Annotated in this window: 39 protein-coding genes, 1 other RNA gene and 1 pseudogene (1 of these 41 running past the window's edge); 15 read left to right on the top strand and 26 right to left on the bottom strand. The window is 72.2% G+C overall.

The features are described from left to right. Positions 1-3 carry the final stretch of a UDP-N-acetylglucosamine 1-carboxyvinyltransferase gene (gene murA / locus AB0D49_RS30165; RefSeq protein ID WP_362763245.1) on the top strand. Its footprint begins 1338 nt before the window's first position, so only the last 3 of its 1341 coding nucleotides appear in the window; its start codon lies beyond the left edge, outside the window; its stop codon occupies positions 1-3. A 186-nt stretch (positions 4-189) separates the two neighbouring features. Here murA and AB0D49_RS30160 read toward each other — a convergent pair whose 3' ends face one another. The 6 genes from AB0D49_RS30160 to AB0D49_RS30135 form a co-directional block, all read right to left on the bottom strand. After that, positions 190-471 (bottom strand): HU family DNA-binding protein, encoded by a 282-nt coding sequence (locus AB0D49_RS30160; RefSeq protein ID WP_004000874.1) that lies wholly within the window; start codon positions 469-471, stop codon positions 190-192. A gap of 370 nt (positions 472-841) precedes the next feature. Then, on the bottom strand, positions 842-2260 hold the full coding sequence (locus tag AB0D49_RS30155) for an NAD-dependent malic enzyme (protein ID WP_362763243.1): 1419 nt from the start codon (positions 2258-2260) through the stop codon (positions 842-844). Between the two features lie 446 nt (positions 2261-2706). Continuing rightward, positions 2707-5091 (bottom strand): UvrD-helicase domain-containing protein, encoded by a 2385-nt coding sequence (locus tag AB0D49_RS30150; RefSeq protein WP_362763241.1) that lies wholly within the window; start codon positions 5089-5091, stop codon positions 2707-2709. Between the two features lie 150 nt (positions 5092-5241). Then, a complete protein-coding gene (locus AB0D49_RS30145; protein WP_362763240.1) occupies positions 5242-6018 on the bottom strand; it encodes a zf-HC2 domain-containing protein in 777 nt (258 codons plus the stop codon). 50 nt (positions 6019-6068) lie between these two features. Beyond that, on the bottom strand, positions 6069-6590 hold the full coding sequence (locus AB0D49_RS30140; RefSeq protein ID WP_010039908.1) for a sigma-70 family RNA polymerase sigma factor: 522 nt from the start codon (positions 6588-6590) through the stop codon (positions 6069-6071). 306 nt (positions 6591-6896) lie between these two features. After that, positions 6897-7517 carry a CGNR zinc finger domain-containing protein gene (locus tag AB0D49_RS30135; protein ID WP_362763239.1) on the bottom strand — a complete coding sequence of 207 codons (621 nt, stop codon included), beginning with the start codon at positions 7515-7517 and terminating at the stop codon, positions 6897-6899. Positions 7518-7827: 310 nt separating this feature from the next. On the opposite strand from AB0D49_RS30135, the gene AB0D49_RS30130 reads away from it, so the two are divergent. Continuing rightward, positions 7828-8220, top strand: coding sequence for an anthrone oxygenase family protein (locus tag AB0D49_RS30130; protein ID WP_362763537.1), 393 nt, complete (start codon positions 7828-7830; stop codon positions 8218-8220). 83 nt (positions 8221-8303) lie between these two features. Here the strand turns inward: AB0D49_RS30130 and AB0D49_RS30125 are convergent, their stop codons facing one another. The 7 genes from AB0D49_RS30125 to AB0D49_RS30095 form a co-directional block, all read right to left on the bottom strand. Continuing rightward, positions 8304-9470, bottom strand: a complete 1167-nt coding sequence (locus AB0D49_RS30125) for a uroporphyrinogen-III synthase (RefSeq protein WP_362763238.1) — start codon at positions 9468-9470, stop codon at positions 8304-8306. Between the two features lie 130 nt (positions 9471-9600). Next, positions 9601-10980 (bottom strand): nitrate/nitrite transporter, encoded by a 1380-nt coding sequence (locus AB0D49_RS30120; protein ID WP_362763237.1) that lies wholly within the window; start codon positions 10978-10980, stop codon positions 9601-9603. A gap of 156 nt (positions 10981-11136) precedes the next feature. Continuing rightward, a complete protein-coding gene (locus AB0D49_RS30115) occupies positions 11137-11763 on the bottom strand; it encodes a hypothetical protein (RefSeq protein ID WP_362763234.1) in 627 nt (208 codons plus the stop codon). A 174-nt stretch (positions 11764-11937) separates the two neighbouring features. Then, complete coding sequence (locus AB0D49_RS30110; RefSeq protein ID WP_362763231.1) at positions 11938-13293, bottom strand: acyltransferase; 1356 nt, start codon at positions 13291-13293, stop codon at positions 11938-11940. Continuing rightward, complete coding sequence (locus AB0D49_RS30105; RefSeq protein WP_362763228.1) at positions 13290-15479, bottom strand: glycosyltransferase; 2190 nt, start codon at positions 15477-15479, stop codon at positions 13290-13292. The genes AB0D49_RS30110 and AB0D49_RS30105 overlap by 4 nt, the downstream gene beginning before the upstream one ends. After that, complete coding sequence (locus AB0D49_RS30100; RefSeq protein WP_362763225.1) at positions 15479-16576, bottom strand: hypothetical protein; 1098 nt, start codon at positions 16574-16576, stop codon at positions 15479-15481. Before AB0D49_RS30100 ends, AB0D49_RS30105 begins: the two co-directional genes overlap by 1 nt. Before the next feature lie 672 nt (positions 16577-17248). After that, positions 17249-18214 carry a LysR family transcriptional regulator gene (locus tag AB0D49_RS30095; protein ID WP_362763223.1) on the bottom strand — a complete coding sequence of 322 codons (966 nt, stop codon included), beginning with the start codon at positions 18212-18214 and terminating at the stop codon, positions 17249-17251. A 510-nt stretch (positions 18215-18724) separates the two neighbouring features. Here AB0D49_RS30095 and AB0D49_RS30090 point away from each other — a divergent pair. After that, positions 18725-19879 (top strand): MFS transporter, encoded by a 1155-nt coding sequence (locus tag AB0D49_RS30090; protein ID WP_362763534.1) that lies wholly within the window; start codon positions 18725-18727, stop codon positions 19877-19879. Positions 19880-19989: 110 nt separating this feature from the next. Here the strand turns inward: AB0D49_RS30090 and ssrA are convergent. From ssrA to ftsE, 5 genes are all read right to left on the bottom strand, one after another. Further along, positions 19990-20387, bottom strand: a transfer-messenger RNA (tmRNA) gene (gene ssrA / locus AB0D49_RS30085). A 296-nt stretch (positions 20388-20683) separates the two neighbouring features. Next, complete coding sequence (smpB, locus tag AB0D49_RS30080) at positions 20684-21163, bottom strand: SsrA-binding protein SmpB (protein ID WP_362763220.1); 480 nt, start codon at positions 21161-21163, stop codon at positions 20684-20686. A gap of 157 nt (positions 21164-21320) precedes the next feature. Continuing rightward, complete coding sequence (locus AB0D49_RS30075; RefSeq protein WP_362763217.1) at positions 21321-22487, bottom strand: S41 family peptidase; 1167 nt, start codon at positions 22485-22487, stop codon at positions 21321-21323. A gap of 67 nt (positions 22488-22554) precedes the next feature. Then, on the bottom strand, positions 22555-23472 hold the full coding sequence (gene ftsX, locus AB0D49_RS30070) for a permease-like cell division protein FtsX (protein WP_362763214.1): 918 nt from the start codon (positions 23470-23472) through the stop codon (positions 22555-22557). Between the two features lie 95 nt (positions 23473-23567). Next, positions 23568-24257 (bottom strand): cell division ATP-binding protein FtsE, encoded by a 690-nt coding sequence (gene ftsE, locus AB0D49_RS30065; protein ID WP_362763211.1) that lies wholly within the window; start codon positions 24255-24257, stop codon positions 23568-23570. Between the two features lie 382 nt (positions 24258-24639). Between ftsE and AB0D49_RS30060 the strand changes: the two genes are divergently transcribed. After that, positions 24640-24831, top strand: coding sequence for a hypothetical protein (locus AB0D49_RS30060; protein WP_362763209.1), 192 nt, complete (start codon positions 24640-24642; stop codon positions 24829-24831). A gap of 182 nt (positions 24832-25013) precedes the next feature. Here the strand turns inward: AB0D49_RS30060 and AB0D49_RS30055 are convergent, their stop codons facing one another. The 4 genes from AB0D49_RS30055 to AB0D49_RS30040 all read right to left on the bottom strand — a co-directional run bounded on the left by AB0D49_RS30055 (position 25014) and on the right by AB0D49_RS30040 (position 31366). Further along, on the bottom strand, positions 25014-25601 hold the full coding sequence (locus AB0D49_RS30055) for a hypothetical protein (RefSeq protein WP_362763206.1): 588 nt from the start codon (positions 25599-25601) through the stop codon (positions 25014-25016). 322 nt (positions 25602-25923) lie between these two features. Beyond that, positions 25924-27030, bottom strand: a complete 1107-nt coding sequence (gene prfB / locus AB0D49_RS30050) for a peptide chain release factor 2 (protein ID WP_362763204.1) — start codon at positions 27028-27030, stop codon at positions 25924-25926. Between the two features lie 1061 nt (positions 27031-28091). Continuing rightward, positions 28092-29342 (bottom strand): serine/threonine-protein kinase, encoded by a 1251-nt coding sequence (locus AB0D49_RS30045; protein WP_362763201.1) that lies wholly within the window; start codon positions 29340-29342, stop codon positions 28092-28094. Between the two features lie 302 nt (positions 29343-29644). Then, positions 29645-31366: a serine/threonine-protein kinase gene (locus tag AB0D49_RS30040; RefSeq protein WP_362763198.1), complete on the bottom strand. Its 1722-nt coding sequence runs from the start codon at positions 31364-31366 to the stop codon at positions 29645-29647. 609 nt (positions 31367-31975) lie between these two features. Here AB0D49_RS30040 and AB0D49_RS30035 point away from each other — a divergent pair. From AB0D49_RS30035 to AB0D49_RS30010, 6 genes are all read left to right on the top strand, one after another. Then, positions 31976-35497: an FHA domain-containing protein gene (locus AB0D49_RS30035; RefSeq protein ID WP_362763531.1), complete on the top strand. Its 3522-nt coding sequence runs from the start codon at positions 31976-31978 to the stop codon at positions 35495-35497. A gap of 454 nt (positions 35498-35951) precedes the next feature. Continuing rightward, positions 35952-37352: an ABC transporter substrate-binding protein gene (locus AB0D49_RS30030; protein WP_362763194.1), complete on the top strand. Its 1401-nt coding sequence runs from the start codon at positions 35952-35954 to the stop codon at positions 37350-37352. Positions 37353-37420: 68 nt separating this feature from the next. Next, positions 37421-38710 (top strand): sugar ABC transporter permease, encoded by a 1290-nt coding sequence (locus AB0D49_RS30025; protein WP_362763529.1) that lies wholly within the window; start codon positions 37421-37423, stop codon positions 38708-38710. Between the two features lie 17 nt (positions 38711-38727). After that, complete coding sequence (locus AB0D49_RS30020; protein ID WP_362763191.1) at positions 38728-39624, top strand: carbohydrate ABC transporter permease; 897 nt, start codon at positions 38728-38730, stop codon at positions 39622-39624. Positions 39625-40002: 378 nt separating this feature from the next. After that, entirely contained in the window at positions 40003-42231 is a 2229-nt protein-coding gene (locus AB0D49_RS30015) for a bifunctional glycosyltransferase family 2 protein/CDP-glycerol:glycerophosphate glycerophosphotransferase (RefSeq protein WP_362763188.1), read from the top strand. A gap of 545 nt (positions 42232-42776) precedes the next feature. After that, entirely contained in the window at positions 42777-44330 is a 1554-nt protein-coding gene (locus AB0D49_RS30010) for a hypothetical protein (protein WP_362763186.1), read from the top strand. A 67-nt stretch (positions 44331-44397) separates the two neighbouring features. Here the strand turns inward: AB0D49_RS30010 and AB0D49_RS30005 are convergent, their stop codons facing one another. Further along, the gene (locus AB0D49_RS30005; protein ID WP_362763183.1) at positions 44398-44811 is read right to left on the bottom strand and encodes an organic hydroperoxide resistance protein; all 414 of its coding nucleotides are present in this window, start codon (positions 44809-44811) and stop codon (positions 44398-44400) included. Between the two features lie 190 nt (positions 44812-45001). Here AB0D49_RS30005 and AB0D49_RS30000 point away from each other — a divergent pair, with 190 nt between their 5' ends. Beyond that, positions 45002-45544 (top strand): MarR family transcriptional regulator, encoded by a 543-nt coding sequence (locus AB0D49_RS30000; RefSeq protein ID WP_362763180.1) that lies wholly within the window; start codon positions 45002-45004, stop codon positions 45542-45544. Between the two features lie 234 nt (positions 45545-45778). After that, positions 45779-46759: a UDP-glucose 4-epimerase GalE gene (gene galE / locus AB0D49_RS29995; RefSeq protein WP_362763177.1), complete on the top strand. Its 981-nt coding sequence runs from the start codon at positions 45779-45781 to the stop codon at positions 46757-46759. Here galE and AB0D49_RS29990 read toward each other — a convergent pair whose 3' ends face one another. Then, complete coding sequence (locus AB0D49_RS29990; protein ID WP_362763174.1) at positions 46760-47041, bottom strand: hypothetical protein; 282 nt, start codon at positions 47039-47041, stop codon at positions 46760-46762. 85 nt (positions 47042-47126) lie between these two features. Beyond that, positions 47127-47852 (bottom strand): TetR/AcrR family transcriptional regulator, encoded by a 726-nt coding sequence (locus AB0D49_RS29985; RefSeq protein WP_362763171.1) that lies wholly within the window; start codon positions 47850-47852, stop codon positions 47127-47129. Between the two features lie 413 nt (positions 47853-48265). On the opposite strand from AB0D49_RS29985, the gene AB0D49_RS29980 reads away from it, so the two are divergent. Both AB0D49_RS29980 and AB0D49_RS29975 read left to right on the top strand, forming a co-directional pair. Further along, positions 48266-49228 (top strand): ABC transporter permease, encoded by a 963-nt coding sequence (locus AB0D49_RS29980; RefSeq protein WP_362763168.1) that lies wholly within the window; start codon positions 48266-48268, stop codon positions 49226-49228. A 181-nt stretch (positions 49229-49409) separates the two neighbouring features. Further along, positions 49410-50141, top strand: a pseudogene (locus AB0D49_RS29975) (ABC transporter ATP-binding protein); the annotation flags it as partial. Positions 50142-50617: 476 nt separating this feature from the next. On the opposite strand, the gene AB0D49_RS29970 reads toward AB0D49_RS29975, so the two are convergent. Beyond that, a complete protein-coding gene (locus AB0D49_RS29970; RefSeq protein WP_362763165.1) occupies positions 50618-55549 on the bottom strand; it encodes an NAD-glutamate dehydrogenase in 4932 nt (1643 codons plus the stop codon). A gap of 1378 nt (positions 55550-56927) precedes the next feature. On the opposite strand from AB0D49_RS29970, the gene AB0D49_RS29965 reads away from it, so the two are divergent. Then, positions 56928-57506, top strand: coding sequence for a DJ-1/PfpI family protein (locus AB0D49_RS29965; RefSeq protein WP_362763162.1), 579 nt, complete (start codon positions 56928-56930; stop codon positions 57504-57506). Positions 57507-57671 lie beyond the last annotated feature (165 nt).

The raw sequence follows: 57671 nt of genomic DNA, 5'->3' as shown, positions 1-57671 counted from the left end.
TGACCCCGTTACGCCGATGGGCGGTCACCCCCGACCGGGGATGACCGCCCATCAACGTCTACTGCGACGCCCCTCTCAAGGGGCTGCGTCCCTCGTGCGGCTCCGCCGCGCGGGCGCGACAAGCCACGACAGGCCCGCGGTCGCCCACGGTCGCCCACGGCGCTGCACGCACCACGGCGACCAGGCGCCCTACTTACCCTTGGCCGCTTCCTTGAGCTTGGACCCCGCCGAAACCTTCACGCTGTACCCGGCCGGGATCTGGATCGGGTCACCGGTCTGCGGGTTGCGGGCGGTACGAGCCGCACGGTGGGTGCGCTCGAAGGTCAGGAAGCCGGGAATGGTGACCTTCTCGTCGCCCTTGGAGACGATGTCGCCCACCACCTCGGCGAACGCGGCCAGCACGGCGTCAGCGTCCTTGCGGGTCACCTCGGCGCGGTCGGCCAGCGCGGCCACCAGCTCACTGCGGTTCATGTTGTTACTCCCGTGTTCATCTTGCCGTTGAGGCGTGCCATACGGCGGAGCCGTATATGGGGCACAGCGAAGCCGATGCTGCCAGGTCCCTCGGACATTCCCCTGACCCGGGGTCCGTCCTCAGACGCTCGCGCCTAGAGACGCATCCTGCCCCTACCTGCGGCGGGAATGCCAATCCGGCACCCGCTCGCGTCGTGAGAACACCCTTGGGGGTCACACGAAAAGAGGGCCTGAGCCTGGCGACACCCTAGATGCCCCTCGACGTCGGTCGGTTCCGCGACGCGCCGGGGCCAGGGCCCGCACGGCGATGCGCACAGGCCCTTCACAGCCCGCACGGCACCACCCGCGGCCCCCGCTCCGCACCGCCAGCCTACGACGCCGCTCCGGCCGCCGCCTTCGCGGCCTCCCGTACGGCCCCGGCGACCGCGCCCGCGACCTTGTCGTTGAAGACGCTCGGCACGATGTAGTTCGGGTTCAGCTCGTCCTCGGTGACCACATCGGCGAGGGCCTTCGCCGCCGCGAGCATCATGTCGGTGTTCACCGTCCGGGACTGGGCGTCCAGCAGACCGCGGAAGACACCCGGGAAGACCAGCACATTGTTGATCTGGTTGGGGAAGTCCGAGCGTCCGGTGGCCACCACCGCGGCCGTCTCCCGGGCCACCGAGGGCTCCACCTCGGGGTCCGGATTCGCGAGCGCGAACACGATGGAGTCCGCCGCCATGGCGGCCACGTCGTCCCCGTCCAGCACGTTCGGGGCGGAGACACCGATGAAGACATCCGCCCCGCGAACGGCTTCCTTGAGGGTGCCGGTGAGGTGCTCGGGGTTGGTGTTCTCGGCGATCCAGCGCAACGGGGAGTCGGGGGCGGCGCCGACCAGGTCCTCGCGGCCCGCGTGCACCACGCCGTGGATGTCGGCGACCACCGCGTTCTTCACCCCGGCGGCCAGCAGCAGCTTCAGGATGGCGGTACCGGCCGCGCCCGCGCCGGACATGACGACCCGTACGCTGTCGACGTCCTTGCCGACCACGCGCAGGGCGTTGGTGAGCGCGGCGAGCACCACGATGGCGGTGCCGTGCTGGTCGTCGTGGAAGACGGGGATGTCGAGGGCCTCGCGCAGCCGGGCCTCGATCTCGAAGCAGCGCGGCGCGGAGATGTCCTCCAGGTTGATGCCCGCGAAGCCGGGGGCGATGGCCTTGACGATCTCCACGATGGCGTCGGTGTCCTGGGTGTCCAGGCACAGCGGCCAGGCGTCGATCCCGGCGAACCGCTTGAACAGGGCCGCCTTGCCCTCCATCACCGGCAGCGCGGCCTTGGGGCCGATGTTGCCGAGGCCGAGGACGGCCGAGCCGTCCGTCACGACCGCAACGGAGTTGCGCTTGATGGTGAGGCGGCGGGCGTCCTCGGGGTTCTCGGCGATGGCCATGCACACCCGGGCGACCCCCGGGGTGTAGATCATCGAGAGGTCGTCACGGTTGCGGATCGGGTGCTTGGACTGCATCTCGATCTTGCCGCCGAGGTGCATCAGGAACGTACGGTCGGAGACCTTGCCGAGCGTGACGCCCTCGATACCGCGCAGCTGCTGGACGATCTGGTCGGCGTGTGCGGTGGAGGTGGCCGCGATCGTGACGTCGATCCGGAGCTTCTCGTGCCCGGAGGCGGTGACGTCGAGGCCGGTGACCGAGCCTCCGGAGGACTCCACGGCGGTGGTGAGCTGCGAGACGGCGGTTCCGCTCGCGGGCACCTCCAGCCGGATGGTCATCGAGTAGGAGACGCTGGGCGCCGTTGCCATGGCCAACTTCCTCTGCTTTTCACGCGCTCGCTGATTGGTGCCGTCCGATCGTCGCACCTACCGTCGAGTACGTGCCAGCCGCCCTCGATTGCGCTCATTGAGTTCACGGCGGGCGGGCACGGCCGGGTACGGGAGCGGGTGCGAGATCGAACGGAAGTGGAAACTCACTTCCACCATACGAGATTACCGGAGACATCGTAAGAGACCCCCCGGCTGCCGTGACGACGAAGGAGGCCCACGTCACACAGGACGTGGGCCTCCCCGGTGGTTCAGTGACACCGACCCGCCATGCTCGCCTCGCGGCAAGTGGTCGCTCGTAGCGACGAAGGTTGGGCCCGGGGGCTTGGATCGGGCCGGTGTCACGTCCAGGCTAACAAACCGATCCCGTACGGCCATTCCCGTACCGCGGGTTCCTCGTCCGGCGGCCGGACATCCACCTGGCCGGGTCAGTCCCGCAGCAGGTCGGGGACGCCCGAGGGGTCCGGGGCGTCACGGTCCTGGGAGACCACCGTGAGCTGCTGGGTGGCCCGGGTCAGGGCCACGTAGAGCACCCGGAGACCGGCCGGGGACTCGTCGGCGATCTCCGCCGGGGAGACCACCACCGTGGCGTCGTACTCCAGGCCCTTGGCCTCCAGGCTGCCGAGGGCGACCACCCGGTCGCCGAGCCCGGCCAGCCAGCGGCGGGCCTCCTCGCGCCGGTGCATCGCGACGACCACCCCGACCGTGCCGTCGACCCGTTCCAGCAGCGCCTCGGCCGCCGTCCGGACGGTACGGCCCAGACCGTCCCGTACGACGGTGAAGTGCGGGACGACGCCGGTGGAGCGGACCGCGGTCGGGGACTCGGCGCCGGGCATGGCCAGCGCGAGGACCTTGGCGGCCAGGTCGGCGATCTCGGCCGGGTTGCGGTAGTTCACGGTGAGCTGGAAGCGGCGGGCCCGGGAGAAGCGGCCGGTGCCACCGGTCGAGGGCAGCGCCTCGTCCCGGGCCTGCGCCGCCTCGTCCGGGTCGGACCAGGACGACTGGGCCGGGTCGCCCACCACCGTCCAGGTGGCGGTACGGCCCCGGCGGCCCAGCATCCGCCACTGCATCGGCGTGACGTCCTGGGCCTCGTCCACGATGACGTGGGCGTACTCGGTGCGCTCCTGGGCCAGCCGCTCGGCGCGCTCGCGCCGGGACTCCTCGCGTACCGGCATCAGCTCCTCCAGGCCGCTGAGCTGGTCCAGCGGGTCCAGCTCGCGCTTCTTGCGGGGGCGGGCCGGGGCGCCGAGGACCGCCTGGAGTTCGTCGAGGAGGGCGATGTCGTGCACCGAGAGGCCGTCGCGCTGGAGGGAGCGGGCGATCCGGCGCACCTCGCCCGGGGTGAGCACCCGGCGGGCCCAGCGGCCCAGGCGCCGCTCGTCGGCCATCGCCGCCAGCACCCCGCGCGGGGTCAGCTCGGGCCACCAGGCGTCCAGGAAGGCGAGGAAGTCGTCCTCGGTGGTGATGTCCTCGTCGAAGGAGGAGCGCAGTTCGGCGGCCAGCTCCGGATCGGAGTGCCGGGTTCCGGCGCCGGACCGCTCCCACAGCGCGTCCAGCAGCAGCTTGCGGGCGCGCGGGCGCAGCAGGTTCACGGGCGCGGTGCCGCTCAGGGCGGACTGGCGGATACGTTCCAGCTGGGGGGCCTCCAGCTCCAGCCGGCGGCCGAAGGCGACGACCCGGAGGCGGGTGGGGAGGGGGGCCGCGGGGGCGGGCGGGTCGTCGTCGAAGGTGAGCTGGCCGTCGTCGGGCGCGGGCCGCGCGGTTCCGGCGGGGGCGCCCATCTCCAGCGCGCCGCGGGCCGCCTTGCGCAGCACCTTCAGCATCCGGGACGAGCCCTTGGCGCGGGCCACCGCCGGGGAGTCGTAGAGGGTGGCCTCGACACCGTCCACCAGGTTGCCGATCGCGCGGATGGCGACCTGGCCCTCCTCGCCGAGGGAGGGCAGCACGCCCTCGGTGTACGCGACCAGCAGCGGGGTCGGGGAGACGATCAGGATGCCGCCCGCGTAGCGCCGCCGGTCCTGGTAGAGGAGGTAGGCCGCGCGGTGCAGGGCGACGGCGGTCTTGCCGGTGCCGGGGCCGCCCTCGACATAGGTCACCGAGGCGGCGGGGGCGCGGATGACCAGGTCCTGCTCGGCCTGGATGGAGGCGACGATGTCCCGCATGGTGTGGCCGCGGGCCTGGCCGAGCGCGGCCATCAGGGCGCCGTCGCCGATCACGGCGAGTTCCCGGCCGTCGAGGGAGGCGGTCAGCTCGGGGCGCATCAGATCGTCCTCGACGCTGATCACCCGGCGGCCCTTGGAGCGGATCACCCGGCGCCGGACCACCCGGCCCGGGTCGACCGGCGTGGAGCGGTAGAACGGGGCCGCGGCGGGCGCCCGCCAGTCGATGACCAGCGGCGCGTAGTCCTCGTCCAGGACACCGATCCGGCCGATGTGCAGGGTCTCGGCGATATCGGCGGTGCGGTCCTCGCGGACGGCGCCCTCGGCGGGCTCGACGGCGGTGTACGCGCCGTCCGGGCCCTTCGTGCCGTCCTTGCCGGGCAGCAGGTCGATCCGGCCGAAGAGGAAGTCCTCGAACTCGTTGTTCAGCCTGCTCAGGTGTACTCCGGCGCGGTAGACCTGGGCGTCCCGCTCGGCGAGCGCGCCGGGCGTGCCGACCTGGCCGCCGCGACCGGCGTCGCGCATCAGCAGCTCGGCCTCGTGGATCTTCTCCTCAAGGCGTCGGTACACCCGGTCGAGGTGTGTCTGTTCGACACCGATCTCCCGGTCCCTGAGGGAGTCGAGCGCGGATTCCTGTTGCGCCTGAGCGGCCACCGGGCCCCCTTCTGACGTGCTGGGCAGCCGTTAACCGTACGCGACCGGAGCGGGGAAAGGCTACGGGCCCGCCCGGCTGATCACACCGGACGGGCCCGTCGTGGCCGCGTCACCTGTTCGGACGCCGTCGCGCGGCGCCCCGGCGCCGGGTCAGAGGTCGATCTCGACGAGCTTGTCGCCGTCGAGGGTGACGACCTCGAAGCGGTCGATCTCGCTCGGCTTGAAGGCGGCGCCGCTCTGGATGTAGAGCGGGTTCCTCGCCTGCTGGGTCTGGGCGCCCTCGATGCCGTAGCCCCAGTCCGGCACGGACCAGGTGCTCATGGACTCGCGCTCGCCGTTCTTGCCTACGGCGATCAGGGAGCACTTGAGCGGGCCCTTGACGTTCTTCAGTTCCAGCACGCCGTCGGTGCCCCACGCCTTCTCCTGTAGGGCGACGCTGGCGCTGACCTCGGTGGTGGGGTCGGTCGCGGTGGCCCGGTCGGGCATGTTCTCGAAGGCGGTCTTGGCGGGGCTCGCCGCCTCCACGCTCGTCCCCGGGGAGCCGCCGCCCTCGTCTCCGCCGCCGCTGGTGGCCACGGCCACGAAGGGACCGCCGACGATCAGCGCGGCAGCCGCGGCGACCATGTAGAAGGAGCGCCGCCGCTTCTGGGCCCGGCGCTCGGCGACCTCGTCGACCAGTTTCTCGGCGAGTCTCGGGGAGGGCGTCACGGACAGCGACTCGGCGATGGCGGGGGTGCCGGTGCCGGGGAGGTCGGCGAGGGCGGCCAGCATCGGTTCCATCCCGGCCAGCTCGTCCAGCTGCTGGGCGCACCACTCGCAGCCGGCGAGATGCGCCTCGAACGCGGTCGCCTCCGCGTCGTCGAGAATGCCCAGGGCGTAGGCGCCGACGGTCTCGTGCTCGTTCGGGCCCGCTGTTCCCTGCTGCATGGAGCCAGACATACCCGGGCCACCTGTTCCGTATCCCCCGTACGTGTCCGTCACGCCGTCACCCCCCGCTCCTCCAGTGCCAGCTTCATCGAGCGCAGGGCGTAGAACACCCTGGACCTGACGGTGCCACTGGGTATGCCCAGGGTCTCGGCCGCCTCATTGACGGTACGCCCCTTGAAGTACGTCTCGACAAGCACCTCCCGGTGGGCCGGGGTCAGGTCGTCGAGCGCGTCGGACAGGGTCATCAGCCACAGCGCCTTGTCGATCTCGTCCTCCGCGGGGATGACCTCCAGCGGCGACGGATCGACCTCCTGCGGCCGGGCCTGCCGGCTGCGGTGGCCGTCGATGACGATGCGGCGCGCGACCGTCACCAGCCAGGGGCGTACCGATCCGGTCGCTCGGTTGAGCTGACCGGCGTTCTTCCAGGCACGGATGAGCGTCTCCTGCACGACGTCCTCGGCGCGCTGCCGGTCGCCCGCGACCAGCCTCAGCACATACGCGAGCAACGGTCCGGCGTGCTCTCGGTACAGCGCACGCATCAACTCCTCGTCCGGTTCCGAGGGCTGGGACATGCGATGTCGGGCCCCTCGACCATGTTCATTGGCCACGGCCGCATCCTTGCGCACGCCCACCTCCGGTGTCCGGGGGTTCCCCCGAGTCGGTCGCTCGACACCGGGTACGGACGGCGGCTGCCGGGTGTTCAAAGGGGGGCGACAGTTTTCGCGCGGTGCGGTGACGACCGGGACATGACCGCACATTCCCACCGCTCGGCCTTTACATTTCTGCCACAGTGACAAGAGCCTCTCGGGTACCCGTGAACTCCCTTACGGAAACGGGGTGTTACGCAGATCACAGGGCGTCCGGAGGTGAACGAGGCGTCAGGCGCGTGCCGGTGCCGCCGCCGCGCGGCGCCGGTGCCGGGCCACCCGCTCCCGGTTCCCGCACACCTCGCTGGAGCACCAGCGCCGCCGTCGCCCCCGGGATGTGTCCAGATAGACCACCGGGCAGTTGTCCCCCGCGCACTGCCGCAGCCCGGCCCGCGCCACCGGGTCGGTGAGCAGTTCCACCGCGTCCCGCGCCAGCGCCGCGAGCAGCGCCGCGCACTCGGGCGGTCCCGCCAGCTCCCGGACGAGGGTCCCGTCGGGGGCGCGCACCGCGCGCGGAGCCGGCGGCGCGGCGGCACGGGCGAGGGCGTTGACCCGGGCCAGCGAGGCGGCGGCGGTCCGGGCGCCGGGGGCGAGAGCGCAGCGGACCAGCGCGTCGAGATGGACCCGGAGTTCACGGAAGGCGGGCGGCCAGCCGCTGTCGGCGTGGGCGAGGGCGGTGCCGGGCGGGACCAGTCCGGAGCGGATGATCCAGGCGCGCAGTTCGGCGGGACCGGTCAGGCGTTCCGCCGGGTGTGTGGTGGCGAGCAGGTCGAGGGAGATACGGCCGGTGTCGAAACGCGGCTCGGGGGCGGGGGCGCGCGCCGTGCTGGAGGATGCCGTGCCGAATGCCATGTGCCAGTCACCGCCTAGGGGTCGCCCGGGGGAACGGACCGCACGGGCTCCGCGTGGGGACGGGGGAACCGTTCCTCTTACAGTGCCTGTCCGCTCCGGAGACCGGAAGTCCCCGTACCGCCGGGAGCGGCGGCGGTGACTGGACGACGGCGTATGCGCCCGAGCCGGTGGGCCATGTCCGGCGCGTGTCCGCCGTCCTTGACTGGAACCCATGGACACGACGGACACGACGGACACGACCCTCAGCGACCGGAACCGGGACCGGGCGATCCGCCCGCTGCTGGTGGCGGCCACCCTCACCACCGGTCTGATGGCCGGTACCTTCTTCGTCTTCGCGTGCGCGGTGATGCCGGCGCTGGCCCGCGGCGACGACCGGACCTACGTCGAGGTCATGCGGAACATCAACGACGTCATCCAGAATCCGCTGTTCCTGGTGCCCTTCCTGGCCGCGCTGCCACTGACCGCGCTGGCGGCGTGGCGGCGCCGGGACCGGCTGCTGTGGGCGGCGACGGCGGCGTACGCGCTGACCTTCCTGATCACGGTCGTCGGCAACATCCCGCTCAACGACGGGCTCGCGGCGAGCACGGACCCGGCGGCGGCGCGGGAGCGGTTCGAGGAGGCGTGGGTGCTGTGGAACGCGGCGCGGGCGGTGACGTCGACGGCGGCACTGGGGCTGCTGGGGTGGCGGCGCCGGGGATGCTAGGGCGTGAGGTCGGCATACCTGGTGGCGGCAACGGAAGGTCCAGGGCGTGACGTCGGCGTACCCGGGCGGCGGCAGCGGAAGGTCTACGGCGTGGCGTCCGCGTACTTGGTGTCGGTGGCCGGGTCGAGGGCGAGGCGGTAGCCGCGTTTGACGACCGTCTGGATCAGCCGGGGGGACCCGAGGGCGGTGCGCAGCCGGGCCATCGCGGTCTCCACGGCGTGCTCGTCGCGGCCGGAACCGGGCAGCGCGCGCAGCAGTTCGGCCCGCGCGACCACCCAGCCGGGCCGCCGGGACAGCGCCCGCAGCAGGGACATCCCGGCGGGCGGTACGGGGCGCAGGTCGCCGTCGACCAGCACGGCGTGGCCCCGGATCTCCACCCGGTGCCCGGCCAGCGGCAGGACGCGGGCCCGGCCGGGCAGCTCCTGGCAGAGCACCTGGACGAGCGGCCCGAGCCGGAACCGGTCCGGCTGGACCGTGTCGACGCCGTGGGCCTGGAGCGGCAGCGCGGTGACCGGTCCGACGCAGACCGGCAGCACGTCGTGGCGCAGGGCGGCGAGCAGTTCGGGCGACTGGCCGCGTTCCCCGGCGCGGGAGAGCAGTGAGGCGGCGGCGGGCGCGCTGGTGAAGGTGAGCGCGTCGACGCCCCGGGTGAGGGTGGCGTCCAGCAGCCGGTCGAGCGGGGCGAGGTCCTCCGGCGGCATCCACCGGTAGACGGGCACGCCGATCACCTCCGCGCCGGCCGCCCGCAGCGACTCCACGAACCCGGGCAGCGGCTCCCCGTGCAACTGCACGGCGACCAGCCGCCCCCGTACGCCCTCGGTCAGCAGCCGGTCGAGCACCTCGGCCAGGGACTCGCTGGACGGCGACCACTTCTCGGTGAGCCCGGCCGCCCGGATCGCGCCCTTCACCTTGGGTCCGCGGGCGAGCAGTTCGACCCCGCGCAGCCGGTCCAGCAGCGCCTGGCCCAGGCCCCAGCCGTCGGCGGCCTCGACCCAGCCGCGGAAGCCGATGGCGGTGGTGGCGACCACGACGTCGGGCGCCCGGCGGATCAGTTCACCGGTGGCGACGAGGAGTTCACCGTCGTCGGCCAGCGGCACGATCCGCAGGGCGGGGGCGTGCAGGACGGCGGCACCGCGGCGGCGCAGCAGCGCCCCCAGTTCGTCGGCGCGCCGGGCGGCGGTCACGCCGACGGTGAACCCCGTGAGGGGGCCGGGGGCCGTGGCGGGGGGTCGCTGTGCGTCGTCGTCCATGAAGCGTGTGGGCTCCCGCTCGTCGTGGTGCGGCCGATGGTGCGGCCGATGGTCCGTCCGGGGAACGAGCGTGACAACGGCGCGTGACAGGCCGGGTTCGCGTCGATGTCACCGGTGTTACGGGTGCGCGTCACACCTCGGCGTGCCGGAGCGCGGCCACCGGCTCGGCGGGGGCCCGGCCGCCGGTCGCCGGGACGGGGCGGCGGCGAAGGTATACGGCCCAGGTCACCACGGTGCAGAGCCCGTAGAAGGCGAGGAAGGCGAGGAACGCGCCGGTGCCGGTGCCGGTGGTCTGGAAGGACTGCCGGAAGGCGAGGTTGATGCCGAGTCCGCCGAGCGCGCCGACCGCCCCGATGAGCCCCATGGACGCCCCCGACAGCCGCCGCCCGTACGCCACCGCGGCCTCCCCGGCGAGCCCGGCGGCGACCGCCTTGCGCTGGAAGATCCCCGGGATCATCTTGTACGTCGACCCGTTGCCGAGCCCGCTGAGCACGAACAGGGCGATGAAGGCGGCGGTGAACAGCGCCAGCGACTCCCGGACGCTCGCCAGGACCACCAGCCCGGTGGCGGCGGCCATGCCGGCGTAGTTCCACAGGGTGATCCGGGCGCCGCCGTACCGGTCGGCGAGGGCCCCGCCCAGCGGCCGGACGAGCGAGCCGAGCAGCGGTCCGACGAAGGTGACGTACGCGGCCTGGAGCGGCGTACGCCCGAACTGCGTCTGGAGCACCAGACCGAAGGCGAAGCTGTAGCCGATGAACGACCCGAACGTGCCGATGTAGAGGAAGGACATGATCCAGGTGTGCGGGTCGCGGACGGCGTCCTGGGCGGCGCCGGTGTCGTTGCGCAGCGCGGCGAGATTGTCCATGCGCAGCGCGGCGAGGACGGCGGCGAGCACGATGAGGGGGAGGTAGAGCCCGAGCAGCACCCGGGGTCCGCCCCCGGCGCCGATCACCGCGAGCCCGACGAGCTGCATCACCGGTACGCCGATGTTCCCGCCCCCGGCGTTCAGCCCCAGCGCCCACCCTTTCCTGCGCAGCGGGAAGAAGGCGTTGATGTTGGTCATGGAGGAGGCGAAGTTCCCGCCGCCGACACCCGCGAGCATCGCGCAGAGGAGAAAGGTGGTGTAGGACGTCCCCGGTTCCATCACGGCGAAGGCGACGGCCGTCGGCACGAGCAGCACGCCCGCGGAGACGACGGTCCAGTTCCGGCCGCCGAACACCGCGACGGCGAAGGTGTACGGCACCCGGGCCACCGCCCCGACCAGCGTGGCCATGGAGACCAGGAAGAACTTGTCGGCGGGGGTGAGCCCGTACTCGGGACCCATGAACAGCACGAGCACGGACCACACGGTCCAGACGGAGAACCCGATGTGCTCGGAGAGGATCGAGAAGACCAGATTCCGCCGGGCGACCCGCTCCCCGCCCGCCCGCCAGAACGCCTCGTCCTCCGGCTCCCAGCGCTCGATCCAGCGGCGTCCGGGGCCGGTGCCCGGGGTACTCGGTGCGGTCATGGCGCCTCCACGGGGCTCCGGGCTCGGCATCTGCGAGCGGCTTGACCCGACGGTAGGGAGACGTCGTTTCGGCCCTGTGGCAGCCGGTGACCGGGGAGGAACGTTGCTCTCACTCGGGGGTGGGGGCGGGTGAGAGATGGGGACGGGGCGGGGCGCTCAGGGGGTCGGGAAGGGGGTGCCCGGCTGGTCGAGCCGCGGATCGGCGGGGACGTAGCGGAGGCGTCCCTCGGCGTCGGTGACGGGTTCCAGTCCGGCGGCGCGCATCCTCGCCTTGTGACGGGCCTGGAGCCGGGGTTCGACCTGGAGCACGAGCAGCAGCACCAGGCCGAGGAGCGTCGCACCGCAGAGCGCGGCGACGGTGACGACGGTCGAGTCGTCACGGAAGCGGTACATGATCGCGGCGGTGACCGGGACGAGGAAGACGCTCGACAGCACGATCCGCACCCGGCCGCTCATCGCCGTCCGGAGGTCCCAGCTGATCCGCATCCGGAGCAGTTCCACGTCCTCGGGCGCCAGCGGCGGCAGCGGCCCGCCCGACGCGGCGGCGGGGTACCGGGCGTGGTGCGCGGCGGCCAGCGCCCGGCCCTGTGGGCTGTGGTCGGGCAGCAGCCTCAGGTACAGGACCTCGTGCCCCTGCGAGGCGTCCGCGTACCGGTAGCCGAACTGTTCGGCGAGACAGGCGAGCCGGGCCATGGTCCTGAACCCGGCGAAGCGGATGGGCAGGTGGACGGGGCGGCCCTCGGCCATCTCCCGGAACATCCTCTTGACCAGGCGTTTGCGCATCGGCGGTCCTCCCCCGTCCGTCAGGCCGCACCACACGTCGACGCCCAAACCGTACACAAGTACGCCGGTCACCCGGACACTCGGACACCAGGTCACCCGGTCACCCGGACACCAGGTCACCAGGTCACCCGGACACCTCGACGCCTGGAGACCCGGTGGAACCGCCCCGTCCGGTCAGCCCCGGCGGCGGCGGTCGGTGGCCGTCCGGCGTCCCGTGTCGCGGCCGTCCGGCCACAGCCGTGGGCGGCGTTTCGCGGCGATGTCCTCGACCCAGCCCACCGTCACGACGGCCAGGCCGATCAGGGGCCAGACCAGGAGGAACATCAGGAGGGTGTAGGTGGAGTCGAGCGCCGAGACCGCGCCCTCGCTCTGGAGGAACGGCAGGTCGTAGGCGAGGTCGATGAGCGGGACCGTGGCCATGATCAGCATGTTGTGCCACAGATAGATGGTGACCGCGCGGTTGTTGGAGAGGGTGACGAGCTTGTCCCACCTGGCCAGGCGGCCGGGCAGTTCCCGCCAGGAGGGCGAGTAGAGGAGCAGGATCACCACGAAGCCGAAGGACCAGGTGGCCTGGGCCAGCGGGATGTCGTTCAGGTCCCAGCCGTCCGGGCCGAGATGACCGGACGCCCACCACAGTCCGAACGCCATCACCAGCGTGGCGCAGGAGACGGCCGCGTAGCGCGGGACGCGGGTGAGCAGGCCCTCGTGGTGGGCGAAGCCCAGCACCCAGCAGCCGCCGTAGACCGCGAAGTCCGTCACCGCGTTGCCGGTCTCTCCGGGGATCGTCACCAGTCCGGTCCCGACGACCGCCGTCAGGCCGAGCGGAGCGAGCAGCGTCACCCACGGCGCCCGGCGGAAGGCCCACAGCAGCAGCGGCGAGGCGATCACGAACCAGAGATACGCCCGCAGGTACCACAGCGGTCCGGCCGCCTGCACCGCCCAGGTGTCCTCCAGCAGACCGGACTTGGAGCCGATCTGCCAGGGGAAGGGCGGTGCGCCGACCGGGAAGATGTAGTTCAGGACCTTGACCCAGCCCCAGGTGGAGCCGTCGCCGCCGCTCCCCGGGTCCCATCCGCCCGCGAACAGCAGCACCAGCAGCACCGCCGCGAACGCCCACATCGGCGGCAGCAGCCGGCGGACCCGGCCCCGGATCACGCCCCACGCCGGACGCTTCAGCGACCGCGCCATCAGCGAGCCCGCCAGCGCGAACATCACGCCCATCGACGGGAACAGCACGGTCAGCCAGGCCCAGCCGAACAGGTGGTACACGACCACGCGGACCAGCGCGATCGAGCGCAGCAGATCCAGATAGCGGTCCCGGCCGCCGCCGCCCGCCTTGGCCGGTGCCGCGTCGACGGTCGGCGCGGCGGTGTCCGCCGACAGCCCAGTGACGGTATCCGCCGACAGCCCGGTGGCGGTGTCCGCCGACAGCCCGGTGGCAGCGTCCCGCTGCTCCGGAACGCCGTACCCGGGCGCCGCCGCGCCCGGACCGGTCGCGTACGGGGAGCCGGGAGGGTAGGGGTTCGTCATGCCACCGGCCTCCGGTCGTCACTGGCCGCGTGGCGCTGTCCGGGCACCGCTCCGCCGGGCGCGCCCACCGCGCCCGTACGCCGCAGCTTCTGCCAGCGCAGCCGGCCGCCGGTGAGGGCGGTGATCCAGGACTGGAGCAGTACGACGTACATGAGCTGGCGGTACAGGATCTGCTGGAGGGGCAGCGAGATGAGATGGGTCATGCGCTCCCGGTCCAGCCGGAAGGCGTACGCCGCGCAGACCGCCTGGATGGCGAGCACACCGAGCCACGCGCCGACCGTCTTCTCCGTCGGCCCGAAGATCAGCCCGTACAGCAGGAAGACGTCGATGAGGGGCGCCAGGAGCGGGGCCAGCACCATGAAGAGGGAGACGAGCGGGAGCCCGACCCGGCCGAAGCGACCGGAGGGACCCCGGTCCACCAGCGCCCGCCGGTGCTTCCAGATCGCCTGCATGGTGCCGTACGACCACCGGTAGCGCTGCGACCACAGCTGCTGCACGGACTCGGGGGCCTCGGTCCAGGCGCGGGCGTTCTCCGCGTACACCACCCGCCAGCCGTCGCGGTGCAGGGCCATGGTGATGTCGGTGTCCTCGGCGAGCGTGTCGTCGCTCATACCGCCGACCCGTTCCAGCGCCGAGCGGCGGAACGCGCCGACCGCGCCGGGGATGGTCGGCATACAGCGCAGGATGTCGTACATCCGGCGGTCCAGGTTGAAGCCCATCACGTACTCGATGTGCTGCCAGGCGCCGATCAGCGAGTCACGGTTGCCGACCTTGGCGTTCCCGGCCACCGCGCCGACCCGCGGGTCGCCGAACGGCTGGACCAGTTCGCGGACGGTCGCCGGTTCGAAGACGGTGTCGCCGTCCATCATCACGACGATGTCGTGGCGGGCGTTGGCGAGCCCCCGGTTGAGGGCGGCGGGCTTGCCCGCGTTGAGCTGGCGCACCACCCGTACGTTGGGCAGTCCCAGCGACTCCACGATCCGGGCCGTGCCGTCGCTCGACCCGTCGTCGATGACGATCACCTCGATCGGGTGCTCACTGGCCATCAGCGAACGGACGGTGTTCTCGATGCACTTGGCCTCGTTGTACGCGGGCACCAGCACCGACACCGGCTCGGTGACCGGCGGCCCCCAGCTGAAGCCGCGCCGCCGCACCCGGCGGGCGTGCACCGCGGAGAGCAGCAGCATCAGCAGGAACCGCCCGATGACCAGCGAACCGACCACCGCGAGACCGGCCACCAGGGCGTCGGTGATCTTCTCGGACGCCTGGACCAGGAAGATCCACGCCTTGCCCTTCCACAGGTCGACGCCGGTGACCTCGCTGTGGGCGCTCGGCGCGTCCAGGGCCTCGGTGAGGTTCTGGAACCGGTAGCCGCGCTCTTCGAGGTCGGGCAGCATCCGGTCCAGCGCGGCCACCGTCTGCGAACGGTCGCCACCGGAGTCGTGCATCAGCACGATCGCGCCCCGCCCGTGCTTCGGCGTGGCCCGCTCGATGATCTCCGAGACCCCGGGCCGCTTCCAGTCCTCGCTGTCCGTGTTGTTGACGACGGTGATGTAACCGCGCGAGCCGATGTACTCGGTGACCGGCCAGGACTTGTCGTCCATGGCGTCGGCGTACGAGGAGTAGGGCGGCCGGAACAGGGAGGTGCGGATGCCGGCCGCGCCGGTGATGGCGAGCTGGTTCTGCGACAGCTCCCAGTCGATCCGGCTCTTCGACTGGTAGGAGAGGTCCGGGTGGTTGAAGGTGTGCAGCCCGATCTCGTGGCCCTCGTCCACCATCCGGCGCACCAGATCCGGGTAGCGCGAGGCCATGGTGCCGGTGACGAAGAAGACGGCGTGCGCGTCGTGCTTCTTCAGGACGTCGAGGACGCGCGGTGTCCAGACCGGGTCCGGGCCGTCGTCGAAGGTGAGGACCAGCCGGTGGTCGGGCACCCGCAGGCTGGTCGGTTCGGCGCCACGGGTGTCGATGACCGGGCCGCCTTCGAGGACCCGCTCGGGCACATGGTCGGCGGCGACCGGGTCCTGGACCCGGTGGTCGGCCAGGATCTCGCTGTGCACATACCCCCGCAGCATCAGCATCGCCATCAGGGCGACCAGGACGAGCGTGGGCAGCAGCAGCCTCATGGGCAGGCGGCGGCGCCGGGGGCCGGAGCGGGCGGACGCCCTGCGGCGGGAGCGGGTTGCCATCAGAGCACGTACTCCGGGGACGGGGAGGAGAGGGAGAGCGGGGTGGTGGACAGCCGCGGGGCGGCGATGAGGAGCGGGGCGCGCCCGGTGGACGGGACGGCCGCGCGGAGCGCCGCGGTGGCCTCGCCGTCGCCGTCGCCCTCGGCGTTGGTGGACAGGGCGTCCGCCGCGCCGCCCTGTACGGCCGTGTCGCTGCCCGTGCCGCCGCCCGCCTCGCCGCCCTCGGCGGGGGTCTCGCTGGGGCCGGGGCTCTGGGAGCCGGTGGGCGGGTCGGTCGGGGTGCCCGGGTCGGGCGAGGTGGTGGCCGGGGACGAGGTCTGGGTGCCGGGGCCGGTGGGGAGGCTGGGCCGGGAGGTGGGGCCGCCGGTCGCCGCCGGGGGCTCGGGCTCGCCCGAGGTGCCGGGGTCGGCGGAGGCGGTGGCCTCGTCGGTGGCGGTGGGGTCGGCGCCGGGCGAGGCGGTGGTGTCCTCGCTCGCCGACGCGGACGCCTCGGACGCGTCGGCGCTCGGGTCGGCGGACCCGGCCGACGTCTCCGGCAGCGGAGTGGTGTCCACCTGCCCGGCCGGTTGTCCGTCCTGCTGCCCCGGAACCGGCAGCCAGGGCGCGTTGGAGTTCCCGGAGAGCAGCGTGGCGACGATGACGACCGCGTAGACGGCACAGGCCACCGCCACCGCCATGCCGATCCGCCGGTAGCGACGGCTGCGCCGCCCGGTCTCGTCGACGAACACCGGTCCGTCGCCCGCGTCGGGCGCGTCCCCGGGCGCGGCGCGCACGACGCCGCCCTCCCCGACCTGCACGGCGTCCATTTGGACGGTGACTTCGTGCGGGTCGTGGGCGTGGGCGGCGGCTTCGCCCGCGGGGGCGGCGGGGGTGTGGGCGTGCGGGGCGTTCTCGCTCGCGGAGGTCGCCGGGTCGTAGGCGTGCGGGGTGCCGGCGCTCACGGGGGCCGCCGGGTCGTAGCGGTGCGGGGCGCTGGCGCTCGCAGGGGCCGCCGAGTCGTAGCGGTGCGGAGCGCCCTCGCTCACCGGGGCCGCCGGGTCGCCGGGCTCCGCCCACGGGTCACGCGGGGGCGTGCCGACCGGTGTACGCGGCAGCACCTCGGTCGCTCCGGCCAGGGGTACGCCCCAGGAGCCGACGGTGGGCGTGTCGGTCGTGGCGGAGGGGGGAGGGGGCGCGGGGCGCTCGGCGTCCGGAGTGGACGGGGCGGGTTCACCGGTGCCGGTGCCTGTGGTGGTGCCAGTGGCGGGCTCTGTGAACGCCCGTCCTTCCGGCCCCGTCCCCGGGGACCGCCGCGGCTCGAACGCGCGGAACGGCTCCTGGCGGAAGGGGTCCTGGTGTATCGGGTCCCCATGTACGGCGTCGTGGAACGGCTCCGTATGTTCCGTACGTATCGGGTCCCGCCGCACCGGCTCCTGTCCCGCCCCGGACGGCCGCGGCTCCCAGATCCCCCGAGCGCCGCCCCGTCCGCCGTCTGAGTCCCCCTCCGTATCGGCGTCCCCGTCCCCGGTGTCGTCCCCGGAAGCGCGGGTCGGACCTCCCGTGGCCGATATCTCCCCCGTCCTGGCACCGGGCGCGGGCCATTCCGGTTGGGCGTCTTCTCGCCAATTGTTCACGTGCGCACTTCCCCCCACGGGACAGTTCCGGAAGCGCGGACGACCCCGAGCACCCGTCGACCGAACCAGGCCCCCACCCGGCTCCAGCGCCCCCATTACCACACCGTGCTCGCGCCATGAATGTAGCGCACGTGCGGGATCGGTGTTCGCCGCGTGTCAGCCATGGACGTTCATCACCGCGGAATCCATGGCCGGAATCCATCCCCCGACCGGTCGTCTGAGCCACCCCTCGTCCGCCGCGAGCAGGGACGCCGCCCGGCGCAGCGCGGTGAGCCCCGGATGCACCAGCCCCTTTCGCCAGACGAGCGAGACCGGCGACAGCGGCACCGGGTCGGTCAAGGGCCGGTGCACGGTTCCGGGCATGGCCGGAAACTCCTGCACGACGAGGATCGGATTGCCGGTCTTCGCCATCATCCGCTGGAACTCCTCCTCGCCGATCGCCAGCGGATGGGGTGACGCGACCTCGACGCCATGTCCCTCGAACAGGCGACGCGCGAGGTCCGTCCACTCCGGTGTCCGTGGATTGCCCGCCCCGGCGTACACCTGCTCCCCGGCCAGTTCGGCGAGCGGCACCCGGTCCCGTCCGGCCAGCCGGTGCGCCACCGGCAGCAGCACCGCCATTGGCTCGAACCGCACCGGCTGCTGCTCAAGCCCGGCCCGCAACACCGGATCGAGCCCGGCGAACCGTCCGAAAGAAACGTCGAGACGCCCGGCGAGCACCTCCCCCGCCGCCCCGGTGAGACCGCTCTCGTAGCGGGCCATCAGCTCCACGTCCGGCGCCAGTTCCCGGGCCCGCAGCAGCACCCGCCGGGCCGTGCCCACGCCCGGCGAGTTCACATCCACCAGCAGCGGCCGGGCCTGGCCGAACGCGGCGGTCAGCTCGTCCTGCGCCCGCAGCACCCGCCGCGCGTACGGCAGCAGCCGCTCCCCGTCCCCGGTGAGCGTCACCTGACGGGTCGTCCGTACGAACAGCTCCGCGCCCACCTCCCGCTCCAGCCGCCGTACGTCCCTGCTGAGCGCCTGCTGTGCCACATGGCGCCGGGCGGCGGCCCGGGTGAAGTGCAGTTCCTCCGCCACGGCGACGAAGGAGCGGAGCAGGCGGGGGTCGATGTCGGCGGGCATCCCGGCAAGGTACCGCGGGATTCACAACCACAGCGCGTGAATTACCGGTCAGAAGGTGTTGGACCCGGCCACCGGACGCGGTCGACCGTAGAGGCCATGCCGCAACCGCCCTACGCCCGCCGCCGCCCACCCGCCAGCCCAGGTGTCACCCCCCTCGTCACCGCCGACAGCCTGGTCGCGGCCGACTTCCGGCCTCGGGGACGCTCCCTCGGACGGTCCGGCGGACGTCCCCGTGACTGCCCCTGTGGGGGTTCCCAGGGGACGTGCCCTGGATGTTCCTGTGGGGGTTCCCAGGGGACGTCCCCCGGATGTTCCTGTGGGCGCTCCCAGGGGACGTCCCCCGGATGTTCCCGTGGAGGTTCCCAGGAGACGTCCCCCGGATGTTCCCGTGCGAACTCCCATGGGACCTCCCCCGGCCGTTCCCGTGGACGCTCCCGTGGACGGTCCCGTCGGGCCCACCGGTCCGTCCGGCCGCCGTCCGCCCCCGGCCCCTACCGCCGCCTCTTCGCCCTGCCCGGCACCAGGGCCTTCACCGCCGGCAATCTGCTGGCCCGGCTGCCGGCGGGCATGTTCAGCGTGAGCGCGGTCGTGATGATCGCCAGTGCGTACGACTCGTACGCCCTCGCCGGTGCGGTGACCGCGACCGGGCTCGCCGCGACCGCGTTCGTCGCCCCCTGGATCGCCCGGCTGGTCGACCGGTACGGCCAGGCGCGGATCGCCGTACCGGCCGCCCTGTGCGCGGTCCTCGGCAGCCTCGCCCTGGTGCTCTGCGTCCGGTACGACGCCCCCGCCTGGACCCTGTTCGCCGCCTACGCCGCCACCGCGACCACCCCGAACATCGGCGGCATGTCCCGCGCCCGCTGGGCGCATCTGCTGGCGGACGACCCGAAGGCCCTGCACACCGCGAACTCCTTCGAGCAGTCCGCCGACGAGTTGAGCTTCATGCTGGGGCCGGTGCTGGCCGCGTTCCTGTGCGGCACGTTCTTCCCGGAGGCGGGCACGCTGACCGGGGTGGTGCTGCTGGTGAGCGGGGTGCTGCTGTTCACGGCACAGCGCTCGACCGAGCCGCCGCCCCGCCCGGCGACCACGTCCGGCTCACCGCTGCGGGCGCCCGGGATGGCGCCGCTGCTGGTGATCTGCCTGGCCATGGGCGCGGTGTTCGGTTCCATGGAGGTGGTCACGCTGGCCTTCGCCGACGCAACCGGGCACGCGGCGTGGGCGGGGGCGGTCCTGGGGCTCCAGGCGGCGGGGTCGTTCGCGGCGGGGCTGGCCTTCGGGGCGCTGCGGCTGACCGGGCCGCCGGAGAGGCGCTACCCGTGGTGCATCGCCGCGATGACCGCGCTGCTCACGCTGCCGCTGCTCGCCGCGTCGCTGACCGGCTCGCTGGCACTGGTGGCGGTGGCGCTGCTGATCGCCGGGATGGCGACCGCGCCGACGATGATCACAGGCATGACCCTGGTCCAGCGGCGGGCCCCGGCGGACCGGCTCAACGAGGCCATGACCCTCGCCGTCACCGGGCTGCTCGCGGGCATCGCGTGCGGCGCGGCGACCGGCGGCTGGGTCGCCGAGCACCTCTCCCCCACGGCCGGGTACGGCCTCCCGGCCACGGCGGCGGCCGTAGCCCTGCTGCTGGCCCTGCGGCCGGGCAGCCGGGCAGGCGCATAGAGAGGTCGGGGGGGGAGCCGGGCGGGCGGCGGGCCGGTGGCTCCGGGTGACCGGCGACGGACACACCGAGGGCCCGGCAGTCGGTGACTGCCGGGCCCTCGCCATGGAGATCGTGGAGATGGCGGGAATCGAACCCGCGTCCAACGGTGCGGAACCAGGGCTTCTCCGTGTGCAGTCCGCTTCGATTTTCTCAGCCCCGGCGATCACGCGGACAAGTCTCCGACGGGCTCAGTCACTGTTTGGTTTCCCTCTTCACCCCGTGACCAGGATCAAGGTTTAGTCCCCTAGATGATGTCAGGACCCGGGTCGGGAACAGCCCCGGACTGACACTCCCTTAGTAGGAGGCTCGCTCGCGCTGCCTATCAGGCAGCGAGGGCGAAGACCTGCTGGGAGGAATCGCGCTTGGAAGTGGCGATTATTTTTTTCGGCCTGTGGTTTACGAGATCATGGCCGCTTTCTCGACACGCTTCCCCTGCTTCGACAACCGCTGTCGAAACCGATCATCCCCATGTGGTGTTTTCAATCATCGCACCGTCCGAAGCGGCGCTTGTTCCATCGTACGGGATCAACGGGACGGCTTGCCAGCGTATTCCCGGCGACGCCCGGGTGACGACGGTCGTTCGACCACCGCGACACCTTCGATCACCGCCTCGCGCACGCTCGATCACCTGAGCCACATGCCCTTGATCGCCCGATCTGGGCGTTCTTGATCGTTCAATCAGGTACGGACACCGGAACCGCGCATACGACCACCAGAGCCCCCCGAACGGTCGCTCCCGGCCCGCGCCGCGGATCCGGCCCGGCTCAGGCCCGCTGTCGACGCCGTACCGCCGAGATCGCCCGTTCCGTCTCACGCCGGTCCTGCTTCTCGCGCAGGGTCTGCCGCTTGTCGTACTCCTTCTTGCCGCGGGCCAGCGCGATCTCGACCTTGGCACGGCCGTCCTTGAAGTACAGGGCGAGCGGCACGATGGTGAAGCCGGTCTCGCCGGACTTGGCCTCCAGCTTGTCGATCTCCATCCGGTGCAGCAGCAGCTTGCGCTTGCGGCGGGCCGTGTGGTTGGTCCAGGTGCCCTGGCTGTACTCGGGCACATGCACGTTGTAGAGCCACGCCTCGTGCCCGTCGAGCTGGACGAAGCCGTCGGCCAGCGAGGCCCGGCCCTGGCGCAGCGACTTCACCTCGGTACCGGTGAGGACCAGCCCGGCCTCGTAGGTGTCGATGATGTGGTAGTCGTGCCGCGCCTTCTTGTTCTGCGCGATCAGCTTGCGCCCTTTTTCCTTAGCCATAGTGCGGACCATTTTCGCACTAGGCGGGGGGTGACGGGGAAGCGATTATGCGGTCCCGCGCGGGACCGGCCCCGGGCCGCCGCGCCACTGCGCCCCGCACGCGCCGCGCCACTGCCCCGCTCGCTCGCCGCGCCGAAGCCACCCCGCCGCCGTGCCGCTACCGTCCCAGCCCCGCGAGGACCGTCTCAGCGCGGTCCAGCGCCCCGGTGTCCGCCTCCAGGTCGGGGGTGATGCCCTTGCCGTCGACGGCGCGGCCGGCCGGGGTGCGGTAGTGGCCGACGGTCAGCTCGGCGACCGAGCCGTCCGGCAGCGGCGTCGGCATCTGCACCGAGCCCTTGCCGAAGGTGCGGGAGCCGACGACCACCGAGCGGCCCCGGTCCTGGAGGGCGCCGGTGACCAGCTCGGCCGCGCTCATGGTGCCGCCGTCGACCAGGGTGACCAGCGGCCGGGCGGTGTCGCCGCGGCCCTCGGCGTGCAGCGCCTGCTCGGCGCCCTCGACGTCGTACGTGGCGACCAGACCGCCGTCCAGGAAGGCGGAGGCGGCGGTGACGGCCTCGGTGACCAGCCCGCCGGAGTTGCCGCGCAGATCGAGGACGACCCCGGCGCCGCCGGGCGCCTCCCGTACGGCGTCGCGCACGGCGTCGCCGGAGCCCTTGGTGAAGGCGGCCACCTTGATCACGGTCACGCCGCCGGGCAGCTCGTCCACCGTGACCGAGTCGGTGGACAGCCGGGCGCGTCGCAGCAACTGCTGCCATGTGCGCGTGCCCCGCTCCAGTCCGAGCCGGACGCCGGTGCCGACCGCCGCGTCCTGGGCGTCCCCGCGCAGCAGCGAGACCACCTCGGTGACCGGGAGACCGGCGACGCTGCGGCCGTCGATGCTCACCAGGCGGTCCCCCGCGCGGATGCCCGCCGTGGCGGCGGGTGAGCCGGTGGAGACCTCGGTCACCTCGATCCGGCCGTCCCGCTCGCGCCGCGCGGACACGCCGACGCCCGTGTACCCGCCGTCGAGGGCCTCCTCGAACTCGGCGTACTCGCCCTCGGTGTAGACGGCGTCCCAGCGCTCGCCGCTGCGGCTGACGGCCCGCTCGGCGGCCTCCATGGGGGACTTGCCCTCGGCCATGGCCTCGGCGGCGGCCTCGGCGACACCGTCGCGCCCGGCGGGGGCGGCGGCGCGGGTGGTGCCGGGGTCGGGGTCGCCGCGGCGTTCTCCGACCGGCAGCGAGCCGGTCGCGGCGCCCGCCACCAGGACCCCGGCGAACACCAATGTCAGGGTGGCCCCGCGGCGGCGAGGGCGGGGCTGACAGAACAGGTCACGGCCTGACATGGCGGTGAGTCTAGGACAACGCGAAGGGCCGTACGGCCGGTTGCCCGTACGGCCCTCAGGGCGTGCGTCACACCTTCAGGTACTTGCGCAACGCGAAGAACGCGGCAAGGGCGGGCATCAGCAGGCTGGTCGCGAGGATCAGCGGCAGCTTGGCGAGGACCGCGTCCCAGCCGATGAAGTTGATCAGGTTGAGCTTCTCGGACAGGGCCAGCCCGTGATCGATGATGAAGTACCGGGCGAGCACCAGGAAGCCGCACGCCACCAGACCGCCGATGAGTCCGGCGACGGCCGCCTCCATGATGAACGGCGCCTGGATGTAGAACCCGGACGCGCCGACCAGCCGCATGATGCCGGTCTCCCGCCGCCTGCTGAACGCGGACACACGTACGGTGTTCACAATCAGCATCAGCGCCACCACCAGCATCAGCGCCATGATCGCCAGTGCGGCGGCGTTCATGCCGTTGAGCAGTTCGAACAGGTTGTCCAGGATGCCCTTCTGGTCCTGCACCGACTGCACACCGTCCCGCCCGTTGAAGGCGGTCGCGATCACCTGGTACTTCTCCGGGTCCTCCAGCTTGATCCGGTAGGACTCCTGCATCTGGTCCGGGGTGAGGGAGCTGGCCAGCGGGGAGTCGCCGAACTGCTCCTTGTAGTGCTTGTACGCCTGGTCCTGCGTCTCGTGCGTCACCGTGTCGACGACGGACATCTTCTCCAGGTCGGTGAGGATCTGCGTCTTCTGGTCCTCGGTGACCGCGCCCTTGGCGCAGTTCGGATCGGACTCGGCGTCCGACTTGTTGCAGAGGAAGACGGAGACGTTGACCTTGTCGTACCAGTAGCCCTTCATGGTGTTGATCTGGTCGCTCATCAGCAGCGAGCCGCCGAACAGGGCCAGGGACAGGGCGACCGAGACGATGACGGCGAAGGTCATCGTCAGATTGCGGCGGAGACCGACTCCGATCTCCGACAGGACGAACTGGGCGCGCATGGCGTCTGGTTAAGCCTTTCCGTGGACGTCTGCGGGGCTGCGGGCGGCCCGGGGGCCTGCGCCGCGTCCCGCGGGCCGGTGGGGCCCGGGGCGGGTCAGTGCTGGTAGCCGTAGACGCCGCGGGCCTGGTCGCGGACGAGGCGGCCCTTCTCCAGCTCGATGACGCGCTTGCGCATCTGGTCCACGATGTTCTGGTCGTGCGTCGCCATCACCACGGTGGTGCCGGTCCGGTTGATCCGGTCGAGCAGCTTCATGATGCCGACGGAGGTCTGCGGGTCGAGGTTGCCGGTCGGCTCGTCGGCGATCAGCAGCTTGGGCCGGTTGACGAAGGCCCGCGCGATGGCCACGCGCTGCTGCTCACCGCCGGACAGTTCGCCCGGCATCCGCTCCTCCTTGCCGCCGAGCCCGACCAGCTCCAGGACCTGGGGCACGGACTTGCGGATCTCGCCGCGCGACTTGCCGATGACCTCCTGGGCGAAGGCCACGTTCTCGGCGACCGTCTTGTTCGGCAGCAGCCGGAAGTCCTGGAAGACCGTCCCGAGCTGGCGGCGCATCTGCGGCACCTTCCAGTTGGACAGCCGGGCGAGGTCCTTGCCCAGGATGTGCACCTGGCCATGGCTGCACCGCTCCTCGCGGAGGATCAGCCGCAGAAAGGTGGACTTTCCGGAGCCGGAGGACCCCACGAGGAACACGAACTCGCCCTTCTCCACTTCCAGGGACACATCCCTGAGTGCGGGGCGGGTCTGCTTGGGGTAGACCTTGGAGACATTGTCGAATCGGATCACGGATGCACCACGGGTCGCCGGGGGTAGATGTGCGTGACCATACGCGACCGGGGCTCACCCCCGCAGTCACCGGTCCCGGTTGCGCGATGCTTGTGCCTTTTTGTACGGCTGTCTTTTTGCAGTGCGGCTATGCACGGCCGTCCTTGTGTACGGCGCTCCGGGGCGGCCCCACATGTACGGCGCTCCGGGAGCGGGTCCTCGGGTACGGCGCTCCGGGGGCGGCCCCGCGCGGTGGCCCGTACCGCCGTGCCGTACGACGAGGTGACCCACTCCCGGCGTCGGGACGCGGCGTCCGGCGGAACCTGGCACAGTGGAGTAGGGAACGTTCACGGACTCACAACCGTTGGAACGGGTGGACCGAACCCGTGAGGAGGGCGAGCGCATGACGTACGACCGGCTGGTGTGCGCGAACTGTGCCGCGCCCGTGAGTGAGGGCCGCTGCCCCGTGTGCCGGGCCAACCGCCAGCGGCTGCGGCAGGACAACCTCTTCGCGGGCCTCAACCCGGCGACGCTGATCACCCTGCTGGCGGTGCTGATCGCCGCCGTGGCGCTGCTGGCGCACCAGACCGCGTAAGCCGCGCAAAAAGGGCCCCCGCCGGGCCCGGAGAACGCCGAAAGGGCCCGGAGCCGCCGCTCCGGGCCCTTTCGTGTTCCGGGTGCGTCTGAGCCGCACCCGGAGGCGGTTCCTGTGTCCACCGTCCGCGCACAGCCCCCTACGGGGTGCGCACGGACGGTCACTGTCACCGTCGGTGGCGGTCAGGCCGCCGTACCGCCACGGCCGGTCATCAGGCGCGGAAGCACCCGGAAGCCGACACCGCCGGCGATCATCGTCGCGGCGCCGATCACCAGGAAGGTGGTCTCCATGGCGCCCGTGTCGGCCAGCTCGTCGCCGCCGCCCTGCGGGGTGCTGCCGACCGGCGTCCGGGTACCGGTGTCGGTCAGCGAGGAGGAGCCCTGGTTCTGCGCGGACTGGCCGGAGCCGCCCTCGGGGCTCACCCCGCCGGTACCGCTGTCGTCCGAGGTCTGGCTCGGCGCCGGCTCGTTCGGCTCCTCTGGCTCCTCCGGCTCCTCCGGCTCCTCCGTCGGCTCGGTGGGCTCCTCCGTCGGGTCCGTGGGGACATCGGTCGGGACGCTGGGGCTCGGCGGCGGGGTCTCGGTGGGCGGGGTCTCGGAGGGCGGTCCCGTCGGCGGGGGCGTCGTCTCGTCGGCGGCGCACAGCACCCCGAGCAGGCAGTCGTCGGTGTCGGCCGCGGAAGCCGCGCCCGCGGCGGTCAGCGACGCACCGGCGGCGATCACGGCACCCGCCGCGAACCGCGCGACACGGACCCGTGTCTTCTTGGTCATCTGGTTGCTACCCCCAGTAGCTCATCGTCAGAGAGGGGCGGCGTTTCGGGGCCGTGATCGACGGAGGTCACTGTGGTGGAACCCCCCGGTTCACATGCGCCCCAGGTAAAACGCATGCCAAGGGGCACCCTTCCGAGTTTTCACAGCAACGTCAAGGCCGTTGCGTACGCGATGTCCTGATAGGGGGCGAATGCCGGGGTGGACGGCGTGTGAGTGTGATGTAAAACCCAGACAACAGGGGCGAACGAAAGGCAACTGCCGCCGGGAGGGCGGCAGTTGCCTTGTCGACAAAGCGGCGTTCCGGGACGTCCCGGACGCCGTGCTACTTCTCCTGCTGCTTGCGCCAGCGAATCCCGGCCTCCAGGAAGCCCTCGATCTCCCCGTTGAACACGGCCTCGGGGTTGCCCACTTCGAACTCCGTCCGCAGATCCTTGACCATCTGGTACGGGTGCAGCACGTACGAACGCATCTGGTTGCCCCAGGAGTTGCCGCCGTCGCCCTTGAGGGCGTCCATCTTGGCCTGCTCCTCCTGGCGGCGCCGCTCCAGCAGCTTGGCCTGGAGGACGTTCATCGCCGTGGCCTTGTTCTGGATCTGGGAGCGCTCGTTCTGACAGGAGACGACGATGCCGGTGGGGATGTGGGTGAGGCGCACCGCGGAGTCGGTGGTGTTCACGCCCTGGCCGCCGGGTCCGGAGGAGCGGTAGACGTCCACGCGCAGCTCGGACTCGTCGATCTCGATGTGGTCGGTCTGCTCGACCACGGGCAGCACCTCGACCCCGGCGAAGGAGGTCTGGCGGCGCCCCTGGTTGTCGAACGGCGAGATCCGCACCAGCCGGTGGGTGCCCTGCTCGACGGAGAGCGTGCCGTAGGCGTACGGGGCCTGCACGGCGAAGGTGGTCGACTTGATGCCGGCCTCCTCCGCGTACGAGGTCTCGTAGATCTCCGTCTTGTAGCCCTTCTGCTCCGCCCAGCGCAGATACATCCGCTGGAGCTTCTCGGCGAAGTCGGCCGCGTCGACACCGCCCGCCTCCGCGCGGATGTTCACCAGCGCCTCACGGGCGTCGTACTCGCCGGACAGGAGGGTGCGGACCTCCATCTCGTCCAGCGCCTTCTTGACCGCGGCCAGCTCGGACTCGGCCTCGGCGCGGGTGTCCGGGTCGTCCTCCTCGTCCGCCATCTCGAACAGCACGGCGAGATCGTCGATCCGTCCGCGCAGCGCCTCCGCCTTCCTGACCTCGGCCTGGAGGTGGGAGAGCTTGCTGGTGATCTTCTGCGCCTCGTCGGGGTTGTCCCACAGAGACGGCGCTGCCGCCTGCTCCTCAAGCAGGGCGATGTCCGCCCTCAGCTTGTCGAGGTCCAGGACGGCCTCGATCGACTCCATGGTCGAGGAGAGGGACTTGAGCTCTTCGGATACGTCGACGACTGCCACGTCCCCCAGCGTAACGGCTCCGCCGATGGACCAGCGCCGGGCGTGAGGCCTTGGGGGGTGGTTACGGGGAGTGACGGGGGGAGGTGGGGTCCGCGCGGGGCGGGGTGCCGGGAGGCGGTGCTGGGGGGTGCTGGGGGAGGTGGTGCTGGGAGGTGGTGCTGAGGGGTGCTGGGAGAGGTGGTGCTGAGGGGTGGTGCTGGGTGGTTGCTGGTTGGGTGCCGACGGTGGTGGTGCTGGGGGACGCCCGGGGGGTGGTGGCGCTGGGGGGTGCTAGTTGGGTGTGGGGCGGTGGCGCTGGGGGAGGTGGCTGGCGAGGGGCGGTCTGGGGACGGAGTCCAGCGCGTGGGAGGACCGGAGCGCCTGGCCCAGGACAGAGTCCCCGGAGAGGGAACCAAGGCGGTGCTCTTGGGGACGGGCGTCCCTGTGCGGGACGAGGGCGGCGCGGCCTCCGGAGCGAAGCCCCGGGTCGAACGTCCGAAGCACAGGATCCGGAGGCGGAAGCCCCGAGACAGGGGTCCCCAGGGCACGTGGCCCCCGGTCCGGGACTCCACTCCGGGACCCCACTCCGGGACGGAGCCCCAAGGGCCGAGCGTCCGAGCGCAGGACCCGAGGGGGAATCCAGGGCAGGAGTCCAAGGGGCGCCCCTTGCGGGGGAGGGTCCTGGCTCAACCGCCACGGTTTTTGGCCGGACGCCTCGGGGGCGCCTTGGGGCGAGGGTCCCGGGGCAGGGAGCGGGGTCTCCTCCAGGGCCAGGCCCGCGAGCCTGGCCTCTGAAGCGCCGGGCCGGGGGCGGACCCTAGGGGCGGGATCCAGAGTGCCTCCCCCTCGGGGGGCGGGAATGGAGTCTCCCCCGAGGCGGAGCCCCAGGACGGGAGTCCGAGGCAAGGGCCCAGGGCGCCCCAGCGCGGGGTCCGGGGCAGCGCCCCTGAAGCGGGCGTCTGGAGGCGGAGCCGCCAGACGGGGCCAAGGGCAGGGCTTCGGCGCGCCGGGTTGTGAGGGGCGGGGGTACCAGGGGCCCTCCCCTGGGGATGGGACGGGCAGGGGCGGCGGGGGCGAGGAATCTAGGGACCCGCCGGGGCCGAGTGTTCCGTCTCGCCAGGCGTGCCCTCACCGTCCGCCGAGGCCAGCCACGCACCGACCCCCACCGCCGCCACCAGCGCCACCGCCCCCGCGCCCAGCGCGACACGCCGACGCCGCGTCGCGGCGCGGTTCCGCGCGGAGCCCGGCCGCGGCGCCCCCGGCGCCCTCGGCACCCGCGCCGTCCCGTGCGCGCCCCCGGCCAGCTCGTCCGGCGCGGGGACCCTCATCGACGTATGCGTGTCCCGGTTGGAGTCGGGCTGGGCGCCGCGCACCAGCGGCACCGCCCCGCGCCGCTCCCGCGCGGTCGGCTCCACGCCCCCGGCGTCCCGGTCCCGCTCCCCCGCCGCGGGCGCCACCGGCTCCGCCTCGACGTCCGTGTCGGGCTCGTCCACGTCCAGCGGCGGCAGCCCGGCCAGCGAGGGGAGCTGCTCCCGCAGCCGGACGGCCAGCTCCGAGGCGCGCAGCCGGGACGCGGGGGCCTTGGCCAGGCACTGGATGATCAGCTGCCACAGTTCCTCGGGGATACCGGGCAGCGGAACGACCGTTTCCGTCACATGCCGCCGCAGCACCGCCCCGGGGTGCCCGCCGCCGAACGGAGTGAAGCCGGCCAGCAGTTCGTACAGGACCGTCGCGAGGGCGTAGATGTCGACGGCCGCGCGGGGCGGCAGTCCCTCGACGATCTCGGGGGCGAGATAGTCCGGTGTCCCGATGATCTTCGTGGCACGGGTGCGCCGCGCCGTGTCGATCAGTTTGGCGACGCCGAAGTCGGTCAGCAGCGCGCGGTGCGAGCCGCCGGGGCCGAGCGGTCCCTGCATGTCCAGCAGCACGTTCTCGGGCTTCACGTCGCGGTGGACGACCCCGGCCCGGTGCGCCGCCGCGAGGCCGTCCGCCACGTCGGCGACGATCGCCACGGCCGCCTCGGGGGCGAGCCGCCGCTCCCGCTCCAGCCGGGTGCGCAGATCGGTGCCGCGGACCAGGTCCATGACGAGGGCGAGGTCGTTGCCGTCGACCACCAGGTCCCGTACGGAGACCACGTTCGGATGCTCCAGGCCGAGCAGGGCGGTGCGCTCCTGGACGAAGCGGGAGACCAGCTCCTGGTCGGAGGCGAGATCCTCGCGCAGCATCTTGATGGCGACGGGCCCCTCGGGTCCCTCGCCCAGCCACACCGTGCCGGCGCTGCCCCGCCCCAGGATCTGGTTCGCGGTGTACCGGCTGCCGATCTTCCGTGCCAAGACTGCTCCTACAGACGCGTGTTGCCGCCAAAACTACGCGTCCGACGGGCCAACCTTCACCGCGGAGGCGGAAATCACCCACCGGATGTCGACAAAGCGACCGAGTGGCGTGGTTGCGGGGCCGTCCGGTGGCCCGGTCGTCCAGCGGGTCCGGTCGTCCGATCAACAGGGGCCGGGCACCTGGAGCCCGGCCCGTTCGTCGGCCGGTCCGTCAGACCGGCCTTCCGGACGGGGTCCCCATGTCCGGCCCTCAGGCCGGGCCCTCATGTCCTGTCCTCAGGCCCGGCTCCGTGGCCCGGCTCTCAGGCCGAGCTTCCGCCCCCGAGGTCGCCGATCCAGCCGGTGATCGTGGTGAACCAGTCGGTGAGCTGGTCCCAGTACCCCTTGCCCGTGCCGATCCAGTCCTGGAGCGGGCTCAGCTCCCAGATCAGCCAGCCGGCCACGAACAGGATGACGACCGTGAACAGACAGCCCTTGAGGCAGCCCAGGCCCGGGATGCGCATCGGATTGGCGCTGCGCTGGCGCGGCTCTCGGGGCTCACGCTGCGGACGGGTCTGCTGCGGCGTGGGCGGCGGCGCGTACCGCTGAGGCTGGTGCGGCTGCTGAGGCTGCGGCGGCGCGGGCGCGTACTGCTGAGGCTGGTACTGGGGCTGCTGATGCGGATGGCCGTACCCGGGCGGTGGCGGCGCCTGCTGCGGCCGGGGCTGCGGCTGCCGGTGAGGCGGCTGCTGGGGCGGCTGCTGCGGGGCGGCCTGCCGCTGAGGGCGGCGGCGCAGCGGGTCCTGGCTGGGGTCGAGGTACTGGACCTGGGTCTGCTCGTTGCGGTCACGGGCGGCCCGCAGCTGGTTCTGCCAAGGGTGCGGCTCGTCGCCCTGGGGCGCGCCGCCGGGCTGTCCGGGCGGCACCGGAGGCAGGACGGCCGTGGGATCGGCTCCGCCCCGCCCCGGTGCGCCGGTGCTGGGCAGTACGGCGGTGGGGTCGGCGGCGCCCGAGGGCCCGCCGGTGTGGGGCAGGACACTGGTCGCCGCGTTGGGGTCGTACGCGCCCGGCGCGCCGTGCGGAAGCACCTGGGTCGGGTCGGCGGCCCCGGGCGTGTCGGGCACGGTCGTCGGCGACGGGTCCGGGGCGAGCAGCGCGGAGACGCCCTCGGCGGCGGCGATCTGCGCGGAGTTGGCGTGCACCCCGATGCCGTCGGCGACGACGCGCAGACCGCGTGCGAGGTTCTCGGCGCTGGGCCGTTCGTCGGGGTTCTTGCGAAGGCAGCGCTCTATGACCGTCCACAGTGGTTCGGGGACGGTGGACGGGCGGCGCGGCTCGGCGCTCAGATGCTGGTGCAGTACTTCGAGCGCGCTGCCGCCGGAGAACGGCGGGCGGCCGGTGACCAGCTCGTACAGCAGGATTCCGGCGCCGTAGACGTCGACGGCGGAGGTCTGCGGGCGGCCCTCGGCGGATTCGGGCGCCACATACGCGGGCGTTCCGACGAATTCATGGGTGCGGGTCAGGCCGGGCGAGTCGGCCAGCCGGGCGATGCCGAAGTCGGTGAGCATCGGGTGCATCTGGCCCTGGTACTGCTTGAGCAGCACGTTCGCGGGCTTCAGGTCGCGGTGGACGACACCGTCGGTGTGGCTGGCGGCGAGCGCGTCGGCGACCTGGGCGGTCAGCAGGGAGGCGGCGACCGGTGTGAGGGGGCCGTTCTCGCGGAGATAGCGGTGCAGGTCGGGGCCGTCGATCAGGTCCATGACGAGGGCCAGCAGTTCGCCCTCCACGACCAGGTCGCGCACCCGCACGATGTTGGGGTGGGTCAGCCTGAGCAGGACGGAACGCTCCCTGAGGAAGCGCATCACCACGTCCGGGTCGCCCGCCAGCTCCTCCTTGAGGACCTTGATGGCGACGGTCTCGCCGGGCTGACCGGGCACGGCCGCCTCGGCGCCCGCGGTCTCACGCTGGCGGGCGCGCCAGACGGTGCCTGTGGCGCCGCGTCCGAGCGGCTCCTCCAGGAGGTACTTGCTGCCTACCGGCCGCACGTCATGCGCTCCCTGTTGCTTGCCGGCCACCTGCTCGCCGCTTGCCTGGCTGGTCCGTACACCGCGCGAAGTGTGCTACGGGTGTCCGACCCACTGTAGTGCCGCCCGCCTGTGGCCGGGCTGTCGTCGATACCGCGCCCGGCGCCGGCCGCGGGCGCCGTTCCGCTCCGCCGCTCCTTCCCGCCTCTTCCCGAGGGCGTGCCCAGGGGGCGCGCCCGGAGCTGTGCCCACCGGCGGTCCGGCGGGCGTCCGGACGGGGCCCCGACAGGTCCTCGACGGGTCCACGCCCGTGTTCGACGGGAAGACGCCCGGTCGGCCTGGTTGGTTGCCGAACACGGACGTGACCGATCTCAAATCGAGCGCGATTCGATCGCCGGTCGGTCCCAAGCGGACCGGCGCCGCGCAATGGACAGGCACTTTTGCGGGCAGAGCCGACCAATCAAGATCACTTGACGCCGGGCGGCGGGCGCGTTGTCGGCGGCAGGTGCGAGGATGCCTGTCAGTACTGGCCGACGCGCTCGTGCGGTGGGGGGAAGTCCGCGGTGGGGGACCGCGGTTCGGCCCGTCCCTTCTGCCCGGGTGCCCGCGCAGAAGGGACCGCTGGCGGCGATGCAGATCCGGCTGACCGTCGTAGACCCGCTCGGCCCGCCCTCCGAGACCCGTGGCCGCGCGGCGCGCTGCGACGTGCTGGTCACGGCCCCCGCCGGGACGGCCCTCGCGGCGGTGGCCTCGGCCCTGGCAGGGGCGGTCGCGGGCGAGGCGGGCGCCGATCGCGGTCCGGTGGTGCTCTTCACGGGCGCGCAGCGCCTGGACGCCCAGCGCTGCACGCTCGGCGAGCCGCCGCTGGTCGACGGCGCGGTGCTGTCCGTCGGCGCCCCCGCCGACCCGGAGCCGCATCCGGAGCTGGACGACGCGCCCGCCCGGCTGGACGTGATCGCGGGCCCGGACGCGGGCGGCGTCCATCTGCTGCACGGCGGGCAGGTCACCGTCGGCCGCTCCGCCGACGCCGATGTCCCCCTCGACGACCCGGACGTCTCACGGCTGCACTGCGCGGTCACCCTGGCCGACGACGGCCGCGCGGCGGTGGCCGACCTCGGCTCCACGAACGGCACGGCCCTGGACGGCCGCCGGGTCGGCCCCCGCGCGGTGCGCTTCGCGCCGGGGGCGCTGCTCAGGATCGGCGAGTCGGCGCTGCGGATCGCGCCACCGGGCGGTCTGGGCGCGCGGATGCGGACGGAGCCGGACGGCGAGGGGTATGTGCGGGTGTCGCCCGCGGAGGCGTCCACGGAGGGACCCGCCCCGATACCGGGGTCGGCTCCGGCGACCGGCCCCGCTCCGGGGACCGGCTCCGTCCCGACGGCCCGTTCCGCCCCGGGGACAGCGGCCGGTCCGGTGCCGGGGCCGTACGGCGCCGCCTCGGGGCCCGGCGCCGGGGACGCGCATGTCACGCACACCACGGCGGGCTGGGACGTGCAGGGTGCCCAGGAGCACGCGCCCGCCGAGCCGCCGATCGTGCCGGGACAGGGCAGGGCCCCACGGATCGAGAGCCGTCCGGGCGGGTTCGCCGGGGACTCCGGCGCGGCTCCCGGGGACGGCCGCGACGCCCCGCGCGGTGGCGCCCCCGGCCGCTCCCGGCACACGCCCCGCACCGGCGCCCCGGGAAGCGACGGCGACACACACGGGACCGGCGACTTGGGAACCGGCCCCGGCGCCCGCCCCACCGCCCGCGACGACACGCCGCCCCACACCCCCGGTACCCGCAAACGCGGCATCTCCGCGTGGGCCCGGCGGCTGGCCGGAGGCCGCGGCGAAGCGGCACCGGGCGGGACCGTGCCGTACGACGGCGAGACCGCCTACGCGCGGGAGACGCCCCCCGAGACGGCCGCCCCGCGCGACCCGGCCGCCGCCCCGCTGCCGGACACCTGGCCGGACCCGGCCGCGCTGCTGCTGACCGCACTGGGACCGGGCCCCCGGCTGTGGGAGCGCTCACCGGGCCACCCGGAGGCGCTCACCGTGCGGCTGGGCACCGCCGACCGTCCCGCGCCGGACGGCTCCGGGCTGCTGCCCGCCGTACCGGTGACCACCGATCTGCGTGAGGCGGGGGCGCTGGGCCTGGCAGGGCCGCGCCCCCGGCTCGCCGGGCTGGCCCGCGCGGTGCTGGCGCAGCTCGCCGCGCTGCACTCGCCGGACGGCCTGGAGATCGTCCTGATCAGCGCGGACCGCACCCGTCCGGTGCACGAGCGGACCGCCGAGTGGTCCTGGCTCGGCTGGCTCCCCCAGGTGCGCCCACGGCACGGCCAGGACTGCCGGCTGCTCCTCGCCTACGACCGCGAGCAGGCGGCGGCGCGCCTGGACGAGCTGCTGCGGGGCATGGAGGAGCGCCTCGCGGACGGCACGGTCCACTACGCCGTCCCCACGCGCGCGGGCGGGGCGCACCGGCCCGCGTGGGCCGTGGACGGCGTCGACGGCGAGGACGGCGACCCGGCCGCCGCCGCGGGCGTTCCGGGGCCGTACACGGTGGTCGTGGTGGACGGCGATCCGGGTGGTTCCGGGCTGCGGGACGCCCTCGCGCGGCTGTGCGCGCAGGGTCCCCGGGCCGGGATACATGTGCTGTGCCTGGCGGAGACGGCGGCGGGCGGGTCGGCGCCGGTGACGGAGATGTTCGAGGCGGCGTGCGCGGCGGCCCCGGTGTTCCGGGAGTGCGGTGCGGTCGCACTGCTCGGCGGGGACGTGGCGACCGCGCTGCGGCTGCTGCGGGTCGCGTCCGGCGAGCAGGGGCGCGGGCCGCTCGGGCAGGGCACGTCCGCCGCGGTGGACGCGGTGTCCCCGGCGTGGGCGGAGCGGTTCGCGCGGGCCCTGGCGCCGCTGCGGCCGGAGGGCACGGGCGGGGAGCGGCCCGCGCGGGTGTCGGCCCCGCTGCCGCAGACGGCCCGGCTGCTGGACGAGCTGGGGCTCGCGCGGGCCACCCCGGCGTCCCTGATGGCCCGCTGGGCGGACGCGGCCGACGACCGGCAGGCGGTCGGCGGGCGGGCCTGGGCGGTGCTGGGCGCGGGCCCGCGCGGGCCGGTCGGCGTGGATCTGGTGGCCGAGGGCCCGCATCTGCTGGTCGAGGGCCCGGCGGGCAGCGGCCGTACGGAGCTGCTGCGGGCGGTGGTGGCCTCGCTGGCGGCGGCCGAGCGCCCCGACCGGCTCGGCATGATCCTGATAGACGGACGGGACGGCGTGGGGACGGGCGGGGGCCCGGCGGACGGGCTGCGGGTCTGTACCGAGCTGCCCCATGTGACGACCCATCTCACGGTCAACGATCCGGTACGGATGAGGGAGTTCGCCCAGTCCCTGTCCGCGGAGCTGAAGCGGCGGGCGGAACTGGTGGGCCGTACGGACTTCACGGGCTGGCACGCGGCACACGCCCCCCATGCGGGGCACTCCGGGCACGCGGGCCACTCGATGCCGGGCCGGATCGGGCCGCAGCGGACGGTGGACAACGGTGGCCCGGGAGCAGGGCCCGGCAGGGACACGCCCACGGCGTCCACCGCGGCGGGGGACATAGACACCCCGCCCAGCTCGACCCTGCGGCTGCGCCCGGCGGCGGCGCGCAGACGCACGGAGACGCCCCCACCGCTGCCCCGGCTGGTGGTCGTCGTGGACGACCTGGACGCGCTGGTCTCCCCCGCGCTGGGCTCGCCCGGCCGTCCGGCGGCGGGGTCGGTGATGCGGGCCCTGGAGGCGGTCGCGCGCGAGGGCGAGCGGCTGGGCGTCCATCTGGTGTCGGCGGCGCATCCGGGCGGCCGTACGGCGGAGACGGAGCCGGTGCGGCGGGCGGCCCTGCTGGTGGAGCTGGAGACGCCGGTGGAGGGCCCTGAGGAGCCCGCGCCGGGACGGGGGCGGCTGACCGGGGGCGACGGGCGGGGAACGGCGTTCCAGGGCGGCCGGGTGACGGGCCGTATCCCGCGTACGGCGACGCTGCGGCCCACGGTCGTACCGGTGGAGTGGGAGCGCGCGGGCGACCCTCCGGCCCGGCGCCCGGTACGGGAGTTGGGCAACGGGCCGACGGACCTGGCGCTGCTGGCCAGCGCGTTGGAGCGGGCCGCGCGGGAGGTGTCGGCGCCTGAGGTGCCGTCGCTGCTGTAGTCCGGGCTCGTAGCGCGTCGGGGGGCTTGCGGCTCAGGGGGCGTCCGAGTCGGCGGCTGTCCGAGTCCGCGGCGTCGGTGTCCCCGCGCGTCGGAGTCCAGGGGGTTCGAGTCCGGCGGGTCGCAGACCAGGCGTCCAAGTCCGGGCGTGTCGGAGACCCTGGCGTCAGATCCAGGCGTGTCGTGGACCGGGCGCACATGCGCGTCCGGCGGCTCACAGATGGGGCGTTCGCTGCCGCTGTTACCGGCGTTGCGGATGCGACGTACGGGGCCCCACGCATCCGTACGCACCCGTACGCGTCCGCCCTGTCACCCGCTCCGCGCCGCCCCATCACGACGGGGTCACGATCGCGCTCTTGACACGACGTCCGCTCTTGCCGACCCCCGGCGCCCGGCGTAAACCAAACCGCACGTAGCGCTCGAACCTTCGACGAGATCCGAAGAACGGGGCCGTGATGCACTGCAAGAGCGACACCATCCGTCAGGTACGGACGTCCCGCACACGCAAAGCCGCCCGGCTGTCCGCCGCGTCCCTCGCGGCGGCCCTCGCCCTCTCGCTGACCGCCTGCGGGGGCGGGGACGACGGCGGGGGCGGGGGCGGGGAGAGCGCGGGCGGCGGCGAGACCGCCAGTACCGTCACCCTCCCCCAGCTCGACGGTCAGAGCCTCGAAGTCGCCGCCGTATGGACCGGGCCCGAACAGGCCAACTTCAAGAAGGTGCTGGAGGAGTTCGAGAAGCGCACCAGCGCCTCGGTCACCTTCGTCCCCGCCCAGGATCCGATCATCAACTTCCTCGGTTCCAAGATCGCGGGCGGGGCGCCGCCGGACGTGGCGATGCTGCCGCAGGTCGGCGCGATCCAGCAGGCCGTGGACAAGGGCTGGGCCACACCGGTCGGACCGGCGGCGAAGGAAGAGCTGAGCAAGAACTTCGCACAGGCATGGCAGGACCTCGGCGCGGTGGACGGCGAGCAGTACGGCGTGTATTACAAGGCGGCGAACAAATCCCTGATCTGGTACAACAACCAGGTTTTCGAGAACGCCGGGGCCACCGAGCCCACCACATGGGACGAGTTGCTGACCGCCGCCCAGACGATCTACGACTCCGGGGTCACACCGTTCTCGGTCGGCGGCGCGGACGGCTGGACGCTCACCGACTGGTTCGAGAACGTGTACCTCTCACAGGCCGGTCCCGAGAAGTACGACCAGCTCGCGCGGCACGAGATCCCCTGGACCGATCCTTCGGTCAAGGACGCGCTGACCGTGCTCGCCGGGATCTGGGGCAAGGCGGACTACATCGCGGGCGGCGCGGACGGGGCACTTCAGACCGAGTTCCCGGCGTCCGTGACACAAACGTTCACCGGAGGTGATCAACCGAAGGCCGGAATGGTCTTCGAGGGCGATTTTGTTCAGGTGAACATCGCGGAGACGGACGCCAAGGTCGGCACCGACGCCAAGGTGTTCCCGTTCCCGGCGGTCGGCGACACCGCGCCCGTGGTGTCCGGCGGCGACGCGGCGGTGATCCTGGAGGACTCCGAGGCCGCACAGGCGCTCGCCACCTTCCTGGCCTCCCCGGACGCGGCGGCCGTCCAGGCGAAGCTCGGCGGCTTTCTCTCGCCGAACAAGAACGTGGACACCTCCGTCTACCCGAACGAGGTGCAGCGCAAGATGGCCGAGGCCCTGGTCGCGGCCGGTGACGACTTCCGCTTCGACATGTCCGACCAGGCCCCGCAGGCGTTCGGCGGCACACCCGGTAAAGGCGAGTGGAAGATCCTCCAGGACTTCCTGAAGGACCCGTCCGACATCGCGGGCACCCAGGAACAGCTGGAGGCCGAAGCGGCCAAGGCGTACGGGAACTAGCGGCGATGGCATCGCCCGTGACGGCGGGGGACGGCACACCCCCCGCCGCTCCCCGTGGCCGGCGCGGTGTGACGGGGACGCGATGGTCGGTGGCCGCGCTGTTCCTGCTGCCCGCCGTGGTGCTGCTCGGCGCGCTCGTGGTCTACCCGATCGGGTACTCGGTCGTGCGCAGCTTCTACGACCAGTCCGGCGACGGTTTCGCCGGGTTCGACAACTACCAGGCGCTCTTCACGGACGACGGCATCCGCACCGCGCTGAAGAACAACATCATCTGGGTGGTGTTCGCGCCGACCATCGCGACCGCGCTCGGTCTGGTCTTCGCGGTGCTGACCGAACGGGTGCACTGGGGCACCGCGTTCAAGCTGATCGTTTTCATGCCGATGGTGATCTCGATGCTCGCCGCGGGGATCATCTTCCGGCTGGTGTACGACCAGGACCCGGACAAGGGCGTGGCGAACGCGGTCTGGGTGGGGGTGCACGACACGTTCGCCGAGTCGTCGGCGTTCCCGAAGGCGCACCCGGGGCGGAACTCGCCCCTGGTGGCCGATACGGCGGCCAAGGGGGCCTTCGTCACCCGGGAGCCGGTCCGCGCGGGCGAGCCGGTCGCCCTGCCGCTGGTCGGGGTCGCCCCCGACCAGATGCCCGGCGACGCGGCGACCGCCATAGGTGCCCCCTCCGAGCCGGACCGGGTCACCGGCACCGCCTGGCAGGACTTCACCCGCGGCAAGGGCGTGGGCACCCTCGGCGCGCCCGACCCGGCCGAACTGGGCTACGCGGGCATGAAGGTCGAAGCGGTCAAGGACGGCGAGGTGGTGGCCTCCACGGAGGCCGCCGCCGACGGGACGTTCAGCCTGCCCGCGGCGGCCGACGGGGCACTGCTGCGGCTGCCCGCCGACAACTTCAAGGAGCCCTACAACGGGCTGGACTGGCTCGGCCCGTCCCTGGTCACCCCGGCGATCATCGGCTCGTACATCTGGATGTGGGCCGGTTTCGCGATGGTGCTGATCGCGGCGGGGCTGGCGAGTGTGCCGCGGGAGCTGATGGAGGCGGCGCGGGTCGACGGGGCCAATGAGTGGCAGGTGTTCCGGCGGGTCACTGTGCCGCTGCTGGCTCCGGTGCTCGCCGTGGTGACCGTCACTCTGATGATCAATGTGCTCAAGGTGTTCGACCTGGTGTTCATCATCGCGCCGGGCTCGTCCCAGGACGACGCGAACGTGCTCGCCCTGGAGCTGTACCGCAAGGGCTTCTCCGAGGACCAGCCGGGCATCGCGAGCGCGATCGCGGTGTTCCTGCTGCTTCTGGTGATCCCGGTGATGTGGTTCAACATCCGGCGGCTGCGGCGGGAGGGCAGGCGGTGAGCGTTCACGCTGATCGAATGAACAAAGCGAACAAAGCGTCAGCCGTACGATCGGTGGCGGCCCGGCCGCCGCTGGGGGCGCGGATCGTGGGCCGGCTGAGCGGTGGCGCGGTCCGGGTGCTGCTGGTCGTGGTCGGGCTGTTCTGGCTGGTGCCGACGCTGGGGCTGCTGCTGTCGTCGCTGCGCTCCCCGCAGGACATGGCCGCCGACGGCTGGTGGAACGTGTTCACCGAGCCGTCCCAGCTCACCTTCGGGGCGTACCGGACCCTGTTGGAGAACGACGACATCACCGGATCGCTGCTGAACACCGTGTGGATCACGGTCCCGGCGACCGTCCTGGTGGTGGTGATCGGTTCGCTCGCCGGGTACGCGTTCGCGTGGATGGAGTTCCCCGGCCGCGACTGGTGGTTCCTGGCGGTGGTGGGGCTGCTGGTGGTACCGGTACAGGTGGCGCTCATCCCGATCGCCGAGCTGTTCGGCGGGATCGGTCTGTTCGGCTCGGTCCTGGGCGTGGTCCTGTTCCATGTGGGCTTCGGCCTGCCGTTCGCGGTGTTCCTGCTGCGGAACTTCTTCGCCGAGATCCCCAGGGAACTGCTGGAGGCGGCGCGTCTGGACGGCGCCGGTGAGCTGCGGCTGTTCGCGACGGTCGTGATGCCGCTCGGCGGTCCGGCGATCGCCAGCCTGGGCATCTTCCAGTTCCTGTGGGTGTGGAACGACATGCTGGTCGCGCTGGTCTTCACGGACGCGGGCAGTCAACCGATCACGGTCGCGCTCCAGACCCAGGTACGGCAGTTCGGGAACAACATCGATGTGCTCGCACCGGGCGCGTTCATCTCCCTGGTGATCCCACTGACCGTGTTCTTCGCGTTCCAGCGGCAGTTCGTGTCGGGGGTGATGGCGGGCGCGGTCAAGTGATCAAACGATCAGGGAGGGGGCGGACGATGCTCGAACGACCAGGCGGGACGGCAGTGTTCGAACGGCCAGGCGGGGCGGACGATGGTCGAACGATCAGTGGATGGTCGGCGGTCGAACGATCCGAGAACCGGCGAACGATCACAAACGATCCGAGGTCCGAGGAACGGACTGCCGCCGAACGATCCGGCCCGAGTTACGGTCGGCGATCGAACGGTCCGAACGATCACCCGTCCGTGATCAAGTAACCATCGGTGGCGGGGCGTTGGGGCGGGTCCGTGACGGCCGGCCCTCGTCCCCCGATTGCCGTACACCGCGTAACTCCCGCGCGCCGGGGGCCGTTGCCGGGCAGAACGCCCGTGCCGACCCAGGGATGCCCCCTTGCCCAGGTTCACTGTCATCGTCCCCGCTCACCAGGTCCAGGCGTACCTGCACGAGTGCCTGGAGTCGGTGCTCTCGCAGTCGTACATCGATCTCGAAGTGATCGGGGTCGACGACGGTTCGCCGGACGCCTCGGGCGAGATCCTCGACTCCTTCGCGGCCCGCGACCCCCGGGTGCGGACCGTACGGCTGCCCGAGCGCACCGGCCGGGCACGCGCCGCCGGTCTGGAGCGGGCGGGCGGCGACTACGTGCTCTTCCTCGACGGCACCGACACCCTCACCCCGCACGCGTTGCGCACGATCGCCGACCGGCTCAAGGAGACCGACGAGCCGGATGTCCTGGCACATGGGCGGGTCCGGCTCGACCGGACGGGATCGCCGGTCCCGGAGCCGTGCCCGGCGGCGCTGGGCGAGCACGGTCCGGCTCCCTTCCCGCTCACCGACCGCCCCGACCTGCTCGCCACACCGGCCTGGAGCAGGGTGTACCGCCGGGAGTTCCTCGACCGCCGTGCCGCGAGCGTCCCCGCCGACCAGCCGTACGTCTGGTCGTACGCCACGCTGCTCACCGCCGAGCGGATCGCCACGCTCGACCGGGTCTGTGTGCGCGAACGGCGCCCCCGCCGCACCAGCCCGCCGGGTGAAACGAACATCTCGGGTCGAACGAACATCTTCGATCAGTACGACCAGGTCTTCGCGTGGCTCGACGAACATCCCGGACTCGCCGCCTGGCGGCCGGTGCTGTACCGCCGGATGCTCGATCACCTCGCGGCCCGGTCCGCCCGGTTGCCGCGCCGTGCGCACGCCGACTTCCTGCGCCACGCCCGGGACCTCAGCCGCCGTCACCACGCACCGGGCGTCCGGCCCGCCCTCCGGCACGTCCCCGTCCGTCTCGGGACGCACCGCACCCTGCGCGCGCTGCGGCTGATCGTCACCGGTGCCCGCCGCACGGCGGCGCTCGCGACCCGGCTGTCCGGCGCCCTGCGCACCGCCGGTCTGCGGCTGCACTACGGCGTCCAGCGGCGGCTGCCGGTGCGCGAGGACCGGGCGGTGTTCACGGCGCGGGCGGGTCACGGCAGCGTGCCGGGGGTGCTGGAGGCGGCGTTCCGTTCGCTCGCCCCGCACCTGCGCACCGCGTGGGTCGCCCGCGCGGAGCACCAGCACACCGTGCCGCCGGGCCCGCTCCGGCTCGCCCCGGACACGGCGGCCTACTGGAGCGCGCTGGCCCGTTCGAAGTACCTGATCACCGACACCGAACTCGATCCGCGTCTGATCAAACGACCAGATCAGATCGTTGTGCAGACCGGGCAGGGCACACCGCTCGGGCATCTGGGCCTGGACCTGCTGGACCGCCCCGCGGCTGCCCACGGCACCGACTTCGGACGGCTGCTGCGCGGGGTCGACCAGTGGGACTACGTCCTGTCCGCGAACCGCCATTCCACGCTCACCGTCGAGCGGGCCCTGCCGGGCCGATACCGGACCCTTGAGTACGGATGTCCGGGCAACGACGTCTTCCAGCAGGCGACCTCGGCGGACGTGGCCCGGCTGCGCGAGTCGCTCGGTGTCCCGGCGGGTGCGGTGGCGCTGCTGTATGTGCCCGCCCGGCGGGACTACCGCCGCGCCCAGCCCGCGCGGCTGGACCTGGAGCGTGTCCTGCGCCGCCTCGGCCCGCGGTTCGTGGTCCTGACGCGGGGCGCGCACACCGGTCTCGGTGACCGGCTGCCCGAGCGGTTGATCAATGTTGGTGATCATCCGAACATCCGGTCGCTGTGCCTGGCGTCCGACGCGCTGATCACCGACTACGCGCCCCTGATGTTCGACTACGCGGGACTCGATCGGCCGATGGTGCTGCACATGGACGACTGGGCGGCCTACGACGCGGCCCGGGGCACCTACTTCGATCCGCGCGACTTCCCTCCCGGGGCCGTCGCGCGGGGCGAGGACGAACTGATCGACATCTTCGCGTCCGGTCACTGGTGCGGTTCGCGCTCCGCCCAGGTGCGGGCGGCGTTCCGGGACCGGTTCTGTCCGCATGACGACGGACGCGCCGCCGAACGGGTCGTCCGGCACGTGGTGCTGGGGCAGACGGGCGAGACGGCGGGGTGGCCGGTGGTGGTGGCACCGCAGGAGCGGCATCCTGTGCCCGCGGCGGCCTCGCTCGTCCGGCCCCCGCAGGCCACCGTGGACCGGCCCGCGACCGCCCACCGGGGCACCGCGAGCGGCAGCCGCTGATCCGCCGACGTCCCTCGCCCTCCGGGAGCCCGTATGAGCACCTCGCGGCCCACACCGAGCCGACCCTCCACCTGGCGTCCGGCCGGACGTCCTGGCAAGCACCGCGCGGGCACGTGATCCGTCCCGGCGGGTGGTGCCGGGGGCAGGGGGGTGGCTTCGGACGGAGGTGGGGGGCCGACCACCGGCGCGGGCCGCGCGGGGCGGGGTTTGCGGGGGACGCCGGTCTAGGTGAGGTGGGGGCCGCGTCGGACGCCGGTCCAGGCGGGACGCCGGTGCAGACGGGGCGGGGGCGGGCGGGGCGGGGCGGGGAAGCATGTGGGGCGCCGGTCTGGGCAGGGCGGCAATGGGACGCGCGGGGCCCGGATCTATGCCGGGGGGCAGGTCTACGACACGCCGAGGGGCACGCCGGACCGGGGTCCACACGGGGCCGGGTCCCGGCGAACGGACTCGTCCGTTGCGGTGACAGAGGGTCAGCGGGCAGGGTCCGGCGGGAAGGTACGGCCAGTGTCCACGCCCATGTCCTCCCCGATCTCCCCGGCCTCCCGGTGAACGCCCCCGTCCTGGCCGGGCGTTCCGTACGCGGCGCGACCGCCCTGCGCGGGGGCCGTCCCTGGCGTCCGACGCCGTACCAGGTGTTCGGGCTGCTGTGCTGGCTCGTGGTGTCGTTGGCGTACTGGCGGGTCCCGCTCTGCTGTGACGCCGGGCTGGACGCGGCCGTCGTCGAACGGCTCGCGGCGGACCTGCTGCACCCACGCCACCCCGTGGCCGCGCTGCCGGGCGCGGGAAGCCCGTATTACTCGCCGTACGCGGTCGCTCAGGGCGTTCTCGCGCGGTGGACCGGGCTGGGCGGCTGGGAGGTGGTACGGCTGGCCGGGCCGGTGAATCTGCTGGTGCTGCTGATCGGCGTCGGCCGCTTCGTCCGGATGCTGACCCCGCGCCCCTGGGCGCCCGTCCTGGCGCTCGCCGCGCTGACGCTGCTGTGGGGCACGGGCCCGGTGCCGGGCGGTCCGTCGCTCGCTCTGCTGCCGCTCACCGGTGGCCTCCAGGACCCGTCGGTGTCCACGCTCGGACTGACGCTGTGGGCGTGGGGGCTGACGGGCGTGCGGGCGCGGGACGCCGGGCGGGTACGGTTCGTCGGCCCGAGCGGTCTGCCCGGTCCGCTCGGATACGCGGCCCTTGGCGTGCCGTACGGGCTGGTCGGGCTCATCGACCCCGTGGTGGGGGTGGGCGCCGGGGTCGGGGCGTTGACTCTGATCGGTTGTGGGCGTCCCCGCGCGGTGCCTCGTTGGGGATGGGCAGCGGTGACCGCGACGGCGGTGATCTGGAGCTGGCCGTACTACGACGCCTTCACCGCCGGGTTCGATCACGCAATCGGTGATCGTTCGCTCATGTCCGCTCCTGCCGGGTCCCTGATCGGGGCGTGCTGGCTGGCGCTGCTCGTGGGGCTGCCCATGCTGGTGGTCAGGGCGGGGTGTGGCTCCTGGCGCGATCCCTTGGTGCTGATGGCGGTGCCTGGGCTGGCGGTGGTCGGGTACGCCCTCCTGGACGGCCGTCCGGTCGATGGCGGGCTGCTCGACCTTGCGCTGGTGCCGCCGCAGTGCGCGGTCGCGGTGGAGTTGGCGGTACCGCGTCCCTGGTCTGTGTGGCGGCGGGCGCTGGGGGTGGTGGCGGTGGGCGGGATGTGCGCGGGGTTGCTCATGGCGCAGGGCGGGGCGGTGCTACCGGGAGCGTTCGATCAGAACCGATCATCCCGATCACCGTATGGCGTGTCGTACGCGTGGGCGGCGCAGCATGTCGGGCCCGGTGACGTGGTGCTGGCCGTGGGGCGGGACACCGTGCACGGGCTGGCCGGGTTCGGCGTGGACGTGGTCGCTCCGGCCGTCGCGGACCCGGCCCTGGACGAGGCCGCGCGCGACGACCGGCTGGCGGATGTGCGGACGTACCTGTCCCCCGGCGCCACCCCCGCCGAGCGGGCCGCCGTCGTCCGCCGGCATCGCGTGCGCTGGGTACTGCTGACGCGGTGGCACACGGTGCCGGAGGGCGCGGTGGTCGTGGCGTGGAGCGAGCGGACGGGGGAGGTACTGGCGCGGGTGGGGTGAGGGACTAATAGGGGACCAGGGGGCTGCTACGGGGCAGCTACCGGGACTGCCAAGGGACTACCAGGGACTACTCGATGACCAGTTCGACCGGGACGTTGCCGCGGGTGGCGTTCGAGTAGGGGCAGACCTGGTGCGCGGTCTCGACGAGCTTGCGGCCGGTGGCCTCGTCGACGGAGTCGGGGAGTTCGACGCGCAGGGTCACCTTGAGCGCGAAGCCCTCGCCCTGCTTGCCGATGCCGACCTCGGCGGTGACGGCGGCGTCACTGACGTCGACCTTCGCCTGGCGGCCCACCAGGCCGAGCGCGCTGCCGAAACAGGCCGCGTAGCCGGCGGCGAAGAGCTGCTCGGGGTTGGTGCCCTGACCGTCGCCGCCCAGTTCGACGGGCGGGGCCAGCTTGACGTCGACCTTGCCGTCGGAGCTGACGGCGCGGCCGTCACGGCCGTGGGTGGCGGTGGCTACGGCGGTGTAGAGCGCGTCCATGGGTGAACCATCCCTCTCGAAGCATGAAATACGAAGCACGACCTATGGGGGCGTGCTGCGGGGTCTGAAGTCCGCGTGTCGCGGGTCCGTTCCGGTGTCTGGCGACCGTCTCCGGCCGCCGACAAGAACAAGTGAAGCACGCAATTCAATTGCACGCAACTAAATGATGGACCAGAGGTAAGCTGAGGACATGACCCCGACACGCACTCCCACGACCGCGCAGGCCGCCGCACCGGCCACCTCACCGTCCGACACGCCGGCCACCGCTCCCCCGGGCGGCGCCCAGGTCCAGGACCAGGACCTGCTGCTCCTGGACCGCCAGATCTGCTTCTCGCTGCACGCCGCGTCACGCGCGTTCAACGGCCTCTACCGCGTGATCCTCAAGGATCTCGGGCTGACCTATCCCCAGTACCTGGTGCTGCTGGTCCTCTGGGAGCACGGCGAACTCCCCGTCAAGCAGCTCGGCGAGCATCTGCGCCTCGACTCCGGCACGCTCTCGCCGCTGCTGAAGCGGCTGGAGGCGGCGGGGCTCGTCCGCCGTGAGCGCAGCACCCAGGACGAGCGTTCGGTCGAGATCCGGCTGACCGAGGAGGGCCTGGCCCTGCGCGAGCGGGCGCTGGACGTGCCCCGCCGGATCGCCACGGCCACCGGCTGCGACATCGCGGAGCTCCGCGACCTCAAGGCCCGGCTCGACGATCTGACGTCCCGGCTGGACACGGCACTCGCGAAGTGAGCGGCCTGTCCGACGGCTCCGGAACCAGCGCTCCCGTCAGCCCCGGAACCCGCTCCAGGTCCGGCCTCCCCGACAACACCGGAACCGGCGTTCCCGAAGGCTCCAGAACCGGTGTTCCCGATGGCCTCCGCCCCGTCCCCCACCCGACGTCTTCACGCCACGTCCTCGGCGCACTGCGGTCCGTAGCCTGCTTCACTGTCTGACGAGACCGACCGACGAGGGGACTGGCGGCACATGACCTGGCTGATCACCGGAGGCGCCGGATACATCGGCGCACACGTGGTGCGCGCGCTGACCGACGCGGGCGAGCGTGCGGTGGTGTACGACGACCTGTCGACCGGGATCGCCGAGCGGGTGCCGGAGGGGGTCCCCATGGAGGTCGGTACGGTCCTGGACGGGGTACGGCTGAGCAAGGTGCTCGCCGGGCACGGGATCACCGGCGTGATCCATCTGGCCGCGAAGAAGCAGGTCGGCGAGTCGGTGGACATGCCGCTGCACTACTACCGGGAGAACGTCGAGGGTCTGCGGGTGCTCCTGGAGGCGGTCACCGCGGCCGGGATCACGTCCTTCGTGTTCTCCTCCTCGGCGGCTGTCTACGGCATGCCCGACGTCGAGGTCGTCACCGAGGAGACGCCCTGCGTGCCGCTGTCCCCCTACGGTGAGACCAAGCTCGCGGGCGAGTGGCTGGTCCGGGCGACCGGCCGGGCGACGGGCCTCGCGACAGCGTCCCTGCGCTACTTCAACGTGGCGGGCGCGGCCCGTCCCGACCTCGCCGACGTGGGCGTCTTCAATCTCATCCCGATGGTCTTCGAGAAGCTCACCCAGGACATGCCCCCGCGGATCTTCGGCGACGACTACCCGACCCCCGACGGCACGTGCGTACGGGACTACATCCACGTGGCGGACCTGGCCGAGGCACATGTGGCCGCCGCCCGCGCGCTCGCCGACACGCCGGGCCGTGATCTCACGCTCAACATCGGTCGCGGCGAAGGCGTTTCGGTCCGCGAGATGATCGACCGCATCCAGACGATCACCGGCCACCGGATGACCCCCATGGTCACACCGCGCCGCCCCGGTGACCCGGCCCGCGTGGTCGCCTCCGCCGACCGTATCGCCGCCGAACTGGGCTGGAAGGCGAAGCACGACGTCCACGACATGATCACCTCGGCCTGGAGTGGCTGGATGCGCCGTTTTCCATCAACCGAACAGAACTGATCAGCGACTGAACACACGGGCCGGACGGCGCTCCTGACAGCGCCGTAAGCGTGTCGGGGTGTGGCTCGACCGGAGCGCCGAGAGCCACTGAGCGGGGCAGACCTGGCCACAGCCCATGAGAGCCGCTGAGTCGAGCAGGCCGAGCAGGCCGAGCAGACCGAGCAGACCGAGCAGACCGAGCAGACCGAGCAGACCGAGCAGACCGAGCAGACCGAGCAGACCGAGCAGACCGAACCATAACGCCGTGGCCGCCGCGCCGGGCAGACCTGGCCACAACGCCATGAGCGCGCCAGCCGACAACCTCGCGAGTACGCCGGGCGCCCTACTCGGCCACAGCGCCGGAGCAGCCACCACCCCCCGAACCCGGTCACAACGCCTTGAGCGCCCCCGCCGTGGCCCTGGACAGCGCCGCCAGATAGCCCTTCGGCAGCCGATCGCCCCGGATCACCACCGACCGCCAGTACAGCGGCCCGGAGATCAGATCGAGCGCGACCTCCTTGTCGTACCCGGCGCGCACCTCGCCCCGTTCGGCCGCCGCCGCCACGATGGTGCTGGCCACGCCCTCCTGTCCCTCCCGCAGCGCCTTCTGCATCGCCTCCGCGATATCGGGATTGCGCGCGGCCTCCGCCTGGAGGTCGGGAATGATCTGGGAGGCGATCGGATGGCGCAGGGCACGGGACGTGACCTCGTACAGGAGCCGCAGATCGCTCTCCAGGGAGCCCGTGTCCGGCGCGGGCAGCCCCTGCACGGCGAGCGCGGAGACGATGTCCAGCACCAGGTGCAGCTTGGACCGCCACCGCCGGTACACCGCCGTCTTGCCGACGCCCGCCCGCCGCGCGATGCCCTCGATGGACATCCGCGCGTAGCCGACGGCGGCGAGTTCCTCGAACACCGCCGCCCTGATCGCCTCCGTCACGTCCTCGCGCAGCACCGCCGCACCCGCCGGGGCACGCCGGCGCGGACGGGCAGACGGACTCGCGGGCGGGGGCACGGACGGCGGCACGCCTGGTTCGGCCGCCCCCTTGGGGGACGGCGACCGTGGAGGCGTCCCCGCCCCCGGCCGCGCGGGCGGTCCGTCGGCGTCACTGGTCATGCCGACCAGCATAGGCCGTCACGACGCTACGGTTGCGTTCCGACGTCGATTGGGCCTACGCTCGCGTTACGACGATACGGTCCCGTCCCGACGTAAGAATGCGTGAAGAGCCGCGTAAGAAAGACGCGTAAGAGCCACGCGGAGGCAGGGCACCGGGAAGTCCCCCAACCTCCCGAACCCACGAGAACCTCCCGAACTCTCGAACCCCCCGCAGAACGTATGCGCCACCCGCGACACGCCCGGCGCATACGAACACGCACAAGCACTGGACACCGATCCCGCACGGTCACGCACCACCCCGCGCGAAGATGCGCGAACGTGCATGAACGCGCAGGAACACGCACGCCGGAACACGCACACAGACACCCAGGACCGGACCCGCGCACCCCCACCCCCGAGCGAAAGCAGCGGATGTGAGCCAGGTCCTCGACACACCGCCCCCGAAAGCACCGGCCACCGCACCGGACCCCGCACCGGGCCCCACCGCCGTCGCCACCCCGGCCGGTACCGGTCTCGCGGCGCTCGCCGCACGCCATGGCCTCACCGTCAGCGGTGCCCGCCCCACCCTCCCCGAGTACGTCCGCAGGCTGTGGGCCCGCCGCCACTTCATCGGGGCCTTCGCCACCGCCAAGCTCACCTCCCAGTACAGCCAGGCGAAGCTGGGTCAGGTCTGGCAGGTCATGACCCCGCTGCTCAACGCCGCGGTGTACTACTTCGTCTTCGGCGTGCTGCTCCAGACCAAGAAGGGCGTGCCGGACTACATCCCCTTCCTGGTCACCGGCGTGTTCATTTGGACATTCACGCAGAGTTCGATCCTCGCGGGCACACGCGCGATCTCCGGCAACCTCGGCCTCGTGCGCGCCCTGCACTTCCCGCGGGCCGCGCTGCCGATCTCGTTCTGTCTCCAGCAGCTCCAGCAACTGCTGTTCTCCATGGCCGCGCTGGTGGTGATCCTGCTGGCGTTCGGCGTTCCGCCGGCCGTCTCCTGGGTGCTGGCGGTCCCGGTGCTGGTGCTTCAGTTCACCTTCAACGCCGGTATCTCGATGATCATGGCCCGGGTCGGCGCGAAGACACCGGACATCGCCCAGCTGATGCCGTTCGTGCTGCGCACCTGGATGTATATGTCCGGGGTGATGTGGAGCATCGACCACCTGGTGTCGGCGCACGGCAGCCTGCCGTCCTGGGTCGCCACCGCGCTCCAGGCCAACCCCGCCGCCCTCTATATCGACCTCATGCGCTTCGCCCTGATCGACAGCTTCCACGCGAGCCAGTTGCCCCCGCATGTCTGGGCCATCGCGACGGGCTGGGCCCTGCTCGCCGGAATCGGCGGCTTCATCTACTTCTGGAAGGCTGAGGAGACATACGGCCGTGGCTGAACACACCGCAACGCAGAACACCGGACGGCAGAACGCCGGACCGCAGAAGACCGGACCGCGGAACGCCGGATCTCAGAACACCGCGTCGCAGAACACCGCACCGCGGAACGCCGGAACCGGCACAGGAACGGACGCGACCCCCGAGAACCTCGTCCCCACCGTCGTCGCCGACACCGTCGACATCATCTACCGGGTCAACGGCACCGGCGCGGGCCGCGGTTCGGCCACCGCCGCGCTCAACCGGATGCTGCGCCGCAAGAAGGCCGAGAAGGCGGCCGGCGTCCGGACCGTGCACGCGGTGCGCGGGGTCTCCTTCGTCGCCTACCGGGGCGAGGCCATCGGTCTGATCGGAACCAATGGATCGGGCAAGTCCACGCTGCTCAAGGCGGTCGCCGGACTGCTCCCCGTGGAGAACGGCCGTATCTACACCAACGGCCAGCCCTCCCTGCTCGGCGTCTCCGCCGCCCTGATGAACGATCTCACCGGCGAGCGCAATGTCCACCTCGGCGGCCTCGCCATGGGCATGTCCCGCGAGCAGGTCAAGGAACGCTACGAGGAGATCGTCGACTTCTCGGGCATCAACGAGAAGGGCGACTTCATCACCCTGCCCATGCGGACGTACTCCTCCGGCATGGCCGCTCGTCTGCGGTTCTCCATCGCCGCCGCCAAGGACCACGACGTCCTGCTGATCGACGAGGCCCTCGCCACCGGGGACCGCTCCTTCCAGAAGCGCTCCGAGGCCCGCATCCGCGAGCTGCGCAAACACGCGGGCACGGTGTTCCTGGTCAGCCACAACAACCGGTCCATCCGCGACACCTGCGAGCGGGTGCTGTGGCTGGAGCGCGGCGAACTGCGCATGGACGGGCCGACGGAGGAGGTGATGAAGGAGTACGAGGCGTTCACCGGCGACAAGACACCCAAGCCGAAGCCGAAGCCGAACGTGAAACCGAAGCCGAAGCCGCAACCCCAGGTGAAGCCGGACGGGGCCGCACAGGAGACCACCCCGAAGACGGACACCACCACCAAGCAGGACGCCACTCCTCCGGGCGCCAAGCCCGACGCCCACCCGGCCGCCGAGCCGAACGCCAAATCCGGTGCCCACTCAGACACCGAGCCGGACACCAAGCCGGGTGCCGATCCAGGCGCCAAGCCGGACGGCAAAGTCCCCCAGCCCTCCTGATCACCCGCCCCCACACCAAGAACCACCTCACCCCCACCCACCCCCACCCACCCCCACACACAGACAAAGGCGCCCCGAGCCGTCCATCCGACCCGGGGCGCCCTCACCGTCGTACCGCCCCCGCACACGGGAAGGCGCCCGACGGCCAAAGCCCGAAGACCAAAGCCCGAAGACCAAAGCCCGAAGACCGAAGACCGAAGCCCACAGACCTATGAATGCGTCCGCAGCAACGTCCGCATCGTCCGCATCGCCACCGACAGATTCGCCAGATCGAACGTGTCCGACGACTGGATCTCCTCCAGCGTCGTCCGCGCCCGCCCCAGGATCGCCACGTTCTTCTGCTCCCAGAGCTTGAACCGCTGCTCGGGCGTGGACGAGCCGTTGCCGACCGCGAGGACGTCCGCGGTGACGGCGGCGTGCGCCGCGTAAAGGTCCTCGCGGATCGCGGCGCGGGCCATGGACTGCCAGCGGTCCGCGCGGGGCAGTTCGATGATCCGGTCCATGAGGCGGGTGATCCGGAGCCGGTCGGCGAGGTCGTAGTACACCTCGGCGACGGCCAGCGGGTCCTTGCCCATGCGGTCGGCGACGGACACGATGTCCAGCGCCGGGAACGCGGAGGAGAATCCGGCGACCCGGGTGGCGATCTCGCCGGGGACCCCGGCGCCGGTCAGCTCGTCGTAGATCTGCTGCCACCACTCCAGGTCCGCGCCGCGCATCAGCTTGGGCAACTGCTGCCAGACCTGCTCGACCCGCTCGGCGAAGAACTCGACGGTCTCGGCCAGCTCCAGCGGCTGCTGCCGGTTGTTGAGCAGCCAGCGCGTGCCGCGCTCGACGAGCCGCCGCGAATGCAGCCGGATACGGGTCTGGACCTCGGCGGCGACCCGGTTGTCGAGGTCCTCCACCGCGTCCCACACCGGGGCCGAGCGGAAGATGGCGCGCGCGGCGGTCTGCGCCCGCACGATCTCCTCCAGCGAGGCGCCGGTCTCCTCGCGCAGCCGGTGCAGATAGGTCGTACCGCCCGTGTTGACCGTGTCGTTGACCAGCACGGTCGTGGTGATCTCACGGCGCAGCGGGTGGTTGTCGATCTGCTCGGGGAATTTCTCGCGCAGCGCGGTCGGGAAGTACGCGTAGAGCAGCCCGGTCAGATACGGGTCGTCGGGCAGCGAGGTGTGCAGCAGCTCCTCGGCGACCGTGATCTTGGTGTACGCCAGCAGTACGGCCGTCTCGGGGCTGGTCAGGCCCTGTCCGGAGGTGAGGCGTTCACGGATCTGGCGGTCGGTCGGCAGGAACTCCAGCGCCCGGTCGAGGTGGCCCTCGCGCACCAGGTGGCGGATGAACCGCTGCTGGGCGTTGAGCATGTCCTTGGACTGGGCGAGGGCGTTGGCGATGGCGGTGTTCTGCGCGTAGTTGTTGCGCAGCACCAGCCGGCCGACCTCGTCGGTCATCTGGGCGAGCAGCTTGTTGCGCTGCTTGACGGTCATGTCGCCGTCGGTGACCAGGCCGTTGAGCAGGATCTTGATGTTCACCTCGTGGTCGGAGGTGTCCACGCCCGCGCTGTTGTCGATGGCATCGGTGTTGATCTTGCCGCCGCCGCGGGCGAACTCGATCCGGCCGAGCTGGGTCAGGCCCAGGTTGCCGCCCTCGCCGACCACCTTGACCCGCAGTTGCTCGCCGTCGACCCGGATGGCGTCGTTGGCCTTGTCGCCGACGTCCGCGTCCGACTCGGTGGACGCCTTGACGTATGTGCCGATGCCGCCGTTCCACAGCAGGTCGACCGGGGCCTTGAGGATCGCGCGCATCAGGTCGGCCGGGGTGACCTTGACGATCTTCTCCTCGATGCCGAGGGCCTCGCGGATGTGCGCGTTGATCGGGATGGCCTTGGCGCTGCGCGGGAAGATGCCGCCGCCCGCGGAGAGCAGCGCGGTGTCGTACTCCTCCCAGCTGGAGCGGGGCAGCTCGAACAGGCGGCGGCGCTCGGCGTAGGAGGTCTCGGCGTCCGGGTGCGGGTCGATGAAGATGTGCCGGTGGTCGAACGCGGCGACCAGCCGGATGTGCTCGCTGAGCAGCATCCCGTTGCCGAACACGTCACCGGACATGTCGCCGATGCCGACGACCGTGAAGTCCTCGGTCTGGGTGTCCAGGTCGAGTTCGCGGAAGTGCCGTTTGACGGATTCCCAGGCGCCGCGCGCGGTGATGCCCATGCCCTTGTGGTCGTATCCGGCGCTGCCGCCGGAGGCGAAGGCGTCACCGAGCCAGAAGTTGTAGCTTCCGGCGACCTCGTTGGCGATGTCGGAGAAGGTGGCGGTGCCCTTGTCGGCGGCGACGACGAGGTAGGTGTCGTCCTCGTCGTGGCGGACGACGTCGGCGGGCGGGACGACCTCTCCGGCGACCATGTTGTCGGTGATGTCGAGGAGCGCCGAGATGAACGTCTTGTAGCTGGCGATGCCCTCGGCGAGCCAGGCGTCCCGGTCTGCGGACGGGTCGGGCAGCTGCTTGGCGACGAAGCCGCCCTTGGCGCCGACCGGCACGATGACGGTGTTCTTCACCATCTGCGCCTTGACCAGCCCGAGGATCTCGGTACGGAAGTCCTCGCGCCGGTCCGACCAGCGCAGCCCGCCGCGCGCGACCTTGCCGAACCGCAGGTGGACGCCCTCCACACGCGGCGAGTACACCCAGATCTCGTAGGCGGGGCGGGGCTCGGGCAGGTCGGGGATGGCCTGCGGGTCGAGCTTCATGGAGACGTAGTCGTGCGGGTGGCCGCCGATGGCTTCCTGGAAGAAGTTGGTGCGCAGGGTGGCCTTGATGACGGTGAGGAAGGCCCGCAGGATGCGGTCCTCGTCGAGGCTGGCGACCTGGTCGAGCGCCGCCTCCAGCTCCTCCAGCAGGGCGTCCACGATCTCGTGCCCGGCGCGCTGGCGGTCCGGGGACATCCGCGCCTCGAACAGGGAGACGAGCAGCCGGGTGGTGTGGACGTTGTTGCGGAGGGTGTCCTCCATGTAGTCCTGGCTGAAGGTGGACCCGGCCTGGCGCAGATACTTGGCGTACGCCCGCAGCACCATGGCCTGGCGCCAGCTCAGCCCGGCGCTCAGCACCAGCGCGTTGAAGCCGTCGTTCTCGGCCTTGCCGGTCCAGGTCGCGGAGAACGCCTCCTGGATGCGCTCGCGGGCGTCGTCGCCGATGAAGTCGCCGCTCTTGACCTTGGGCAGGCGTAGCCCGAAGTCGTAGATCCAGGCGACGCTGCGGTCGGCGCAGCGCAGCTCGTAGGGCCGTTCGTCGACGACCTCGACGCCGAGCCGGTTGAGCACCGGCAGGACGGCGGACAGGGAGATCGCGTCGCCCTTGCGGTAGATCTTGAAGCGGCGCTCCTCGGGGGCGGCGCCGACCGGCTCGTACAGGCTGAGCGCGAAGTCGCGGCCGTCGCCCTCGCCGAGCCGCTCGACGTTCACCAGGTCGGCGACCGCCGCGCGCGGGGTGTGGTCGGCCTTGTAGCCCTCGGGGATGGAGTTGCCGTACTTGCGCAGCAGTTCGGCGGCGCGCTCCTCGCCGCACTCGGCGTTGAGCGCCTCGGCGAAGCTGTCCGCCCAGGAGCGGGCGGCCTCCACCAGCCGGGCCTCGATCCGCTCCCGGTCGCTGTAGGACAGCTCGGGCAGATCGGTGCCCTGTGGGACCCGGACCACGAAGTGCAGCCGGGACAGGATCGACTCGGTGTTCCAGGCGGTGAAGTCGACGCTCGTCCCGTTCAGCTCCTCCTTGAGGATGTCGATGATCCGCAGGCGGACGCCGGTGGTGTAGCGGTCGCGCGGGAGGTAGACGAGGGCCGAGTAGTAGCGCCCGTACTCGTCCTGGCGCAGGTAGAGGCGGAGCCGGCGGCGCTCCTGGAGGTAGAGCACGGAGGTCACGATGGACTGGAGTTCGTCCACCGGCGTCTGGAACAGCTCGTCGCGCGGGTACGTCTCCATGATCTGGAGCAGATCGCGCCCGTCGTGGCTGTTGGGCGAGAACCCGGCCCGCTTGAGGACCTCCTCGACCTTGCGCCGGATGACGGGGACCCGGCGCACGGACTCGGTGTACGCGGCCGACGAGAACAGGCCGAGGAAGCGGCGCTCCCCGACGACATTGCCGTCCTTGTCGAACTTCTTGACGCCGATGTAGTCGAGGTAGGACGGGCGGTGGACGGTGGCCCGGCTGTTGGCCTTGGTGAGGACGAGCAGCCGGTGCTCGCGGGCCTTGGCGCGGGCGTCGGCGGGCAGCCGCTCGAAGGACGGGCTGACCGGGTGCGCCTCGTCACCGGAGTGCTGCGGGTCGGCGCGCAGGATGCCGAGGCCGGTGCCGGGCACGGCGGCCAGCGAGTCGTCCTCGCGGAGCTGATACTCGCGGTAGCCGAGGAAGGTGAAGTGGTCGGCGGCGAGCCAGCGCAGCAGCTCGCGGGCCTCCTCGGTCTCGTCCGCGCTCAGGTCGGCGGGGGCGGGCTCGCCGGGCAGCTCCTCGGCGAGGCGCACGGAGGCGTCCCGCATCTTGCCCCAGTCCTCGACGGCCTCGCGGACGTCGGAGAGCACCCGCAGCAGATCCGTGGTGATCTGCTTGAGGTCGGCGCGATCGGTCTCCCGGTCCGTCTCGACGTGGATCCAGGACTCGATGTGCGCGTCGTGCGGGAGGTCCCCGGTGGGCGGCCCGGACATGATCTCGATCAGCTTGCCGGTCACATCACGGCGCACCACGATCTGCGGGTGGATCACCACATGGATGCCGCGCCCCTGGCGGGTCAGCTCATTGGTGACCGAGTCGACGAGGAAGGGCATGTCGTCGGTGACGACCTCCACGACCGAGTGGCTGCACGTCCACCCGTTCTCCTCGACCGTCGGCGTGTGGACCCGCACATTGGCCGTGCCCTGAGGGCGGTTTTCGGCCAGTCGGCAGTGGGAGAAGGCGGCGCCGAAGATGTCGACCGGGTCGCGGTCGGCGAGGTCCTCCGGGGCGGTGTGCAGGTAGTAGCGCTGGAGGAACGCGAGCACGGCGTCCCGGTCGGGAGTGCCGTCGTCCGTCGTCCCAGTCGGTAGGTGCCCCCCGACCGGGCTGTTCTCAGCTACCCGGGCGGCCCGATCGAGCAGCTCGGCCTTGGCTTCGTCCAGCTTGGTCTGCATTGTCCTCTGGCTCCTGTCGCGCGCCGTTGCGTGACGTAGAAGGAAATACGGTCTCCGCCCTTGCGGGGTCACGCCGAGACGCGGGGTGTCCGGTCTGTTCCGACGCTATGCCGCGAGGGGAGATGGGCGGAGGGATATCAGCCATTCCCGACGCGCCCGAGAGGTGTGACGCTGCTCTCGCCCGCGCCGCACTCCGTGCTGTACCGGGGGATCTGTCCCGCCCGGCCCGGGGCGCTCCGGTGCGCCCGGGAGGACCAGCGACCGCCGCCCGGCCACGGATGTCGTCCGTGCGCCTCGGGCGTAGAGCAGGGGCACCACGGCCCCCGCGAACTATCGCGCTGATCACGCCACCCAGGCTATCGCCCCCTACCCGGCCCCCGTCATGAGCCGTATGTGTACAAAAGCACATGCAGAACTTTGACGTTCTGCACAGATGTGGAGCCCCGGCGCCGAGTGAGCGTGGCCACGGTACGGCAAGTGGCGTAGGAGGAGTGGTCGCGGGGGAGGGTGGATCTTGTACCGATGGGCGTAGGGGGGTTGGGCGGGGGGCGTCTTTGGGGTGAGGGACGACGGGGGTGGGGGTGGTGAGGCTGGTGGGTTGTGTGGGGTGGGTGGGTCTGGTGGGTGAGGTGGGGCGGAGTGGGGTCGGTGGGTGGGCTGGGTGTGCTGGGTGTGCTGGGTTCGGAGGGACCGTCGAGTGCGGCGGGTCGGGCGGGCCCGGTAGCACCGGTGGCAGCAGCGACCGCCGGGGGTGTGCTGGGCGTGGAGGGTCCGGCGAGTGCGGCGGGTCCGGTGGCTCTGGAAGCCCCGGTGGCACCAGCGACCGCTGCGGGAGTGCCGGGTCCGGAGAGTCCGGAGGGTCCGCCGAGTCCAGCGGGTCCGGTGGCCCCGGAAGCCCCGGTGGCACCAGCGACCGCCGGAGGTGTACCGGGCGTGGAGGGTCCAGCGGGTCCGGTAGCCCCGGAAGCCCCAGTGGCACCAGCGACCGCCGGAGGTGTACCGGGTCCGGAGGAACCGCCAAGCACGGCGGCTCCGGTCGGCCCGGTGGACCAAGAGGCACCAGCGGACGCAGCAGCTCCGGTCGGCTCAGTGGACCAAAAGGCACCCGCAGACGCAGCAGGCCCAGCACCCGACGCCCCGCGCGAGCCACCCCCCAACCTCCCGAGCCGCAGGTCCGACCCCCGAGCCACAGCTCCGGCCCCCAAAGACCCCGCGCCCCACCCCTTGCACCGGACGAGTGACCCCGTCCGTCCCCGACCCGGCCCCCAAGCCCGCCCCCGGCGCCCTGTCCGCCGCTGCCCGGAAATCGGCGCGTCCTCTTGGCAAGCCCCCCGGCACACGGCACGTTCTCGGCAGGACCAACCTCAGAGGAGCCCTCATGTCCCCCGCTTCCCCTCCCAAGATCCTCATCCTGACCGGCGACGCCGCCGAGTCGCTCGAAGTCCTCTACCCCTACCAGCGCCTCCTCGAAGAGGGCTACGAGGTCCATATCGCCGCGCCGACCCGCAAGAAGCTCCAGTTCGTCGTGCATGACTTCGAACCCGGCTTCGACACCTACACCGAGAAGGCCGGTTACACCTGGCCCGCCGACCTGGCCTTCTCCGAGGTGGACCCCGGCGAGTATGTGGCCGTCGTCATCCCCGGCGGGCGCGCTCCCGAGTACCTGCGCAACGACCCCGAGCTCCGCAAGATCCTGAAGTCGTTCTTCGACGCCGACAAGCCGGTCGCCCAGATCTGCCACGGGCCGCTGCTGACCGCCGCGATCGACGGTCTGCGCGGACGACGGGTCACCGCGTACCCCGCGCTGGAGATCGACATGCAGTCCTCCGGCGCCACCTTCCAGGACACCGAGGCGGTCGTCGACGGGACGCTCGTCTCGTCCCGCGCCTGGCCGGACCACCCGGCCTGGATGCGTGAGTTCCTGAAGGTGCTGCGGGCGAAGTCGCCGGCGAGCTGAGCCGACGGGCACGGGCGCCGACCGGCCGGGACCGGCGCCCGGGTCCAGCCGCCGCCGGAGCCGACCCGCTAGGGGGTGTCTGATGGATCTCCGTGGGAGAAGGAGCGGCGTTCGGTGCGTGCTCTCGGTGTGCCGGGCGGAAGCCCTCGTAGCGGAGCTACTAGG

This window comes from Streptomyces sp. NPDC048290 (assembly GCF_040652095.1).
In the GTDB taxonomy this organism is placed as follows: domain Bacteria; phylum Actinomycetota; class Actinomycetes; order Streptomycetales; family Streptomycetaceae; genus Streptomyces.
Note: the sequence above shows the minus strand (reverse complement) of the source record. Positions and strands in the feature narration are given on the sequence as shown.

What these genes read in the sequence shown, in the direction of transcription:
- AB0D49_RS30030 (WP_362763194.1), top strand. Translation starts at nt 35,952, where the DNA reads ATGCACTGCAAGAGCGACACCATCCGTCAGGTACGGACGTCCCGCACA.
- AB0D49_RS30155 (WP_362763243.1), bottom strand. Translation starts at nt 2,260, where the DNA reads ATGGCAACGGCGCCCAGCGTCTCCTACTCGATGACCATCCGGCTGGAG.
- AB0D49_RS29985 (WP_362763171.1), bottom strand. Translation starts at nt 47,852, where the DNA reads ATGACCAGTGACGCCGACGGACCGCCCGCGCGGCCGGGGGCGGGGACG.
- galE (WP_362763177.1), top strand. Translation starts at nt 45,779, where the DNA reads ATGACCTGGCTGATCACCGGAGGCGCCGGATACATCGGCGCACACGTG.
- AB0D49_RS30095 (WP_362763223.1), bottom strand. Translation starts at nt 18,214, where the DNA reads ATGCCCGCCGACATCGACCCCCGCCTGCTCCGCTCCTTCGTCGCCGTG.
- AB0D49_RS30115 (WP_362763234.1), bottom strand. Translation starts at nt 11,763, where the DNA reads ATGCGCAAACGCCTGGTCAAGAGGATGTTCCGGGAGATGGCCGAGGGC.
- AB0D49_RS30020 (WP_362763191.1), top strand. Translation starts at nt 38,728, where the DNA reads ATGAACAAAGCGAACAAAGCGTCAGCCGTACGATCGGTGGCGGCCCGG.
- AB0D49_RS30000 (WP_362763180.1), top strand. Translation starts at nt 45,002, where the DNA reads ATGACCCCGACACGCACTCCCACGACCGCGCAGGCCGCCGCACCGGCC.
- AB0D49_RS30035 (WP_362763531.1), top strand. Translation starts at nt 31,976, where the DNA reads ATGCAGATCCGGCTGACCGTCGTAGACCCGCTCGGCCCGCCCTCCGAG.
- AB0D49_RS30055 (WP_362763206.1), bottom strand. Translation starts at nt 25,601, where the DNA reads ATGACCAAGAAGACACGGGTCCGTGTCGCGCGGTTCGCGGCGGGTGCC.
- AB0D49_RS30075 (WP_362763217.1), bottom strand. Translation starts at nt 22,487, where the DNA reads ATGTCAGGCCGTGACCTGTTCTGTCAGCCCCGCCCTCGCCGCCGCGGG.
- AB0D49_RS29990 (WP_362763174.1), bottom strand. Translation starts at nt 47,041, where the DNA reads ATGGCGTTGTGGCCAGGTCTGCCCGGCGCGGCGGCCACGGCGTTATGG.
- AB0D49_RS30110 (WP_362763231.1), bottom strand. Translation starts at nt 13,293, where the DNA reads ATGACGAACCCCTACCCTCCCGGCTCCCCGTACGCGACCGGTCCGGGC.
- AB0D49_RS30135 (WP_362763239.1), bottom strand. Translation starts at nt 7,517, where the DNA reads ATGGCATTCGGCACGGCATCCTCCAGCACGGCGCGCGCCCCCGCCCCC.
- smpB (WP_362763220.1), bottom strand. Translation starts at nt 21,163, where the DNA reads ATGGCTAAGGAAAAAGGGCGCAAGCTGATCGCGCAGAACAAGAAGGCG.
- AB0D49_RS30060 (WP_362763209.1), top strand. Translation starts at nt 24,640, where the DNA reads ATGACGTACGACCGGCTGGTGTGCGCGAACTGTGCCGCGCCCGTGAGT.
- AB0D49_RS30160 (WP_004000874.1), bottom strand. Translation starts at nt 471, where the DNA reads ATGAACCGCAGTGAGCTGGTGGCCGCGCTGGCCGACCGCGCCGAGGTG.
- AB0D49_RS30140 (WP_010039908.1), bottom strand. Translation starts at nt 6,590, where the DNA reads ATGTCCCAGCCCTCGGAACCGGACGAGGAGTTGATGCGTGCGCTGTAC.
- AB0D49_RS30145 (WP_362763240.1), bottom strand. Translation starts at nt 6,018, where the DNA reads ATGCAGCAGGGAACAGCGGGCCCGAACGAGCACGAGACCGTCGGCGCC.
- AB0D49_RS29970 (WP_362763165.1), bottom strand. Translation starts at nt 55,549, where the DNA reads ATGCAGACCAAGCTGGACGAAGCCAAGGCCGAGCTGCTCGATCGGGCC.
- AB0D49_RS30105 (WP_362763228.1), bottom strand. Translation starts at nt 15,479, where the DNA reads ATGGCAACCCGCTCCCGCCGCAGGGCGTCCGCCCGCTCCGGCCCCCGG.
- AB0D49_RS30130 (WP_362763537.1), top strand. Translation starts at nt 7,828, where the DNA reads ATGGCCGGTACCTTCTTCGTCTTCGCGTGCGCGGTGATGCCGGCGCTG.
- AB0D49_RS30125 (WP_362763238.1), bottom strand. Translation starts at nt 9,470, where the DNA reads ATGGACGACGACGCACAGCGACCCCCCGCCACGGCCCCCGGCCCCCTC.
- AB0D49_RS30120 (WP_362763237.1), bottom strand. Translation starts at nt 10,980, where the DNA reads ATGACCGCACCGAGTACCCCGGGCACCGGCCCCGGACGCCGCTGGATC.
- AB0D49_RS30005 (WP_362763183.1), bottom strand. Translation starts at nt 44,811, where the DNA reads ATGGACGCGCTCTACACCGCCGTAGCCACCGCCACCCACGGCCGTGAC.
- ftsX (WP_362763214.1), bottom strand. Translation starts at nt 23,472, where the DNA reads ATGCGCGCCCAGTTCGTCCTGTCGGAGATCGGAGTCGGTCTCCGCCGC.
- AB0D49_RS29965 (WP_362763162.1), top strand. Translation starts at nt 56,928, where the DNA reads ATGTCCCCCGCTTCCCCTCCCAAGATCCTCATCCTGACCGGCGACGCC.